This is a genomic window from Pseudomonas svalbardensis, from assembly GCF_030053115.1.
Lineage (GTDB): Bacteria > Pseudomonadota > Gammaproteobacteria > Pseudomonadales > Pseudomonadaceae > Aquipseudomonas > Aquipseudomonas svalbardensis.
This window is the reverse complement of record NZ_CP125619.1, coordinates 2,244,541-2,302,211: the sequence shown is the minus strand read 5'-3', so window position 1 is coordinate 2,302,211 and position 57,671 is coordinate 2,244,541. Positions and strand designations below refer to the sequence as shown.

General features: G+C 59.6%; 47 protein-coding genes, 8 tRNA genes and 2 pseudogenes (2 of these 57 only partly in view). 13 read left to right on the top strand and 44 right to left on the bottom strand.

The genetic code is table 11. From position 1 onward, the window contains the following. From QFX16_RS10470 to leuC, 23 genes are all read right to left on the bottom strand, one after another. Nucleotides 1–2,169: the 5' portion of a TonB-dependent receptor gene (locus QFX16_RS10470; RefSeq protein WP_283183844.1), read on the bottom strand. Its footprint begins 255 nt before the window's first position; only the first 2,169 of its 2,424 coding nucleotides appear in the window; the start codon lies at nt 2,167–2,169; the stop codon falls past the left edge of the window. Between the two features lie 67 nt (nt 2,170–2,236). Continuing rightward, nucleotides 2,237–3,187: a FecR domain-containing protein gene (locus QFX16_RS10465; RefSeq protein WP_283183843.1), complete on the bottom strand. Its 951-nt coding sequence runs from the start codon at nt 3,185–3,187 to the stop codon at nt 2,237–2,239. Next, nucleotides 3,184–3,693, bottom strand: a complete 510-nt coding sequence (locus tag QFX16_RS10460) for a sigma-70 family RNA polymerase sigma factor (protein ID WP_008145604.1) — start codon at nt 3,691–3,693, stop codon at nt 3,184–3,186. The genes QFX16_RS10465 and QFX16_RS10460 overlap by 4 nt, the downstream gene beginning before the upstream one ends. Nucleotides 3,694–4,086: 393 nt before the next feature. Further along, nucleotides 4,087–4,163: transfer RNA gene (locus QFX16_RS10455), tRNA-Asp, on the bottom strand. Between the two features lie 92 nt (nt 4,164–4,255). Continuing rightward, nucleotides 4,256–4,332 (bottom strand) — tRNA-Asp (locus tag QFX16_RS10450). 55 nt (nt 4,333–4,387) lie between these two features. After that, nucleotides 4,388–4,463 (bottom strand) — tRNA-Val (locus QFX16_RS10445). 159 nt (nt 4,464–4,622) lie between these two features. Beyond that, nucleotides 4,623–5,399: an SDR family oxidoreductase gene (locus tag QFX16_RS10440; protein WP_283183842.1), complete on the bottom strand. Its 777-nt coding sequence runs from the start codon at nt 5,397–5,399 to the stop codon at nt 4,623–4,625. Then, nucleotides 5,396–6,607, bottom strand: coding sequence for an O-succinylhomoserine sulfhydrylase (locus tag QFX16_RS10435; RefSeq protein ID WP_046047729.1), 1,212 nt, complete (start codon nt 6,605–6,607; stop codon nt 5,396–5,398). The genes QFX16_RS10440 and QFX16_RS10435 overlap by 4 nt, the downstream gene beginning before the upstream one ends. A 65-nt stretch (nt 6,608–6,672) precedes the next feature. Continuing rightward, the gene (purF, locus tag QFX16_RS10430) at nt 6,673–8,178 is read right to left on the bottom strand and encodes an amidophosphoribosyltransferase (RefSeq protein WP_010456022.1); all 1,506 of its coding nucleotides are present in this window, start codon (nt 8,176–8,178) and stop codon (nt 6,673–6,675) included. A 41-nt stretch (nt 8,179–8,219) separates the two neighbouring features. Continuing rightward, nucleotides 8,220–8,780, bottom strand: coding sequence for a CvpA family protein (locus QFX16_RS10425; protein ID WP_074875247.1), 561 nt, complete (start codon nt 8,778–8,780; stop codon nt 8,220–8,222). Nucleotides 8,781–8,878: 98 nt separating this feature from the next. Continuing rightward, a complete protein-coding gene (locus tag QFX16_RS10420; protein WP_283183841.1) occupies nt 8,879–9,538 on the bottom strand; it encodes an SPOR domain-containing protein in 660 nt (219 codons plus the stop codon). Then, complete coding sequence (gene folC, locus QFX16_RS10415; RefSeq protein WP_283183840.1) at nt 9,522–10,829, bottom strand: bifunctional tetrahydrofolate synthase/dihydrofolate synthase; 1,308 nt, start codon at nt 10,827–10,829, stop codon at nt 9,522–9,524. The genes QFX16_RS10420 and folC overlap by 17 nt, the downstream gene beginning before the upstream one ends. Continuing rightward, nucleotides 10,826–11,746 carry an acetyl-CoA carboxylase, carboxyltransferase subunit beta gene (accD, locus tag QFX16_RS10410; protein ID WP_283183839.1) on the bottom strand — a complete coding sequence of 307 codons (921 nt, stop codon included), beginning with the start codon at nt 11,744–11,746 and terminating at the stop codon, nt 10,826–10,828. Before accD ends, folC begins: the two co-directional genes overlap by 4 nt. 182 nt (nt 11,747–11,928) lie before the next feature. Further along, the gene (locus QFX16_RS10405) at nt 11,929–12,549 is read right to left on the bottom strand and encodes a phosphoribosylanthranilate isomerase (RefSeq protein WP_283183838.1); all 621 of its coding nucleotides are present in this window, start codon (nt 12,547–12,549) and stop codon (nt 11,929–11,931) included. Between the two features lie 63 nt (nt 12,550–12,612). Next, nucleotides 12,613–13,437 carry a tRNA pseudouridine(38-40) synthase TruA gene (gene truA, locus QFX16_RS10400; RefSeq protein WP_046047735.1) on the bottom strand — a complete coding sequence of 275 codons (825 nt, stop codon included), beginning with the start codon at nt 13,435–13,437 and terminating at the stop codon, nt 12,613–12,615. A gap of 212 nt (nt 13,438–13,649) precedes the next feature. Then, complete coding sequence (ltrA, locus tag QFX16_RS10395; RefSeq protein ID WP_283182147.1) at nt 13,650–15,071, bottom strand: group II intron reverse transcriptase/maturase; 1,422 nt, start codon at nt 15,069–15,071, stop codon at nt 13,650–13,652. A gap of 481 nt (nt 15,072–15,552) precedes the next feature. Then, nucleotides 15,553–18,294 carry a FimV/HubP family polar landmark protein gene (locus QFX16_RS10390; protein ID WP_283183837.1) on the bottom strand — a complete coding sequence of 914 codons (2,742 nt, stop codon included), beginning with the start codon at nt 18,292–18,294 and terminating at the stop codon, nt 15,553–15,555. A 207-nt stretch (nt 18,295–18,501) separates the two neighbouring features. Beyond that, the gene (locus QFX16_RS10385) at nt 18,502–19,512 is read right to left on the bottom strand and encodes an aspartate-semialdehyde dehydrogenase (protein WP_283183836.1); all 1,011 of its coding nucleotides are present in this window, start codon (nt 19,510–19,512) and stop codon (nt 18,502–18,504) included. A 244-nt stretch (nt 19,513–19,756) separates the two neighbouring features. Further along, nucleotides 19,757–20,869 (bottom strand): aspartate-semialdehyde dehydrogenase, encoded by a 1,113-nt coding sequence (gene asd / locus QFX16_RS10380; protein ID WP_033061853.1) that lies wholly within the window; start codon nt 20,867–20,869, stop codon nt 19,757–19,759. Between the two features lie 68 nt (nt 20,870–20,937). After that, on the bottom strand, nt 20,938–22,020 hold the full coding sequence (gene leuB / locus QFX16_RS10375) for a 3-isopropylmalate dehydrogenase (protein ID WP_283183835.1): 1,083 nt from the start codon (nt 22,018–22,020) through the stop codon (nt 20,938–20,940). A gap of 59 nt (nt 22,021–22,079) precedes the next feature. Continuing rightward, nucleotides 22,080–22,847: a class I SAM-dependent methyltransferase gene (locus tag QFX16_RS10370; RefSeq protein WP_283183834.1), complete on the bottom strand. Its 768-nt coding sequence runs from the start codon at nt 22,845–22,847 to the stop codon at nt 22,080–22,082. 67 nt (nt 22,848–22,914) lie between these two features. After that, nucleotides 22,915–23,559 carry a 3-isopropylmalate dehydratase small subunit gene (leuD, locus tag QFX16_RS10365; protein ID WP_046047740.1) on the bottom strand — a complete coding sequence of 215 codons (645 nt, stop codon included), beginning with the start codon at nt 23,557–23,559 and terminating at the stop codon, nt 22,915–22,917. A gap of 10 nt (nt 23,560–23,569) precedes the next feature. Next, nucleotides 23,570–24,988 carry a 3-isopropylmalate dehydratase large subunit gene (leuC, locus tag QFX16_RS10360; protein WP_008151269.1) on the bottom strand — a complete coding sequence of 473 codons (1,419 nt, stop codon included), beginning with the start codon at nt 24,986–24,988 and terminating at the stop codon, nt 23,570–23,572. Nucleotides 24,989–25,294: 306 nt separating this feature from the next. Here leuC and QFX16_RS10355 point away from each other — a divergent pair, with 306 nt between their 5' ends. Together QFX16_RS10355 and QFX16_RS10350 are read left to right on the top strand one after the other, a co-directional pair. Then, nucleotides 25,295–26,185 carry a LysR family transcriptional regulator gene (locus tag QFX16_RS10355; RefSeq protein WP_008151271.1) on the top strand — a complete coding sequence of 297 codons (891 nt, stop codon included), beginning with the start codon at nt 25,295–25,297 and terminating at the stop codon, nt 26,183–26,185. Nucleotides 26,186–26,250: 65 nt separating this feature from the next. Continuing rightward, a complete protein-coding gene (locus QFX16_RS10350) occupies nt 26,251–29,529 on the top strand; it encodes a sensor domain-containing protein (RefSeq protein ID WP_283183833.1) in 3,279 nt (1,092 codons plus the stop codon). A 70-nt stretch (nt 29,530–29,599) separates the two neighbouring features. Here QFX16_RS10350 and QFX16_RS10345 read toward each other — a convergent pair whose 3' ends face one another. The 9 genes from QFX16_RS10345 to gltX all read right to left on the bottom strand — a co-directional run bounded on the left by QFX16_RS10345 (nt 29,600) and on the right by gltX (nt 35,007). Then, the gene (locus QFX16_RS10345) at nt 29,600–30,559 is read right to left on the bottom strand and encodes a tRNA dihydrouridine synthase (protein WP_046054225.1); all 960 of its coding nucleotides are present in this window, start codon (nt 30,557–30,559) and stop codon (nt 29,600–29,602) included. Nucleotides 30,560–30,634: 75 nt separating this feature from the next. Then, nucleotides 30,635–31,084 (bottom strand): acyl-CoA thioesterase, encoded by a 450-nt coding sequence (locus tag QFX16_RS10340; protein ID WP_283183832.1) that lies wholly within the window; start codon nt 31,082–31,084, stop codon nt 30,635–30,637. A gap of 48 nt (nt 31,085–31,132) precedes the next feature. Further along, on the bottom strand, nt 31,133–31,966 hold the full coding sequence (locus QFX16_RS10335) for an alpha/beta fold hydrolase (RefSeq protein ID WP_283183831.1): 834 nt from the start codon (nt 31,964–31,966) through the stop codon (nt 31,133–31,135). Between the two features lie 37 nt (nt 31,967–32,003). Beyond that, on the bottom strand, nt 32,004–32,543 hold the full coding sequence (locus QFX16_RS10330; RefSeq protein ID WP_008028313.1) for a TetR/AcrR family transcriptional regulator: 540 nt from the start codon (nt 32,541–32,543) through the stop codon (nt 32,004–32,006). A 183-nt stretch (nt 32,544–32,726) separates the two neighbouring features. After that, a tRNA-Glu gene (locus QFX16_RS10325) sits at nt 32,727–32,802 on the bottom strand. An 80-nt stretch (nt 32,803–32,882) separates the two neighbouring features. Continuing rightward, nucleotides 32,883–32,958 (bottom strand) — tRNA-Ala (locus QFX16_RS10320). A gap of 53 nt (nt 32,959–33,011) precedes the next feature. Next, nucleotides 33,012–33,087 (bottom strand) — tRNA-Glu (locus tag QFX16_RS10315). A 79-nt stretch (nt 33,088–33,166) separates the two neighbouring features. Further along, a tRNA-Ala gene (locus tag QFX16_RS10310) sits at nt 33,167–33,242 on the bottom strand. A gap of 283 nt (nt 33,243–33,525) precedes the next feature. Further along, nucleotides 33,526–35,007 carry a glutamate--tRNA ligase gene (gene gltX, locus QFX16_RS10305; RefSeq protein WP_283183830.1) on the bottom strand — a complete coding sequence of 494 codons (1,482 nt, stop codon included), beginning with the start codon at nt 35,005–35,007 and terminating at the stop codon, nt 33,526–33,528. A gap of 168 nt (nt 35,008–35,175) precedes the next feature. Here gltX and QFX16_RS10300 point away from each other — a divergent pair. Beyond that, nucleotides 35,176–35,586: pseudogene (locus QFX16_RS10300) on the top strand (EmrB/QacA family drug resistance transporter); the annotation flags it as partial. Between the two features lie 105 nt (nt 35,587–35,691). Here the strand turns inward: QFX16_RS10300 and uvrB are convergent. Continuing rightward, nucleotides 35,692–37,707 carry an excinuclease ABC subunit UvrB gene (uvrB, locus tag QFX16_RS10295; protein ID WP_283183829.1) on the bottom strand — a complete coding sequence of 672 codons (2,016 nt, stop codon included), beginning with the start codon at nt 37,705–37,707 and terminating at the stop codon, nt 35,692–35,694. A 337-nt stretch (nt 37,708–38,044) separates the two neighbouring features. Here uvrB and QFX16_RS10290 point away from each other — a divergent pair, with 337 nt between their 5' ends. After that, complete coding sequence (locus tag QFX16_RS10290) at nt 38,045–39,241, top strand: amino acid aminotransferase (protein ID WP_046047749.1); 1,197 nt, start codon at nt 38,045–38,047, stop codon at nt 39,239–39,241. Between the two features lie 234 nt (nt 39,242–39,475). Then, nucleotides 39,476–39,676 carry a hypothetical protein gene (locus tag QFX16_RS10285; protein ID WP_095128607.1) on the top strand — a complete coding sequence of 67 codons (201 nt, stop codon included), beginning with the start codon at nt 39,476–39,478 and terminating at the stop codon, nt 39,674–39,676. On the opposite strand, the gene QFX16_RS10280 is transcribed toward QFX16_RS10285, so the two are convergent. Then, nucleotides 39,673–39,903: a hypothetical protein gene (locus QFX16_RS10280; RefSeq protein WP_008007186.1), complete on the bottom strand. Its 231-nt coding sequence runs from the start codon at nt 39,901–39,903 to the stop codon at nt 39,673–39,675. The two genes, QFX16_RS10285 and QFX16_RS10280, sit on opposite strands and share 4 nt — an antisense overlap. Before the next feature lie 227 nt (nt 39,904–40,130). Between QFX16_RS10280 and QFX16_RS10275 the strand changes: the two genes are divergently transcribed. Further along, nucleotides 40,131–40,206: transfer RNA gene (locus tag QFX16_RS10275), tRNA-Asn, on the top strand. A gap of 191 nt (nt 40,207–40,397) precedes the next feature. Here the strand turns inward: QFX16_RS10275 and QFX16_RS10270 are convergent. After that, a complete protein-coding gene (locus tag QFX16_RS10270) occupies nt 40,398–41,915 on the bottom strand; it encodes a nucleobase:cation symporter-2 family protein (RefSeq protein WP_283183828.1) in 1,518 nt (505 codons plus the stop codon). A 241-nt stretch (nt 41,916–42,156) separates the two neighbouring features. Here QFX16_RS10270 and QFX16_RS10265 point away from each other — a divergent pair, with 241 nt between their 5' ends. Further along, nucleotides 42,157–42,642, top strand: a complete 486-nt coding sequence (locus QFX16_RS10265; RefSeq protein ID WP_283183827.1) for a hypothetical protein — start codon at nt 42,157–42,159, stop codon at nt 42,640–42,642. A 3-nt stretch (nt 42,643–42,645) separates the two neighbouring features. Here QFX16_RS10265 and QFX16_RS10260 read toward each other — a convergent pair whose 3' ends face one another. From QFX16_RS10260 to QFX16_RS10250, 3 genes are all read right to left on the bottom strand, one after another. Next, nucleotides 42,646–43,473, bottom strand: a complete 828-nt coding sequence (locus QFX16_RS10260) for an arylamine N-acetyltransferase family protein (protein WP_283183826.1) — start codon at nt 43,471–43,473, stop codon at nt 42,646–42,648. A 110-nt stretch (nt 43,474–43,583) separates the two neighbouring features. After that, nucleotides 43,584–44,378, bottom strand: a complete 795-nt coding sequence (locus QFX16_RS10255) for an exodeoxyribonuclease III (RefSeq protein ID WP_283183825.1) — start codon at nt 44,376–44,378, stop codon at nt 43,584–43,586. Between the two features lie 99 nt (nt 44,379–44,477). Further along, nucleotides 44,478–47,048: a bifunctional diguanylate cyclase/phosphodiesterase gene (locus QFX16_RS10250; protein WP_283183824.1), complete on the bottom strand. Its 2,571-nt coding sequence runs from the start codon at nt 47,046–47,048 to the stop codon at nt 44,478–44,480. A gap of 292 nt (nt 47,049–47,340) precedes the next feature. Here QFX16_RS10250 and QFX16_RS10245 point away from each other — a divergent pair, with 292 nt between their 5' ends. After that, the gene (locus QFX16_RS10245; RefSeq protein ID WP_283183823.1) at nt 47,341–47,823 is read left to right on the top strand and encodes an HIT family protein; all 483 of its coding nucleotides are present in this window, start codon (nt 47,341–47,343) and stop codon (nt 47,821–47,823) included. Between the two features lie 91 nt (nt 47,824–47,914). Continuing rightward, nucleotides 47,915–48,253 (top strand): hypothetical protein, encoded by a 339-nt coding sequence (locus QFX16_RS10240; protein ID WP_283183822.1) that lies wholly within the window; start codon nt 47,915–47,917, stop codon nt 48,251–48,253. Between the two features lie 130 nt (nt 48,254–48,383). Here the strand turns inward: QFX16_RS10240 and QFX16_RS10235 are convergent. From QFX16_RS10235 to QFX16_RS10220, 4 genes and pseudogenes are all read right to left on the bottom strand, one after another. Then, nucleotides 48,384–49,319 (bottom strand): annotated as a pseudogene (locus QFX16_RS10235) (DUF1254 domain-containing protein); the annotation flags it as partial. Nucleotides 49,320–49,462: 143 nt separating this feature from the next. After that, complete coding sequence (locus QFX16_RS10230) at nt 49,463–51,034, bottom strand: sensor domain-containing diguanylate cyclase (RefSeq protein ID WP_283183820.1); 1,572 nt, start codon at nt 51,032–51,034, stop codon at nt 49,463–49,465. A gap of 65 nt (nt 51,035–51,099) precedes the next feature. Beyond that, the gene (locus QFX16_RS10225; RefSeq protein ID WP_283183819.1) at nt 51,100–51,891 is read right to left on the bottom strand and encodes an aldolase; all 792 of its coding nucleotides are present in this window, start codon (nt 51,889–51,891) and stop codon (nt 51,100–51,102) included. A 13-nt stretch (nt 51,892–51,904) separates the two neighbouring features. Then, nucleotides 51,905–52,609, bottom strand: a complete 705-nt coding sequence (locus tag QFX16_RS10220; RefSeq protein ID WP_283183818.1) for a haloacid dehalogenase type II — start codon at nt 52,607–52,609, stop codon at nt 51,905–51,907. Between the two features lie 108 nt (nt 52,610–52,717). Here QFX16_RS10220 and QFX16_RS10215 point away from each other — a divergent pair, with 108 nt between their 5' ends. Further along, nucleotides 52,718–53,560, top strand: a complete 843-nt coding sequence (locus QFX16_RS10215; protein WP_283183817.1) for a LysR family transcriptional regulator — start codon at nt 52,718–52,720, stop codon at nt 53,558–53,560. 60 nt (nt 53,561–53,620) lie between these two features. Here QFX16_RS10215 and QFX16_RS10210 read toward each other — a convergent pair whose 3' ends face one another. Further along, on the bottom strand, nt 53,621–54,412 hold the full coding sequence (locus QFX16_RS10210; protein ID WP_283183816.1) for a WaaZ-like lipopolysaccharide core biosynthesis protein: 792 nt from the start codon (nt 54,410–54,412) through the stop codon (nt 53,621–53,623). A gap of 173 nt (nt 54,413–54,585) precedes the next feature. Further along, the gene (locus tag QFX16_RS10205) at nt 54,586–56,343 is read right to left on the bottom strand and encodes a L,D-transpeptidase family protein (protein WP_283183815.1); all 1,758 of its coding nucleotides are present in this window, start codon (nt 56,341–56,343) and stop codon (nt 54,586–54,588) included. Between the two features lie 81 nt (nt 56,344–56,424). Between QFX16_RS10205 and QFX16_RS10200 the strand changes: the two genes are divergently transcribed. The 3 genes in view from QFX16_RS10200 to QFX16_RS10190 are tightly spaced (at most 51 nt apart) and all read left to right on the top strand, a layout consistent with a single transcriptional unit that may run on beyond the window. Next, entirely contained in the window at nt 56,425–57,129 is a 705-nt protein-coding gene (locus tag QFX16_RS10200; RefSeq protein ID WP_283183814.1) for a murein L,D-transpeptidase catalytic domain family protein, read from the top strand. Beyond that, nucleotides 57,126–57,470 carry a DUF7079 family protein gene (locus QFX16_RS10195; protein WP_283183813.1) on the top strand — a complete coding sequence of 115 codons (345 nt, stop codon included), beginning with the start codon at nt 57,126–57,128 and terminating at the stop codon, nt 57,468–57,470. The genes QFX16_RS10200 and QFX16_RS10195 overlap by 4 nt, the downstream gene beginning before the upstream one ends. 51 nt (nt 57,471–57,521) lie before the next feature. After that, nucleotides 57,522–57,671, top strand: the 5' portion of a protein-coding gene (locus tag QFX16_RS10190) for a hypothetical protein (RefSeq protein WP_283183812.1). Its footprint extends 138 nt past the window's final position; only the first 150 of its 288 coding nucleotides appear in the window; it begins with the start codon at nt 57,522–57,524; its stop codon lies beyond the right edge, outside the window.

Here is a 57,671-nt window from a genome sequence, read left to right as displayed (position 1 = left end):
GGTCAGGGTCAGGCCCTGCACGGTCGGTACGTCCCACTCGGCGCCCAGGTTGACGTTGTATTTCGGCGTGGCCGGTGCCCGGTTGCCGTCGAAGGTGCCATTGGTGGTGTTACTCAATTCGCTGTCGATGTACATGACACCGCCGAGCAAACGGAAACCATCAAGCGGTTCACCGAACACACTCAGTTCCACACCCGTGTTCTCACGCTTGCCGTTCGGGCCAAAGACGCGCGTCGTGGCATTGGTCTCGTAAGCCGGCTGCTTGATCCGGAACACAGCGGCGGTGACGGCGAACGCACCAGCGTCATACTTGGCACCGACCTCGACCTGGCGGCTGATGAACGGCGGGAAGATCTCGTCCTCGTTCACCGAGGTCGACGGTGCGATCTTGCCCTGGCTCAGGCCTTCCATGTAGTTGGCATACAGCGACAGCTTATCGGTTGCCTTGAACAGGATGCCGCCCGACGGCGAAACCTTTTCCTCGTCGTAGGCGGTGTCGCCTCTGACGTTATCGGTCCAGTCGTCAACCTTCACGCGCTGCCAGCGGGCGCCGAGGGTCAGCAGCAGCCGGTCATCGAAGAAACCCAGGGTGTCGGACAACGCCACGCCGCTGGAGCGGTTTTCGGTATAGACCTCCGAATCCTGTCGCGTGGGTCTGACAGGTGTTGGTGTTTCAACGGGGTTATAAATGTTGCTGTTGGCCGCAGCATAACGGGCGCCGCCATTTTCGAAGTCCATGTAGTAATAGCTGGCTGCCAAGTTGACTTCATGGCTTACCGGGCCGGTATGGAACCAGTTGCGCACTCCCGCCGTGGCCGTCCGGACATTTTCGTCACGGGTGAAGTCACGCGGTTGAACGCTGAAATTGCCAGCGTTGTTGGTGACCGAAACGGCATGTCGGAGGAAGTCATGGTTACTTTTGCGCGCGCCCACACCGCCATACAGCATGACGGAATCACTGACATCGTATTCAGCATTCACAGTGCCGAAAGTGTCGTTGGTACTCGCCTTGCTCCAGGGTTGCGCATAGTTGCGGCGCACATCGCTGGCATGCGGAACCTGCGCGTTAGGGCCAACCTGTACGCGCTCCTGCGGTGCGTCGGTATCACGTTCGGTGCGCCCGATGTCCGTCGAGAGTCGCAGGCGTTCACCGCGAAAATCCAGGCCCAGGACGGCCATCTCGCGGTCGACATTCTGGTGATCCCATTCGGTGTCGCCGGACTGCTTCACGCCATTGAAACGAAGACCGAACTTGTTGTCTTCACCAAAGCGCCGGCCAACATCCACGGCACCACCGACCTGGCTGTCGGAAGCGTACATACCGGTGAACGAAGTGATGGGCTTGTCGGTCGCGCGCTTGGGCACCACGTTGATCCCGCCACCCACGCTGCCCCGCGGCGAGATGCCGTTGATGAGCTGGCTCGGGCCTTTGAGGACGTCGACGCGGTCAGCCATCTCCATGTCGATCGTATAGGTCGGCAGGACGCCGTAGAGACCGTTATAGGCAACATCACTGTTGAACAGGCTCAACCCTCGAATGGTGAACTGCTCATAGCGCCCACCCGCCGGGTTGGTGGCGCGAACCGAAGGATCGTTGGCGATCAGGTCGCCCAAGGTACGCGCCTGCTGGTTTTTGACCACCTCACTGGTGTAGGTGGTCATGCTGAACGGCGTTTCCATAAAGTCTTTCGAGCCCAGCAAGCCTTGCGAACCACGGCGCGCGACCTGGCCGCCGGCATACGGATCGCCGTCCACCGGATCAATGGCACCGAGAATCGAGGTGGCGCCCAGTTGCAGGCTGCTGCCTTCCGGCGCTGGCGTCAGGATGTACGCCTCTTCGCCCACCGGCTGCAGTTGCAGACCGGAACCCTGCAGCAGTCGGGCAAAGCCCTCCTCGACCGCGTATTCGCCGGAAAGTCCTGGGCTGGTGCGACTGCCCACCAGTGCCGGGTCCACTGACAGATTGACCCCGGCCAACCCGGCGAAACGGGTCAGCGCTGCGCTGAGGCTTCCTGCCGGCACCTGATAACTGCGTCGAGGCGCGTCTTCGGCCCAACCGGCAGTGATGAACAACGGACAAGCACTCAGACTCAGCAACAGACTCAAGTGCAACAACGGGCGCAGCCTGGAAGAACCCAGACGCGTACTGCAGGGCATCGCTACGGGCATTGAGAATCTCTCTGATTTCGTTTCACTTGCCTTGAATGACAAGCGACGCGAAAAAAGGGGACAGGCCTCAGACACTATTTTTGCGCGGCAGCAACGTAACCCAGTAGCGGGTTCGCCTATGCACCTCCAGCGGCAAGCTGGCCGCCAGCAACGTCAGGATGCGATCGGTGTCTTCCAGACGGAAACTGCCGGTGACGCGCAGGGATTCGAGTTCCGGTTCCCAGCGCAACAATCCCGAACGATAGGTGCTGACTTCGCGCAGAAAATCGCCCAGGGGCTGGTTCTGCGCCATCAACACGCCGTCGCGCCAGCCTGGGGCAAGCACATCGAAAGGTTCGACGCGTCCGGCACCCATCGCCTGAAGGCTGACTTGCTGGCCTGCGCGCAATGAAAAGACCGGCCCGCGCAAAGGCTGCAACTGCACAGCGCCTTTAAGCACTGACACCTTGCACCCCGTCTGCCCCTGACGAACGCACACTTCGCTCTGACTGACGACCACTTGCCCGAAGTGCGTCTGGATCGTCAGCGGCGATGTACCGGGCACATTCAGCGCTATTTCGCCTTCCACCAGTGTCAGCCGGCGATTCTTCAGGTCGATATCGACGGCACTCGCGGTGTTCAATTGCAGCGAGCTGCCATCGGCCAACTGGACTTTTTTGCCCTCCCCGGTCGCGGTTCGCAAGTCAGCGCGCCAGACGTCCAGAGGTAGCTGCCGGCTGATCAGCCAGGCGGTTGGCACCAGTGCGACCGCCCCGACGGCGCGCTTGAGCACCGTGCGCCGACTCGTCTGCGGCCGATCCAGGCTGGCCATGGCCAGTGCCGACGGCAGGTCGGCAAAGCGTTGGCGCAAGAGTTGGGCTTTCTGCCAGGCCTGTTCGTGACTGGGATGGCTGTCACGCCAGTGCTGCAGATTGGCACGATCGCGTTCATTGGCGGCGCCTGATTCCATGAGCGCCAGCCATTGAGCGGCAGCCCGCACAACTTGCCGGGCTTCAGCCGAAGGTGTCGAACCGATCACAATTCCACCAGCAGGCAATGTTCATAGGCTTGCGCCATGTAGCGCTTGATCGTGCGCTCCGAGACTTGCAGGCGTTCAGCAATCTCGTGATAACCCAAACCCTCCAACTGGCTCCAGAGAAACGCTCGTCGCACCGCCGTCGGCAATCCATCGAGCAATTCGTCCAGGGCTTGCAGGGTTTCCAGCAGCAACCAACGCTGCTCGGGCGACGGCACGCAGTCTTCAGGCAGCAGCGCCAGCGCACTGAGGTAGGCTTGCTCCAGGCTGCGGCGCTTATAGAAATTGGTGAGCAGTCGCTTGCCGACTGTCGCCAGATAAGCGCGGGGTTCTTGCAGGTCAGCGATGTGCTGGGAGCTGGCGAGTAAACGCACGAACGTATCCTGGCTCAAGTCCGCCGCATCATGGCCATTGCTCATGCGTCGCCTCAACCAGCTTTCGAGCCAGCCACGATGGTCGCGGTACAGGTCGTGGAAGGTTTGCGCCGCCGGCATCGCTGCATCACTCATCTAAAGGAACCCTGCGCGAAGAAATATTTTAAATGCGACTCATTCTAATTAGTGTTGATACTTCAAACCAAGCGCTTTATGCGTTTTGCCCCCAGGAAAAACTGAATATGCAAATGAAAGACAGGTGTTTCTGCCACGCAGCCACCGGTTGATCAGGGCTGAGCGTTATTGAGGGAAATCATCGAGAGGAGTAACAATTCGACACACGGCCGCATTTGGCCGGCAGATGCGGATACCCATGGTTGCGGGGAGCAGGAGAGAAAAGCCAAATCGCAGACACAAAAAACCCCGGTCTTTCGACCAGGGTCTTTGCTATCGACTCGAAGTAGACACTGGCTTTACCAGCAGCTTTCTTCGTAGCTTCAAGGCGTTCAGTGGGCCTTGAGGCAGATATGGCGCAGCGGACGGGACTCGAACCCGCGACCCCCGGCGTGACAGGCCGGTATTCTAACCGACTGAACTACCGCTGCGTATCGCTTTGGACTTGCGTCCAAGTAACTCGTCTGACTGAAAGCTTCGAGGCTTTCAATCTCGAACCAGAATAAACCTGACTCGGAAAATATGGCGCAGCGGACGGGACTCGAACCCGCGACCCCCGGCGTGACAGGCCGGTATTCTAACCGACTGAACTACCGCTGCGCGTCGGTGGAGGCTTTTAAAAGCTTCCATCTTGCTTTCGCAAGACTCTCGGAAGTGGTGGGTGATGACGGGATCGAACCGCCGACATTCTGCTTGTAAGGCAGACGCTCTCCCAGCTGAGCTAATCACCCGTTTGCATCTCCGAGGCCGCGAAATTTACGCAGGTACCGAAGCTAAGTCAATACCCCGCTTGAAGTTTTTCTGAAAAAGACAAAATCATGTCATTTCCCGCAGCGCTGCCCACGGCCGCCTGCAACCTCAAGCCGCCGCTGTCGCGGCCCCCGCTCGGATTACTCGCTGTAAATCATCTTCTTGGTCATGCCGCCATCGACCACGAACTCCTGGCCCGTGACGAAACCGGCGTTCTTCGACAACAGCCAGGCGACCATCGCCGCCACGTCCTCGACCGTACCGACCCTGCCCGCCGGATGCTGTGCATGGTCGGCATCAGTCAGTGGTTCGGCACGACGTGCGGACGGATCCCGCGCATCGATCCAACCCGGGCTGACTGCATTGACGCGGATTTCCGGCCCGAGGCTGATTGCCAAGGCGTGAGTCAGGGCCAACAGGCCGCCCTTGCTCGCCGCATAAGCCTCGGTGTCGGGCTCCGACTGCCCGGCGCGGGTCGAGGCCAGGTTGACGATTGCGCCGCTGTGAGCGCGCAGGTACGGCGCACAGTGCTTGGCCAGCAGCATCGGCCCACTGAGATTCACCGCCAGCACCCGATTCCAGTACGCCAGATCAAGGCTTTCAAGGGTGGTGTTGTGCGGATCGGCAACCGCCGCGTTGCACACCAGCGCATCCAGACGCCCGAACTGCCCCAGCACTTCGGCGACGCCCAATGCCACCTGCCCTTCGTTCGAGACGTCCATGGCGATGAACCAGGCGTTGTCGCCGAGCACCTTCGCCACTTTCGAACCGCGTACCCGATCAAGATCAGTCAGCACCACTTGCCAGCCTTCGCTGATCAGCCAGGCCGAGATCCCCAGACCAATGCCCCGCGCAGCACCCGTGACCAGTGCAACGCGGCCGTTGGTGCCAGTGGTCGGCGTGGACAACTCGATCACAAGGCAGCCAACCCGCGCGCCAGATCGGCTTGCAGGTCTGCCACGTCTTCCAGACCGACCGCGATGCGGATCAGGCTGTCACGAATTCCCGCTGCTTCACGCTCTTGCGGCGCCAGACGGCCGTGGGAGGTAGTGCTCGGGTGCGTAATGGTGGTTTTGCTGTCACCGAGGTTCGCGGTGATGGAAATCAGGCGAGTCGCATCGATAAAGCGCCAGGCGCCCTCTTTGCCGCCCTTGACCTCGAAACTGACGACCGCACCAAAGCCTTTCTGCTGACGCAGGGCCAACTCGTGCTGCGGATGGCTTTTGAGACCGGCGTAATGGACTTTCTCGATACCTTCCTGCTGCTCCAGCCATTCGGCCAGTTGCTGGGCATTGGCGCAGTGAGCCTTCATGCGCAGGCTCAAGGTTTCCAGGCCCTTGAGGAAGATCCAGGCGTTGAACGGGCTCAGGGTCGGCCCGGCAGTCCGCAGGAAACCGACGACTTCTTTCATCTGTTCGCTGCGACCGGCCACAACACCGCCCATGCAACGGCCCTGGCCGTCGATGAACTTGGTCGCCGAGTGCACGACGATGTCCGCGCCCATCTTCAGCGGCTGCTGCAACGCAGGGGTGCAGAAGCAGTTGTCGACCACCAGCATCGCGCCTTTGGCGTGAGCGATTTTCGATAACTCGGCGATGTCCACCAGTTCAGCCAGCGGGTTGGACGGCGATTCGACGAACAGCAATTTAGTGTTGGCCTTGATCGCCGCATCCCAACCGGATAAATCCGCCAAGGGCACGTAATCGACTTCGATGCCGAAGCGCTTGAAGTACTTTTCGAACAGGCTGATGGTCGAACCGAACACGCTGCGCGACACCAGTACGTGATCACCAGCGCTGCAGAGGCTCATCACCACCGCCATGATCGCGGCCATGCCGGTCGCCGTGGCCACGGCTTGCTCGGCGCTTTCCAGTGCGGCAATGCGCTCTTCGAACGCGCGCACGGTCGGGTTGGTGTAGCGCGAGTAAACGTTACCCGGCACTTCACCGGCAAAGCGTGCCGCCGCATCAGCAGCGGTACGGAATACGTAGCTGGAAGTGAAGAACATCGGGTCACCGTGTTCGCCTTCCGGCGTGCGGTGCTGACCGGCGCGTACGGCCAGGGTGTCGAACGCTACGCCTTCGAGGTCGCTGTCCAGCCGACCGGCATCCCAATCCTGACTCATGCTGTCACTCCTTGCCTTGCTCTTTTTAGTAGATACAAAACCGGCCCCTCAGGGCCGGTAGTTACTCAGTTGTTATACAGATCAATGATCGCACTGACTGCCTGCGTCTTGACCTTGGAGGCATCGTTACGTGCCTGCTCGATCTTGTTCAGGTAAGCCTCGTCGACGTCGCCGGTGACGTACTGGCCGTCGAACACCGCGCAATCGAACTTCTCGATCTTGATCTTGCCGCCACCGACCGCTTCGATCAAGTCAGGCAAGTCCTGATAGATCAACCAGTCAGCGCCGATCAGATCAGCCACGTCCTGGGTTGAACGGTTGTGCGCGATCAACTCGTGAGCGCTCGGCATGTCGATGCCGTAAACGTTCGGGTAACGAACGGCCGGTGCCGCGGAGCAGAAGTAGACATTTTTGGCGCCGGCTTCGCGGGCCATCTGGATGATCTGCTTGCAGGTGGTGCCGCGAACGATGGAGTCGTCCACCAGCATCACGTTCTTGCCGCGGAATTCCAGCTCGATGGCGTTGAGCTTCTGGCGTACGGATTTTTTCCGTGCCGCCTGGCCCGGCATGATGAAGGTCCGGCCGATGTAGCGGTTCTTCACGAAGCCTTCGCGGAACTTGACGCCCAAGTGGTTCGCCAGCTCCAGGGCCGCGGTACGGCTGGTGTCCGGAATCGGGATAACCACGTCGATGTCGTGTTCTGGACGCTCGCGCAGGATCTTCTCGGCGAGTTTCTCGCCCATGCGCAGGCGGGCCTTGTAGACCGACACGCCGTCGATGATCGAATCCGGACGCGCCAGGTAAACGTGTTCGAAGATGCACGGGGTCAGGGACGGGTTGGTCGCACACTGACGGGTGTGCAGCTTGCCGTCTTCAGTGATGTAGACCGCTTCGCCCGGCGCGAGGTCGCGAATCAGGGTGAAACCGAGCACGTCCAGAGAGACGCTTTCGGAGGCGATCATGTACTCGACGCCTTCATCCGTGTGACGCTGACCGAAGACAATCGGGCGGATGCCATGCGGGTCGCGGAAACCGACGATGCCGTAACCCGTCACCATCGCCACGACCGCGTAACCACCGACGCAACGGTTGTGCACGTCTGTAACAGCGGCGAACACGTCTTCTTCAGTTGGCTGCAACTTGCCGCGCTGGGCCAGTTCGTGCGCGAACACGTTAAGCAGCACTTCCGAATCGGAGTTGGTGTTGACGTGGCGCAGGTCAGACTCGTAAATCTCCTTGGCCAGCTGCTCAACGTTGGTCAGGTTACCGTTGTGCGCCAGGGTGATGCCGTAAGGCGAGTTGACGTAAAACGGTTGGGCTTCGGCCGAAGTCGAGCTGCCCGCGGTCGGGTAACGCACATGACCAATACCCATGTGGCCGACCAGGCGCTGCATGTGACGTTGATGGAACACGTCACGCACCAGGCCATTGTCCTTGCGCAGGAATAACCGGCCATCATGGCTGGTCACGATACCGGCAGCGTCCTGGCCGCGGTGCTGGAGGACGGTTAGCGCGTCATACAGCGCCTGATTGACGTTCGACTTACCGACGATACCGACGATGCCACACATGCGACGCAACCCCTACTTAATGGATCTGAACTGAACACAACTCACTGAGGCGTTTTGGCCATCGGCAAGAGGTGCTCCTTGAACGGTATCTCAGCGGGTACGCTGATACCGCTGGCAAGCCACTGACTGCTCCACCCCAGAATCAGGTTTTTGGACCAGTCTGCAACCAATAGAAATTTTGGCACGAGCTGTGACTCTTGCCACCACCCGTCCTGCTGTACCGGCCCCAGGCTCAATAGCCCGACCGCCACGACCACCAGCAACACGCCACGCGCGGCGCCGAAGGCCATGCCGAGGAATCGATCGGTCCCGGACAGCCCGGTGACGCGAACCAATTCGCCGATAAGATAATTGATCATCGCGCCTACGATTAACGTGGCGACAAACATGATGGCACAGCCCGTGATCACACGGGCCGACGGCGTTTGGATGTATCCGGCGAGGTACTCGGACAATGAACCACCGAACATCCAGGCGACGACTCCTGCGATGATCCAGGTCACCAGCGACAGTGCTTCCTTGACGAAGCCGCGGCTCAGACTGATCAATGCGGAGATGGCGACGATTGCAACGATCGCCCAGTCAACCCAGGTAAATGGCACAGTGCAGCCTACAGACGGATAAGGCGGCGCATTTTAGCAGAGCGCATGGCTATCGGTAAGCTGCGATTGTCAGTGCATTTCAAATCGGGGCGCTAGTTTTAACCACGCTCAGGCTGGAAACGCACCACAAAACCCTTGAGGTTCTGCTGGCGACTCAACAAGTCACGCAAACGATCGGCTTCTGCCCGCTCGATCAGCGGTCCGACAAACACCCTATTCTTGCCGTCGGCAGTACGAATGTAGGCGTTGTAGCCCTGGCTGCGCAGGGATTTCTGCAGGCTTTCTGCACTTGCACGGCTCGACAGGCTGGCCAGTTGCACCGACCAACTGACCGACAGGCCATTGGCATCGACGCGACTTTGAGTCGTGTCCGGCTTGCCCGGTGCAGCTGTGATGGGCTGGGTAGGTGCTGTCGCAGGCTTGACGACCGGAACAGGAGCCGGAGCGACCGGTTTGGCGGCAGGCGCAGGCGCCACCGGTACACTCGGGGCAATCGCTGTCGACGGTGCTTCTTGCTGAGCGATTTCGTCATCACTCGGCACAGGCTCCTGAGGCAGCGCTTGCGGCTCAGGCACCACCACCGGTTCGACCTGAACTTGCGGCACCGCAGGCGCTTGCGGCGCAGCCGGGGCTTCAACCGTCACTTGACGCTGTTCATCCTGACGGGAAAACAGCATCGGCAGGAAAATCACCGCCAGCGCCACCAGAACCAGGGCGCCAACCATGCGCTGTTTGTATGCCTTATCCAGCAATGCCATTTGCCGCTTCCTCCGTGGAGCGCCGGGCCAGCCATTCAAGGGCCTCGGCAACACAATAAAATGATCCGAACAACAGAATCTCGTCGTCGTTCGTCGCCAGCGCGCACTGCCCTTCCAGGGCGGCGGCCACGCTGTCATAGGACGCTACCGAGGCGCCAAGGTTCTGCAATGCCGCGTGCAAATCGGCAACCGGGCGTGCTCGCGGTGAATCCAGCGGCGCGACGGCCCATTGCTGGACACTAGCATTCAATTCACCGACAACACCATCCAGATCCTTGTCCGCCAGCAATCCGAACACCGCCAGACGCTTGCCGGCCGGTGGACGACTGGCCAGACGGCGAGCCAGATACTCTGCCGCATGGGGGTTATGCCCCACGTCCAGCAACAGGTTCAGGCGCTTGCCCTGCCAGTCAAACTGACGGCGATCGAGGCGACCGACCACCCGAGTGGCTTTCAGCGCAGCAATAATTTGTGCATCCACCCAAGGCAAACCGAGCAACAGGTAAGCCTGCAACGCCAGCGCGGCGTTTTCCATCGGCAGATCGAGCAACGGCAGATCATGCAGCTCGACCACTCGCCCTTGAGCGTCAAGACCGCGCCATTGCCAGTTGTGATCGGTGATGCCGAGGTCAAAATCGCGCCCACGCAGGAAAAACGGGCAATTGAGCTCTCGCGCTTTATCCAGCAGAGGCTGTGGAGGATTCAGGTCGCCACAGAGCGCAGGTGCGCCCTGGCGGAAGATGCCGGCCTTTTCGAACGCTACGGATTCACGGGTATCACCCAGATAGTCCGCGTGATCGACACCGATGCTGGTGACCAGCGCCATATCGGCATCGACCACGTTGACCGTGTCCAGACGCCCGCCCAGCCCGACTTCCAGCACCACCGCATCGAGACTGGCGTGTTGGAACAGCCAGAACGCCGCCAGGGTGCCCATTTCGAAGTACGTCAGCGAAGTGTCGCCACGGCCCGCCTCGACCGCTGCAAAGGCTTCGCACAGCTCGACGTCAGTGGCTTCGACGCCATTGACCTGCACCCGCTCGTTGTAACGCAGCAGGTGCGGAGAATTGTAGACACCGACGTTCAGCCCCTGCGCCCGCAGCAACGAAGCCACGAATGCGCAGGTAGAACCTTTGCCATTGGTGCCGGTGACCGTGATCACCCGAGGCGCCGGCTTGCCCAGTCCCATGCGGGACGCTACCTGTTGCGAGCGCTCCAGGCCCATGTCGATGGCCGAAGGGTGCAACTGCTCAAGGTAGGCGAGCCACTCGCCAAGGGTACGTTCGATCATATGTTGGCGGGTACCGGTGGAACTACGATTGGCTCGATTGGCGCGGCGACGAATTTCGGCGTCGGCAGGCCCATCATTTGTGCCAGCAGATTGCCCAGACGCGGACGCAGCTCCTGACGGTGGATGATCATGTCGATCGCACCGTGTTCCAGCAGGAACTCGCTGCGCTGGAAGCCTTCCGGCAGTTTTTCACGCACGGTTTGCTCGATCACGCGCGGCCCGGCGAAGCCGATCAGGGCCTTTGGCTCACCAACAATCACGTCACCGAGCATCGCCAGACTGGCGGAAACACCACCGTAGACCGGGTCGGTCAGCACAGAGATGAACGGAATGCCTTCTTCACGCAGACGCGCCAGTACCGCGGAGGTCTTGGCCATTTGCATCAGGGAGATCAGGGCTTCCTGCATCCGCGCACCGCCGGAAGCGGCGAAGCAGATCATCGGGCAACGGTTTTCCAGCGCGTAGTTGGCGGCGCGAACAAAACGCTCACCAACGATGGCGCCCATCGAACCACCCATGAAGGAGAATTCGAAGGCCGAAACCACTACCGGCATGCCCAACAGGGAGCCGCTCATGGAGATCAGTGCGTCTTTTTCGCCGGTCGCCTTTTGCGCAGCTGTCAGGCGATCCTTGTACTTCTTGCCGTCGCGGAACTTCAGACGGTCAACCGGCTCCAGGTCCGCGCCCAGTTCGGCACGGCCTTCAGCGTCGAGGAAGATATCAATACGAGCGCGAGCGCCAATACGCATGTGGTGATTGCACTTGGGGCAAACGTCCAGGGTCTTTTCCAGCTCCGGACGATACAGCACAGCCTCGCAAGACGGGCATTTGTGCCACAGACCTTCAGGCACCGAGCTCTTCTTGACCTCGGAACGCATGATCGAAGGGATCAGTTTGTCTACTAACCAGTTGCTCATGCTTTCTTTCTCCAGTACCGGCGGCCCGAACGCTTTGGTTCGCAGCCCCGCGTATGCCCTTGAGCTAAATTCATGTGTGTGGCGATGATCGATGGGTTGCCGGATCAGCTAAACGTGACCTGCGTACACCCCAAAAACCCTCAGCCATGCCTGTGGACGGCGGCAGTGTGCCAGCCGTCACATCAGCTACCGCGTACCGCTTTAATGAATGCCTGAATCTTTGCGTGATCCTTGATGCCCTTGCTCGCCTCCACCCCACCGCTGACGTCCACGGCATAAGGCCGAACCCTTGCAATCGCCTCGGCGACGTTGTCCAGCGTCAAGCCACCCGCCAGGATGATCGGTTTGCTCAAGCCTTGCGGTATCAGAGACCAGTCAAACGCTTCACCGGTTCCGCCGGGTACGCCTTCAACGTAGGCGTCGAGCAGGATACCGCTGGCACTTGGAAACGCATCGCACGCAGCCGCGATATCGTCACCGGCCTTGACCCGCAGCGCCTTGATGTACGGACGATTCCATTCTTCGCAGTCGGCCGCGGTTTCGTCGCCGTGGAACTGCAACAGGTCCAGCGGCACGGCGTCGAGGATTTCCCCCAACTCGCAGCGGCTGGCGTTGACGAACAACCCTACGGTGGTCACGAACGGCGGCAACGCCTCGATGATCGAGCGCGCCTGCTGAAACGTCACGGCCCGGGGGCTTTTGGCGTAGAACACAAATCCGATCGCATCAGCCCCGGCCTCAACCGCTGCCAACGCATCTTCTATGCGGGTAATCCCGCAAATCTTGCTGCGAATGGCCGACATGTCGATAGAACCCCAAGGTAAATCCGAGAAAGTCCCGGATGGTAACAAAAGCGTTCGAGGGCGTCAGCCGTCAAGTTCCGAGAAGCCGGTCAGGAAGTGCGGCCCGATGTAACGCTCGGGCAATTCGAACTCGTCGCGGTACTCGACCTGCACCAGGTACAGGCCGTACGGATGCGCCGTCACCCCACCGGAACGGCGAATGCGGCTCTCCAGCACTTCTTTCATCCACTCCACCGGGCGCTCGCCGGCACCGATGGTCATCAGCACGCCAGCAATGTTGCGCACCATGTGGTGCAGGAAGGCGCTGGCGCGGATGTCCAGCACGATCATCTTGCCGTGGCGCGTGACGCGCAGGTGATGCAGCTCCTTGATCGGCGACTTGGCCTGACACTGGCCGGCACGGAAAGCGCTGAAATCGTGGGTACCGACCAGGTACTGCGCCGCCTCGGCCATGCGTTCGACGTCCAGCGGACGGTGGTTCCAGGTGATTTCTTCGTTCAGGTGCGCCGGGCGGATCTGATCGTTGTAGATCACGTAGCGATAGCGCCGGGCAATCGCCTTGAACCGCGCATGAAAATGCGCCGGCATAACCTTGGCCCAGCTGACACTGACGTCGTGGGGCAAATTGATATTGGCGCCCATGACCCAGGCTTTCATCGAACGCTCGACCTGGGTATCGAAATGCACCACCTGACCGCACGCATGAACGCCGGCATCCGTACGCCCGGCGCAGAGCAGCGACACGGGTGAATCGGCGACTTTGGACAAGGCCTTTTCGAGCGTTTCCTGCACGGTAAGTACGCCGGAAGCCTGGCGCTGCCAGCCGCGATAGCGCGAGCCTTTGTATTCAACGCCCAACGCGATCCGGAAAAAGCCGTCGGCCACCATTTCGGCGGCCGGGTTATCTATATTTGCCAAGGAGTGACAGCCTGCTGATGTACGCAAAGGCGGGCATTATAAGGCCGCCGGACCGGGACGCCAGAGGCGTGTGCTGTTTGTGACCTGCCGGGAACGATCTGTCGTCGGCTGATCGAGTAGGAGGCGGCTTTACAGCCGCCGTCCTCTCACACCACCGTACGTACGGATCCGTATACGGCGGTTCAAGTTATGCGATTAAGCCGAGTTATCGTATTCAGTATTGAGACCAGACCAAGCCGATCCCACAGTTTCTTCGGTAGCGCCTGATTCATGTGTGGCGCTCCCGAGTTCCACCATGGGCCTCGGCCATTGAACGCTGATATGCAGGCGCGATGCCTACTGAGCCCCAGGCGTATCAAGTTACGAGCCCTTGTTGAGGGCTGCTTCCATTGACGCCATACGGCGCAGCGCAGCTTACGACGCACCCAGCCATCCAGTTTCTCCAGCGCTCGCTTGCCTTGGGTTAACTTGAAGTACCCAGCCCAACCACGCAGCACAGGGTTTATCCGCACGATGACGGTTGCCATCTTGCAACCCCGCGCGCCGCGTAGCAGCTCTGCGAGTCGGTCGCGTAAGCGACCCAGACTCCTCGTCGCCACTCTTAGTCTCGGCTGTCGGTGCCAGCTCATCCCATAACCCAGATAATCACAGACCCAAGGCCTTGCCACGCGGCTCTTTTCCCTATTCAGCGTCAGTTTCAGACGCTGGATCAGGAAGCACTCGACGCTGACCATCACTCGCTCGCCGGCACGGCGACTGCGCACATAAATGTTGGCGTCGTCGGCGTAGCGCACGAAGCGATGACCCCGCCGTTCCAGTTCGCTGTCGAGTTCGTTGAGCAGGATGTTCGACAGCAACGGCGAAAGCGGGCCGCCTTGCGGCGTCCCTTCCTGCCGTCGGCTGACGAGTCCACCTGACATCGTTCCCGCTTCGAGGTAACGACGGATCAACGTGAGCACACGCTTGTCTTCGATTTGACGCGCCACGTAAGCCATCAGGACATCGTGGTTGACCCGATCAAAGAATTTCTCCAGATCAAGTTCCACGCACCAGCGGTGACCCGCTGCCACATGGCCGCGAGCGGTTTCGATGGCTTGGTGAGCGCTTCTGCCCGGACGAAAGCCGTAGCTGTAATCCGAGAACAGAGGGTCGAAGATCGGCGTGAGCTGTTGCAGCAAGGCCTGCTGGATCAGGCGATCCACGACGCAGGGGATACCCAGCTGCCGTGTCCCGCCTTTGGGTTTCGGAATGTCGACGGCGCGTACACCTTGTGGGTGATACTCACCGGCCAGCAACCGAGCCTTAAGGGTCGGCCAATACTGTTTCACGTAGCCTGCCAATTCGTCGACCGTCATGCCATCGGCACCCGGCGCGCCCTTGTTGCTGACTACGCGTTGATACGCACGCTTGAGGTTGGCGGGTGCAAGCACCCGCTCCATCAGCGTGTCCGGCTCCGCGTTCGTCCACGTCACAGACGCCGCCGATACCTGTGCGCTGTCAGCCGTCATCCGCGGATACTGTCCGGGACTCGGAGTAACAGTCTTCTCTGCGAGAAATTTCTGCATTTCGGTATCCAACGAGACTCTGACGCCTACCAGCGGCATAACCTGTTCGGCCCTTGGTGACGTGGTTATCCGCCACTTACTACGGCCTCGGCTGACTTCTGCACGCTCATCCCGTCGCCTCTCGGCGTTCGGTAGCACAGTGGCAAACGTGCAGATCTCCCAGGGTAATTCGCGTGACCTTCCTGCTTATGCCTGTCGGATCTACGTCGCAACGTTCCGTGCAAGTATTGGGCTTTGAGGAAGTTTGCCCCCTTACCCCGCTGCGCCGCCTAATCCGCTTCCTGTTCGTCAGGCCAGCATTTTGCCTCGGGCTTCCTTCAGATTCGCAGTCACCCGCGACACCCTTGCCTCTGGCTAACACTTCCCCTTGCCGGGTGTGTAGAGGACTTTCACCTCCAAGTCACCAGCGTGGCCACCACAGCCAAGCCGGTTGCGCTTGCGCGCAACGCGCCATGCCTGGCGCACAAACAAAAACGGCAGCCTCAATGGGCTGCCGTTTTGTTTACGCCTTACCGATCAATCAAGCCAGACGCGAAAGCATCTCCTTGGCTTCGCTCTTCTGACCTGCATCACCCTCGGTCACCACTTCGTTGAGGATGTCCCGGGCGCCGTCGGCGTCGCCCATGTCGATATAGGCCTGGGCCAGATCGAGTTTGGTCGCGACTTCGTCAGTGCCGGAAAGGAAATCGAATTCCGGCTCGTCAGCGGCGGAGGCCATGGCGTCTTCCGCCGTGAAGCTCGGCTCGCCAAGACTCTGAGACAGACGATCCAGTTCGGCGTTGACGTCATTCAGTTCGGCTGCAAACGCGTCCGGAGCGTCTGGCGCGTCCATTTCGTCAGCCAGCGACAGGTCGAAATCGGCTGGCAGCTCCAGATCGTCCAGCGCAACCTCGGGAACAGTCGGCGCTTCAGCGACAGGTAGATCCAGGTCCTTGACGCCTTCATCCAGACTCAACAGGAAGTCGTCTTCGGCCAGGGTCGCCGGCGAGGCATCCCCACCAAGATCCATATCCAGGTCGAAGTCCGACAGGTCATCGAGGCTTTCCTTGATGTCGGTCTGCTGCTGCAACACCGACTCGAAGCTCAAGTCGTCGTCCAGCGGGAACTCGTCCAGCTCAGCCGCAGACACTGGCTCTGGTTCTGGTTCTGGTGCAACCACTGCCGGAGAGGCAGTTTCCAGATCATCCAGACTCAAATCGAAGGCACTGTCGAAGTCATCGGACTCTGCTTCTGCTTCTGGTTCTGGTGCAACCACTGCCGGAGAGGCAGCTTCCAGATCATCCAGGCTCAAATCGAAGGCATTGTCGAAGTCATCGGGCGCTGCCGGTGCCGGCGCTTCAGGCTCGTCCAGCAGCAGATCCTTGACGTATTGCGCGTCCAGTTCGGCAGCGATCGCAGCGGCTGCGATACCACCGGCTGCCGCAATGACCATGGCCGGGAAGCGGCTCTTGAGTTTTTCGACCTGAGCAAAGTTGTCACCATTGGCCACCAGTTGGCGTTCCTGGGCAACGAATGCATCGCGGTCGCCTTGCTGACCGTAGACTTCCATCAGCTTGAGGCGCAAGTCACTGCGTTGCGGCTCTTGCTTGATCCCGTCTTCCAGCAAGGCAGCCGCCTGATTCAGACGACCGGCAGTAATGTGCGACTGCGCCTTGGTCAATACGTCGTCATCGCGCTCGCCAGCAGGCGATACCAATGGCGCGGCGATTGGCGGCGTTACCACAACCGGAGCAATCACCGGAGCCGGCGCGGGTGCAGGCGACGGCGCTGGGATTGGCGCGGTAGCGAGCTTCACGCTCGGCGGCGGCACTTCCAGGTCTTCAAAGATGCTTTTTGGCAGGTCGAGTTCAGCGGAGAACGCCTGCTCCTCGGCCAAATCACGGGCCATGCGCAAATGCTTCTCGGCTTCTTGCTGGGCTTTGCGGCGACGCGCCAGCAACAGCAGCAGGAACAGCACCAACACGGCACCGCCACCTGCCAGACCCAGCAGCCACGGATTGGTCAGCAGTTCTTTGAATTGCTGATCGTCGGATGCTGCCGGCGTCGGCACGACAGGCTGCTCGGCCGGAGCTGGAGTGGCCTCGGGCGCAGCAGCCTCAGGTGCAGCCGGAGCCGCGTCCGCAGGCGTTGTTGCCGCAGGGTTGGCCGCCAGTTCGGCTGACATTGCCGGAGCGGTCGCACCTGGTGCTGGCGCACCCGCCGCGCCTTCAGCCTGCAACTTGGCCAGTTGATTGTTCTTCAGTTCGATCAGGCGTTGCAGCTTCTCCAGCTGACTTTGCAGATCGGTCATGCGGCTTTTCAGTTCGGCATTGTCACGACGGGTCGTGTCGAGGCTTTCCTGGGTCACGGCCAGCTTGTTGCTCAAATTCTTGGCATCACCGGCGGCGCCTTTGCCACCGGCCTTGCCGGACTCGGCAGAGACCAGGCTCAGCTTGTCTGTCGCCGTTTGCGACGAAGGCCCTTCGTCCCGAGCGCGCTTGGTGGCATCAAGCTGCTGCTGTCCGGTCCCGGACTTCGCCACATAGCGACGACCCTGACGCCATGCGGTGTTCTGCGCGGAGACTTCAGCAATGGCCTTCGGTTGCGGCACGCTGGTGCTCTGCGCCTGATCCGGCAGACGCAGCACCTGACCGGCTTTCAACCGGTTGATGTTGCCGTCGATAAAGGCATCCGGATTCAACGCCTGGATGGCCAGCATGGTTTGCTGGACCGAGCCGCCATTGCGCGCCTTCGCAGCGATTTCCCACAGGGTATCGCGCGGCGCGGTGGTGTATTGGGTTGGTTCGGTGCTACCGGTCACCGGTGCGGTGACGGATTGCGTCGGTGCAGGCTGCGCAGCCGCATCAGCGGTTTGCGGCGAGAATTTGGACGGATCGAGCAGCACGCTGTAATCACGCAGCAGGCGACCGTTGGGCCACATCACCTGAACCAGGAATTTCACCATGGGTTCGGAGAGTGGTTTGCTGGACGTCACACGCAGGATGCTTTTGCCGCTGGCGTTGAGCACCGGGGTAAAGGTCAGGTCATTGAGAAATGCCTGGCGGTCGACACCGGCCTTGGCGAAATCTTCGGGCGAAGCCAGGCTCGGCACCACTTCGGCAGCGGTGAGGTCCTTGACGTCGAGCAACTCGATTTCTGCTACCAGGGGCTGGTTCAGCGTCGACTTCAGGGTCAATTCCCCAAGCCCGAGGGCATGCGCCATACCGGAGGACAGCGCCGAGGCGGCCGCTATTGCTAACACCAGTTTGCGAACTTGAACCATAGCCTCATCCTTTGTTTGAACATTCCTCGGCCAGCGAGAAGGTGTTGATAGTCGCTGCCGTAAGGCATTGCGCGCGGCGGCGAAGAGTCGTCGCGCGCGATCATTTCATTCATGCCACGCAAAGCCCCGAAGGGAGCCCGCATTCAGCAGTCCGGCCAAGCATAGCGCCCGGCTGGATTCATTCGACAAATTGTTGCCAAGTATCTTTTACAGCAGGTCTTTTATCAACAATTCAGCCACCTGCACAGCATTGAGCGCTGCGCCTTTGCGTACGTTATCTGACGTCAGCCACAAATTTAGTTCCGACAGGTCGTCGATCCCGCTGCGAACCCGACCAACGTAGACCACGTCCTGCCCTACCGCATCGCCTACCGGCGTCGGGTAATCGCCGGCTTCCACCAACTCGATACCGGGCGCGTCTTCCAGGGCGGCGTTGACTTTTGCCAGGTCGATGTCGCTCGATGACTGCAAGGTCACGTTAAAGCTATCGCCAAAAAACACCGGGGCTTGAATGCAAGTGACGGAAATCTTTAATAAAGGCAGCGCCATGACCTGACGCAGCTCGCGTACCAGGCGTTTTTCCAGCAGCGTATGCCCCTGCTCATCGGGCTTGCCCACTTGCGCCAGCAGATTGAAGGCCATCTGCCGATCGAAGAAGGTCGGCTCCAGCGGACGCACATTGAGCAGCTCGGCCGTTTGCCGTGCCAGCTCGGTGACAGCTTCGCGGCCCTGGGCGGAGACGGCCAGGCTGGCGGTCAAATTGATGCGTTGCAGATTGAGCAAACCGAGCAACGGCGCCAGCACTACCGCCAGTGTGGTGGCCGAAGGGCTTGGACTGCTGACCTGGAACGGCTTTTTCAAACCCGCCAGCACCTGCGCGTTGGCTTCAGGCACGACGTGTGGCGCCTGATCAGCCGGCAAGGCGCCGGACAAGTCGATCAGCGAGCAACCGGCGGCCGTGGCACGCGAAGCGAAACTCAGGGTTACCGCCGGGCCGGCAGCGAAGAACACCAGCTGGACCTTGCTGAAGTCGAACTCATCGACTTCCCGCACCCGCACATTCTTGCCGCGAAACGGTACCGAATGTCCGGCCGATTCGCTGCTGGCGAGCAGGTGCAGATTGCCGACAGGGAAGTCGCGCTCTTCGAGAATCTGCACGAGCGTTTCGCCGACAGTACCGGTGGCGCCGATCACGGCGATATCAAAGGACTGGCTCATGGTTCTACCTCTGGCGAAACGGGGGGAGCGGCACTTTACCGGGTGGTTGGCATGCAGGCAATTCTGCCAAGGATTTGTGGTGCCTGTACCGGCCTCTTCGCGGGCAAGCCTCGCTCCTACATGGAATCGCGTTGCCCTTGCAGGAGCGAGGCTTGCCCGCGAAGAGGACCTCACTGGCGACACAACCCCCATAAAAAAACCCGCACCTCTTTCAAGGCACGGGTTCGTTCATTACGTCAATCGATCAACGCTCAAGCAGGATCCGCAGCATGCGACGCAGCGGTTCGGCCGCGCCCCACAGCAGTTGGTCGCCGACGGTGAACGCGCCAACGTACTGCGTGCCCATGTTCAGCTTGCGCAGACGGCCGACCGGTACGTTCAGGGTGCCGGTGACTTTCGTCGGGCTCAGTTCCTGAATGCTGGCTTCGCGGCTGTTCGGCACCAGTTTGACCCAAGGGTTGTGCTGGCTGATCAGCCCTTCGATATCGGCGATCGGCACATCTTTGTTCAGTTTGATGGTCAGCGCCTGGCTGTGGCAGCGCATAGCGCCGATACGCACGCAGATGCCATCGACCGGAATCGGGCTCTTGAAGCGACCAAGGATCTTGTTGGTCTCGGCCTGGGCCTTCCACTCTTCGCGGCTCTGACCGTTCGGCAGTTCTTTGTCGATCCACGGGATCAGGCTGCCGGCCAGCGGTACGCCGAAGTTTTCGGTCGGGTACGCGTCGCTGCGCATGGCTTCGGCAACACGACGGTCGATGTCGAGGATCGCGCTGGCCGGGTCGGCCAGTTGATCGGCGACAGCGGCGTGGGTCGCGCCCATTTGCTTGATCAGTTCGCGCATGTTCTGCGCGCCGGCACCGGAGGCCGCCTGATAGGTCATGGCGCTCATCCACTCGACCAGACCGGCTTCGAACAGGCCGCCCAGGCCCATCAGCATCAGGCTGACGGTGCAGTTGCCGCCGATGTAGTTCTTGGTGCCCGCGTCGAGCTGCTGGTCGATGACCTTGCGATTCACCGGGTCCAGCACGATCACCGCGTCATCCTGCATGCGCAGGCTGGAAGCGGCGTCGATCCAGTAACCCTGCCAGCCGGCTTCGCGCAGTTTCGGGAAAACTTCGCTGGTGTAGTCGCCACCCTGGCAGGTCAGAATCACGTCGAGGGTTTTCAGCTCATCAATGCTGTAAGCGTCCTTGAGCGGAGCAATGTCCTTGCCCACGGACGGGCCTTGGCCACCGACATTGGACGTGGTGAAAAACACCGGCTCAATAAGATCGAAATCCTGCTCTTCCAGCATCCGCTGCATGAGCACGGAACCGACCATACCGCGCCAACCGATCAGACCTACACGTTTCATCGCAACTACACCTTCTTTAAAAGTGGGCCGCTGCTTTCAAGGTTGAAAGTTGCAGCGGGCCAAAGAGATTACAGATTCCGCAGCGCGGCGACTACTGCGTCGCCCATTTCCTGCGTACCGACTTTAGTGCAACCGGCCGACCAGATGTCGCCAGTACGCAGGCCCTGGTCCAATACCAGACTGACGGCCTTCTCGATCGCATCGGCCGCATCCTGCAGATTGAAGCTGTAACGCAGCATCATCGACACCGACAAAATGGTCGCCAGCGGGTTGGCAATGCCTTTGCCAGCGATGTCCGGCGCCGAACCATGGCACGGCTCGTACATGCCTTTGTTGTTGGTATCCAGGGACGCCGACGGCAGCATGCCGATGGAACCGGTAAGCATCGACGCTTGGTCGGAAAGAATGTCGCCGAACAGGTTGTCAGTGACGATCACGTCAAATTGCTTCGGTGCACGCACCAGCTGCATGGCGGCGTTGTCGACGTACATGTGGCTCAGTTCAACTTCAGGGTAATCCTTGGCCACTTGCTCGACGATTTCACGCCACAGTTGGCTGGAGGCCAGCACGTTGGCCTTGTCCACCGAGCACAGCTTCTTGCCGCGCACCATGGCCATGTCGAAACCGACACGGGCGATACGGCGGATTTCGCTTTCGCTGTACGGCAGGGTGTCGTAAGCCTGACGCTCGCCGTTTTCCAGCTCGCGAACGCCACGTGGCGCGCCGAAGTAGATGCCGCCGGTCAGTTCACGGACGATCAGGATGTCCAGGCCAGCCACGATTTCAGGCTTCAGGCTCGAAGCCTCGGCCAGTTGCGGGTACAGGATCGCTGGACGCAGGTTGCCGAACAGGCCCAGTTGCGCACGAATTTTCAGCAGACCGCGCTCAGGGCGAATGTCACGCTCGATGGTGTCCCATTTCGGGCCGCCCACGGCACCGAGCAGTACAGCGTCGGCCGCGCGTGCACGGTCCAGGGTTTCGTCAGCCAGCGGCACGCCGTGTTTGTCGATGGCAGCGCCACCGATCACGTCATGGCTCAGCTCGAAGTCCAGGCTGTACTTGTCGTTCGCCAGCTCCAGCACCTTGACCGCTTCGGCCATGATTTCCGGGCCAATACCGTCGCCTGGGAGAATCAGAATCTGCTTGCTCATGCTTTCCTCATGTCATCAGTCGGTACGCCCGCAGACGTACCCGGAAAAAGTCTTGCCGCTTATCGTTCAGCCATCAGCACCAGTACATCGGTGCTGAACGAACCATCGGCCTCAATTTCAAAATATTCGCGCACTTCGTTGCCCATCGATTGCTGCAACTCGAGGATTGCCGCGCGCATCACCTCTGGTGTGCGCATGCGCTCGACCCAGGAGGTGTACTCCAGTCGCAGCCGTTGACGGGTGGTGCTACGGGTATGCAACCCCGCTTCGCTGACCTGACGCAACCACTCGCCGGCGGAATAATCGCGCACATGACTGGTGTCGCGCAGCACTTCGACGCTTTGCAGGTAAGTGTCGAACAACGGACTGCCCGGTGACAACACGTCGATGAACGCCGCCACGCCGCCCGGCTTCAGCACCCGGCGAACCTCTCGCAGGGCCAGGCCGAGATCGCTCCAATGGTGCGCCGAATAACGGCTGAAGACGAAATCGAACTCACCATCGGCGAACGGCAGACGCTCGGCGGCGCCCAGCACGGTGGACACGTTGGTCAGACCGCGATCGACGGCGGCACCGGCTACCACGTCGAGCATCTGCTGCGACAAATCGTAGGCCACCACTTCCTTGACCAGCGACGCTACGTGAAAACTCACGTGACCGGCGCCGCAGCCCAAGTCCAGCACCCGGGCATCGCCCTGCCCTGCCAGTTCAGCCTGTAGCAACGCAAATTCGGTGCCCTGAGCGTGTACGGCGCTGCTCAGATAGGCCGAGGCCTGTTCACCGAATTGCTTTTGTACGACTTGGCTGTGCTGGGCGTTGCTGGTCATATGGACTTCCTTTTTGGGGCTTAGCCTTGTGGTGTCTATCCGGGCCTCATCGTCGCCTTACGCAAAATCAAACGTCGCGAAACAACCACGGCTGGCTCGCACGGTGTTTGGCTTCAAACGCCGCAATCGCTTCGTGGTCCTGCAAGGTCAGGCCGATGTCGTCCAGGCCGTTGACCAGGCAATGCTTGCGGAACTCGTCAAGTTCGAAGCTGTAGACCTTGCCATCAGGCCGGGTGACGGTCTGGGCTTGCAGGTCGACCGTCAACTCGTAACCCGGATTGGCTTCAACCTGCTGGAACAACTCATCCACTTCAGCGTCGCTCAAGATGATCGGCAGCAAGCCGTTCTTGAAGCTGTTGTTGTAGAAGATGTCGGCGTAGCTCGGCGCGATGATGCTGCGAAAACCGTACTCTTCCAGCGCCCACGGCGCGTGTTCACGGCTGGAGCCGCAACCGAAGTTCTCGCGGGCCAGCAGCACGCTGGCGCCTTGATAACGCTCGGCGTTGAGCACGAAATCCTTGTTCAGCGGACGCTTGGAGTTGTCCTGGTAGGCGTAGCCCACGTCCAGGTAACGCCATTCGTCGAACAGGTTCGGGCCAAAACCGGTGCGCTTGATCGACTTCAAGAACTGCTTCGGAATGATCTGGTCGGTGTCGACGTTGGCACGATCCAATGGCGCGACCAAACCGGTGTGTTGGGTAAAAGCTCTCATGTGCGGTTCCTCAGATCAGTTCGCGAACGTCGATGAAACGACCGTGGACGGCAGCCGCCGCGGCCATGGCCGGGCTGACCAGGTGCGTACGGCCACCGGCGCCCTGACGCCCTTCGAAGTTGCGGTTGGAGGTCGAGGCGCAATGCTCGCCCGACTCCAAACGGTCCGGGTTCATCGCCAGGCACATCGAGCAACCCGGTTCACGCCACTCGAAACCGGCTTCGAGGAAAATCTTGTCCAGGCCTTCGGCCTCGGCTTGCGCCTTCACCAGGCCCGAGCCCGGCACCACGATGGCTTGCTTGATGGTCGAAGCGACTTTACGGCCCTTGGCGATCACCGCCGCTGCGCGCAAATCTTCGATCCGCGAGTTGGTGCAGGAACCAATGAAGACGCGGTCCAGTTGAATGTCGGTGATCGCCTGGTTGGCGCTCAAACCCATGTATTTCAAGGCGCGTTCGATGGAACCGCGTTTGACCAGGTCCATTTCCTTCGCCGGGTCCGGCACGTTCTGATCAACCGCCAAGACCATCTCGGGCGAAGTGCCCCAGCTGACTTGCGGCTTGATCTGAGTGGCGTCGAGCTCGACGACGGTGTCGAACACCGCATCGGCGTCGGAAACGAGGTCTTTCCAGGCTTCGACCGCCATGTCCCATTCCGCGCCTTTCGGGGCAAATGGACGGCCCTTGACGTAAGCCACGGTTTTTTCGTCGGCAGCCACCAGGCCAACACGAGCGCCGGCTTCAATGGACATGTTGCAGATGGTCATGCGGCCTTCGACGGACAAATCGCGAATGGCGCTGCCTGCGAACTCGATGGCGTGGCCGTTACCGCCGGCGGTGCCGATCTTGCCGATGACGGCGAGCACGATGTCCTTGGCGGTCACGCCGAACGGCAATTTGCCTTCGACCGACACCAGCATGTTTTTCATTTTCTTGGCGACCAGGCACTGCGTGGCGAACACGTGCTCGACCTCGGAAGTCCCGATGCCGTGGGCCAAGGCGCCAAACGCGCCGTGAGTCGAGGTGTGCGAGTCGCCGCAGACCACGGTCATACCCGGCAAGGTGGCACCCTGCTCCGGACCGATCACGTGAACGATGCCCTGTCGCACGTCATTCATTTTGAATTCAGTGATGCCATATTCGTCGCAATAGTCATCCAGGGTCTGAACCTGCAAACGCGAGACCTGGTCGGTAATCGCTTCGATGCCGCCCTTGCGATCAGGAGTGGTCGGTACGTTGTGGTCCGGGGTGGCGATGATCGAGTCGACGCGCCAAGGCTTGCGCCCGGCCAGTCGCAGGCCTTCGAAAGCTTGGGGCGAAGTCACTTCATGGATGATGTGGCGGTCGATATAGATCAGCGACGATCCATCGTCGCGCCGTTTCACTTCATGGGAATCCCAAAGCTTGTCGTAAAGCGTTTTGCCGGCCATCAGACGGTCCTCATCAGCGTGTTTCTATGCCGGAGAGGTCTGTGTAGCGAGTTTTGTTAGTCAACTTCGGCGCCAGTAGCCCATATCCTGCGTTGCTGCTCCTCGCCATAGCACGCTATGACTCGTCGCAGCGCCTTGGCTATGGACTTCTGGCATCCGAATTTGAACTAACAAACTCGCCACACAGACCTCTGGGTCTTGAGCAATTCAATAACCCCTTGGCTTGTGAGGTCGATCCTAGGGGGTTACATTAAATAACTCAAATTCATATTTTTCATGCTTTGGATAACCAACTGGAATACCGCAATGGACCTCGCCAACCTCAACGCCTTTATCGCGATTGCCGAGACCGGCAGCTTCTCCGGCGCTGGCGAACGGCTGCACCTGACGCAACCGGCCATCAGCAAGCGCATTGCCGGGCTGGAGCAGCAATTGAAGGTGCGCCTGTTCGATCGCCTGGGCCGTGAAGTCAGCCTGACCGAGGCCGGACGCGCCTTGCTGCCGCGGGCCTATCAGATTCTGAATGTGCTGGATGACACTCGCCGCGCCCTGACTAACCTGACCGGTGAAGTGACGGGTCGCCTGACCCTGGCCACCAGTCACCACATCGGCCTGCACCGCTTGCCCCCCTTATTAAGGGAGTTCACCCGACGTTATCCGCAAGTGGCGCTGGATATTCAGTTCCTCGATTCGGAAGTGGCCTACGAAGAAATCCTCCATGGCCGCGCCGAACTGGCGGTCATTACCCTGGCGCCGGAGCCCCATGCACTGGTCAAGGCCACGCCGGTGTGGGACGACCCGCTGGACTTTGTGGTCGCCCCGGAGCACTCGCTGATCAGTCACGGCCCGGTCAGCCTGGCGGACATTGCCCTGCACCCGGCGGTTTTCCCCGGTGGCAACACCTTTACTCACCACATCGTCCGGCGCCTGTTCGAAGCTCAAGGCCTGACGCCGAACATCGCCATGAGTACCAATTACCTGGAAACCATCAAGATGATGGTCTCGATCGGCCTGGCCTGGAGCGTGTTGCCGCGCACCATGCTTGATGATCAGGTTGCGCGAATACCTTTACCAGGCATACAACTCACTCGCCAGCTAGGCTATATCCTGCACACAGAGCGGACGCTGTCGAATGCGGCACGGGCCTTCATGGCTTTACTGGATGCACAAATCGATCTGCCAGGGACTCTCGGCTAAGCTGTGCTACTCCTATAGAGCCTCGAGTCACTGAACCTGACACCCCACTCAGCCAAGGCTTGCCAATGCCGAAATCTGTTGACCGTATTCCGCCGATGCCGCGTATACAGGCGCTGGACCCAAAACGGTCCGAGCAGAGCTGGGAAAGCGCCCCACAATTGCTGGCCGCCCTCAACGGTGCACGTTTGGGCGCCTGGTATTGGGACATCGAACGTGGGCAGATCAGTTGGTCGCGGGGGACTCAGGCCCTGTTCGGCTTCGATCCCCGGCAACCGCTGCCGGCGGATCTGGAATACCTCGATTTGCTGCCGCCAGAAGATCGGGCCAAAACCATTCGCGCCTTCGACGCGGTGATCGCCGGCGCCCCGCTGGAACAGGCGATGCATCACCGAATCCGCTGGCCCGACGGCAGCCTGCACTGGCTGGAGATCAACGGCAGCCTGCTGCCGGACAAACACGGCCGGCCACGCATGATTGGCGTCATCCGTGAAATCACCCACCAGCGCCAGCGCGAACAGGCGTTGAGCAGCTCGGAAAAACGCTTCGCCACGCTGTTCCACCTGTGCCCGAACATGGTGCTGCTGACTCGCCAGGAAGACGGTCTGATCAGCGAAGCCAACCAGTATTTCGAAAGCCTGTTTGGCTGGCCAGTGCAGAACGCTATCGGTCGCACCACCCTGGAACTGGGCCTCTGGGTGCATCCGGAGCAACGGGCGCAACTCGTCAAAGCCACCAAGGCCAAGGGCGAACTGATCAACATGGAGGTGCAATTTCGTGCCAGCAACGGCCAGATCCACGACGGCATCCTCAGTGCGCAAAAGGTCGAGCTCGAGGGCCAGCCGTATCTGCTGAGTACATTCCTTGACACCACCGAACGCAAAGCCGCCGAACATGCCCTGAAAGACAGCCAGGAGCGCCTCGACCTGGCGCTGGATTCGGCGCAACTCGGCACCTGGGACTGGCACATTCCCAGCGGCATGCTGTACGGCTCGGCACGCGCCGCCCAGTTGCACGGAATGGACCCCATACCTTTCCATGAATCCTTCGACGAGTTTTTCGAAGGCGTACCCGGCGAAGAGCGCGGCACCATGCGCGACGCCTATCGCAGCCTGCGAGAAGGTCCTGCCGGCAATTATCAACTGACCTACCGCGTGCAAATGCCGGACGGTAGCTCACGCTACCTGGAAAGCCGCGCCCGACTCTATCGCGATGAAAACGGTGTCCCGCTGCGCATGGCCGGTACCCTGCTCGACATCACCGATCAGGTGGAGCGTGAGCAGCTGCTGGTAGCGTCCGAAGAGAAGTTCGCCACCCTGTTCCAGGTCAGCCCGGACCCGATTTGCGTGACCCGCCAGGACACCGGCCAATTTATCGAGATCAACTCCAGCTTCACCCAGATCTTTGGCTGGAGCGCCGCCGATGTGATTGGCCGCGGTGCCGACGAAATCGGTCTATGGGACGCCTCGGCGCAAAGCCTGCGACGGATCGAGCAGGTCATCCGCGAACAGGGTCTGAACAACGTGGCGATCCTCGTTCAGCACAAAGACGGGCAAGCCCTGACCTGCGTGATATCCAGCCGCCAGATCAGCGTCGGCGAGCAGCCATGCATCGTCACCACCCTGCGCGATATCACTCAGCAGCAACGCTCGGAAGCCGCACTCAAGGCCAGCGAAGAGAAGTTCGCCAAGGCCTTCCACTCCAGCCCCGACGCCATCACCATCACCGAGCGCGACACCGGGCGTTATCTGGAGGTTAACGATGGCTTCTGCCGCCTGACCGGCTACCGCGCCGATGAAGTGGTCGGTCGCACGGTGTATCAGGTCGGCATCTGGGCCGAGGAAAAACAACGTTCGGCGTTGCTCGCCGAACTCCAGATCAAGGGCCGGGTACTTCATCAGGAAATGCTCGGACGCAATAAACGCGGCGAGTTGCTGACTGTCGAAGTTTCGGTAGAACCGATCACCCTCAACGAAACCGCCTGCCTGCTGCTGACCGCGCGGGACGTCAGCCTGCTGAAAAACGCCGAAGCGCAGATCCGTCACCTGGCCTACCACGACCCGCTGACCAACCTGCCCAATCGCGCCCTGCTGATGGATCGCCTGAGTCAGCAGATCGCCCTGCTCAAGCGCCACAACCTGCGCGGCGCCTTGCTGTTTCTCGACCTTGATCACTTCAAGCACATCAATGATTCGCTCGGTCATCCGGTGGGCGATACCGTGCTGAAAATCATCACCGCGCGCCTCGAAGCCAGCGTGCGCATGGAAGACACCGTCGCGCGTTTGGGCGGTGACGAATTCGTGGTGCTGCTCAGCGGGCTCGAAGGCTCGCGCAACGAGGTCAGCGAGCAAGTCCTGCAACTGGCGGACACCTTGCGTGAACTGCTGTCGGAGCCGATGTTCCTCGACGGACAACGCCTGCAAGTAACCCCGAGCATCGGCATCGCGCTGATTCCCGATCACGGTTCGACCCCGACCGACCTGCTCAAACGCGCCGACATCGCCCTCTACCGGGCCAAGGATTCGGGCCGCAACACCGCGCAGATGTACCACAACACCATGCAGAAGGCGGCGAGCGAACGCTTGCGCATGGAAACCGACCTGCGCCTGGCCCTTTCCCGGGGTGAGTTCCGCGTGCACTACCAGCCTCAGGTGGACGCCCGGAACGACCGCATCGTCGGCGCCGAGGCGCTGGTGCGCTGGAACCATCCGGAACTCGGCGCGCAATCGCCCACCGAGTTCATCAAGGTGCTGGAGGACAGCGGGCTTATTCTGGAAGTCGGCACATGGATCATCGATGAAGCCTGCAGCGCCTTCAAACAACTGATCGCTAAGGGGCTGGTCGATCCGCTGGACTTCAGCCTGTGCGTCAACATCAGCCCGCGGCAATTTCGCCAAAACGACTTCGTCGAACGCATCGAACACAGCCTCGTCAGCCACGGTCTGCCCTGCTCGCTGCTGAAACTGGAAATCACCGAAGGCATCGTGATCCAGAACCTGGAAGACACCATCAACAAAATGCGTAGCCTGAAAAAACTCGGCGTGAGTTTCGCCATGGACGATTTCGGCACCGGTTATTCCTCGCTGACTTACCTAAAGCGTCTGCCGGTCGACACCCTGAAAATCGACCAATCGTTCATCCGCGACGCCACCACCGACCCCAACGACGCCGAGATCATCCGCGCCATCGTTGCCATGGCCCGCAGCCTGGAATTGAAAGTGATTGCCGAAGGGGTAGAGACACCGGAGCAGCTGGAATTTTTGCAAGGGCTGGGCTGCCATTTCTATCAGGGGTATTTGCACAGCCCGCCGCTGCCGGTGGAGGATTTTCAAAAGCTGCTCAAATGACGCGGACCTTGTTATTGCTCTGCCTTAGTGCTGCAGCGCTGGGTTTTGCGTCCCGTTGACTGGATTGGATTCAGGCCGCTTCAGACACCTGAAGACCCAGTAAACGCGAGACCTGATCCAGTTCGGTCTCGCGACGCAGCACGGTAAACAGCTCGACCGCTTCGGGATAATTGCGGGTCAGCATTGCCAGCCACTGCTTCAAGCGACCCGGCGATTGGCGCGGCGTCATCTGCGCCTTGGCTTGCAGCCAGAAGTCCTGAATCAGCGGCAACAACTCGGCCCAGGTCATCTCGACGACGTCCTCACCGGCCCGCGCCATTGCGATTTGCCGTGCCAGGTCCGGGCGCGAAACCAGGCCGCGACCGAGCATGATGTCCTCGACGCCGCTGATTTCACGGCAACGACGCCAGTCTTCGACACTCCAGATGTCGCCATTGGCGAACACTGGAACCTTGACCACATCCTGCACCCGGGGGATCCATTCCCAATGGGCTGGCGGCTTGTAGCCGTCAGTTTTGGTCCGCGCGTGAACCACGATGTGCGCCGCGCCACCTTCGGCCAGGGCCGTGGCACACACCAGCGCACCGTCCGGGCTGTCGAAACCGAGGCGCATCTTGGCAGTCACTGGAATGTGCGCCGGAACGGCGCGACGCACGTGTTCGACGATCTGGTTCAGCAGCTCAGGTTCTTTGAGCAGCACCGCACCGCCACGGGACTTGTTCACAGTCTTGGCCGGGCAGCCGAAGTTCAGGTCGATGACCTCGGAACCCAGTTCGCACGCCAGCGCAGCGTTTTCCGCCAGGCATACCGGATCGGAACCAAGCAGCTGCACCCGCAGCGGCACCCCGGATGCGGTGCGGGCGCCGGTCAGCAGTTCCGGGCCGAACTTGTGGTAATAGGCAGGCGTAAGCAGTTGATCGTTGATCCGAATGAACTCGGTCACGCACCAATCGATACCGCCCACACGGGTCAGCACGTCCCGCAGGATGTTGTCGACCAACCCCTCCATGGGCGCCAAAGCAATTTGCATGAAAAACACACTCAACGAAAAACGTGCGGCAGTTTACTGGATTGCGCGGAAAATCTGCAGAACATCGCTCCCACATTAGATTTTGGTTACATCCAAGACCTGTAATGCCGGGCCGTAGCCCTCGATGAATTCCGCTGGCATGCGCTTGGGCTTGCCGGTCGACAGTTCAATGCAGACGAAGGTGGTCTGCGCCCGCAGCAACGTGGTGTTGTCGCTGGGGCGCTTCAACTGGAAGTGTCGGGTCATTTTCAGACGCTGGTCCCAATCGACGATCCAGGTCGCCAATTGCAACTCATCGCCTTCATAGGCGGCCGCCAGGTAATCGATCTCGTGCCGCACCACCGCCATCGCCCGATCCAGCCGACGATACTCGACCAGGTCCAGGCCAAGCCGCTGGGAGTGGCGCCAGGCACAGCGTTCGAGCCAGGTCACGTACACCGCGTTATTCGCGTGCCCCAGCCCATCGATGTCCTCTGCGCCGACTTCCAGATCAATGATAAATGGCGTTGCCCGATCCCAGCCCATGCCCCACTCCTGGTCAGAAAATTTTGACCGGGGCAGTGTAACGGATGCTCAGGCCAATTGGCGCGATTGCAGACTGCGACCGGCCAGCAGCGAAAGAACGCCTTCGATCACCCGAGGATCAGCCAGCACCCGTTGATGACCACCTGCTTCCAGGCGCAACAGACGGCTGTCAAACCAGGCTTCGTTGATCAGCTGCGATTCCTTGACCGGAACGTAGCAGTCGTCTTCGGCATGGACGATCAGGCCGGGCATGTCGAGTTGATAGTGCGCGACATCCAGCGCCGCAGCGCGCATGCCGACGTCTCTTTCGATCTGACGAATGAACGCTGAACGGGCTTTCGGTGGCAACCGCACGTAACGGGCGAAACCGCGCAACACGCCGAGAATCCGAGCCGGGGCGGCGATCGTGACCAGGGTTTCGGTGCGCAAGCCCAGTTGAACGGCGAGCATGGCACTGGCACCACCCATGGAGTGACCGATAACCGCTTGCAGCGGCGGCAACTCGGCAGCGGCTTCAAGCATGGCACGAGCAAACAGCACAACGTTCGCTTCGCTGCCCGGCGAGCGACCGTGGGCCGGGCCGTCCAGAGCCACCACGGTGTAACCGGCATCGACCAGCGCGGTGATGAGGCTGGCAAACTGCGTCGGCCGGCCTTCCCAACCATGCATCAGCAACACGGCCGGGCCCTGCCCCCAACGCAGTGCCGAGAGACCGAAGCGCAAGGTGATCCGCTCGGATGTCGCCAGCAGCGGCAATTCCCAATCACGCGGCGGCAGCTCGCGCGGCGTCATGAATGCCAGTCGCATTATGTTCGCAACCAGTTTTGGTGCGACCCAGCCCAAGGTGCCATTAACGCCACGAACCCACTTCAACGTGCTCATCGCTCTCACTCCTCAGGCCTAGGCCTAGGCCTATAGGTCACAGCACCGCAGACTTGGCGGCGCGCAGCAATCGATCGGACAATTCTCCTGGCCCCAACGCGCGAGCCAAAGCCAAACCACCCACCATCAAGGCCATGTCGGCCAGGGCCTTGTCGGTGTCTTCCGGGCTGGCCGCCAACTGCGCGACCATCATTTCCACATGCTCATTCAACGCCACGCGAAACGCGTCCGGCAGACGGCCCAGCTCACCGACAGAAGCCGGAATCGGGCACGCTGACTCGGAGGAATCACGGTGTTTGCGTGACAGATAAAACGCAGCAACCAGCGCGCGACGCTCTTCGCCGGTCAACTCGGCGTCCATGTCGGCGATCAAGCCACGGCGGTGACCGAGCAGCTGCTTGAACGCTTCCAGCATCATCGCGTCCTTGCTTTCGAAGTGCGCGTAGAAGCCGCCGACGGTCAGGCCGGCCGCGCCCATCACTTCGCCTACGCTCGGTTCGGCCGGGCCGCGCTGAATCAGCGCTGCGCTGGCAGCTTTGAGGATGCGTTCGCGGGTTTGAGCTTTTTTATCGTTCATCGTTGCCTCCGAATATTACGACTAGAATATTATTCTCATAATAATTTTACGCAAGTCGTGAATGTGACCGCTGGTCTGAAGAACAGTTTGAAAGAAATAGGGGATTTGGCCAAACGCCAGACAAACAAAAGGGCCATTCAATAATTGAATGACCCTTATAAAATCCCGCAGAGCGGGTAATCGTGGCGTCCCCTAGGGGACTCGAACCCCTGTTACCGCCGTGAAAGGGCGGTGTCCTAGGCCACTAGACGAAGGGGACGCAAAACCTTCTATACAACTGATCAGTGCTGAGAGCTGATCGATTCAAGACCGGTGTGGCCAGACCTTGAACTGTAAAATTGGTGGAGCTAAGCGGGATCGAACCGCTGACCTCCTGCATGCCATGCAGGCGCTCTCCCAGCTGAGCTATAGCCCCGGATTTTTCGCCTCGCGGCGGAGCGACATCTTGCAACATCGCTTCTGTAAAACTGGCGTCCCCTAGGGGACTCGAACCCCTGTTACCGCCGTGAAAGGGCGGTGTCCTAGGCCACTAGACGAAGGGGACGCAAACCCTTCTATACAACAGATCAACGCTGAGTGTTGATCGCTTCAAGACCGGTGTGGCCAGGCCTTGAAGTGTAAATTGGTGGAGCTAGACGGGATCGAACCGTCGACCTCTTGCATGCCATGCAAGCGCTCTCCCAGCTGAGCTATAGCCCCTCATCGCTGAGGACGGGGCGAATCTTAATGGCGCACCGGAAGGCTGTCAAACTTATTTTTAAAATATTTCAAAGTTTTTTGCCGACATAACAATCACTTACCACCCTCCCCCGTAAATCCGGGGGTGTATCCGTTCTTGTAGCAGCTGCCGCAGGCTGCGTTCGAGTGCGTAGCACTCGCGATTCAGCCACCCTGCCCTTTCAGACAGATTGTGCTGCTGCCATAAGGGGCTGCTGCGCAGCCCAACGCAGCCTTCGGCAGCTGCTACAGAGAACAGTGGGAATCAGGCGATGTTGCCCAAGAGTTTTTCCCACTCCTTGTTTTCCTTCTTCGACACGCCGCCCAGCAAGTCGATCGCCTGGCGCAGACGGAAACGGGTCAGGTCCGGACCCAGGATTTCCATCGCATCAAGCACCGACACCGAACTGGCCTGGCCAGTGATCGCGGCAAACATCAGTGGCATGGCATCACGCAGCTTCAGTTCCAGGGATTCGACCACCGCTTGAATCGTTGCGGTGATGCTGTCCTTCTCCCACTGGCGCAGGCTTTCCAGCTTCCACAAAATCAACTGCATCAACTGACGCACCTGATCGCCCGACAGCTTCTTGGATTCAAACAGCTTGGCGTCTGGATTCACGCCACCGGCGAAGAAGAAACCGGCCAGCGGTGCTACCTGGCTGAATGTTTCAACCCGACCTTGCACGTGCGGCGCGATCTTCATCATGTATTCCGGGTTCAACGCCCATGTTTGCAGGCGCGAAGCGAACTCTTCCACCGGCAGGTCACGCAACCATTGGCCGTTGAGCCACGACAGTTTCTCGATGTCAAAAATCGGCCCGCCGAGGGAGACGCGGCTCAGATCGAAGTGGTCGACCATTTCCTGCAGCGAGAACTTCTCGCGCTCGTCCGGCATCGACCAGCCCATGCGACCGAGGTAGTTGAGCATCGCTTCCGGCATAAAACCCATGCGCTCGTAGAACGTCACCGAGGTCGGGTTCTTGCGCTTGGACAGCTTGCTCTTGTCCGGGTTACGCAGCAGCGGCATGTAGCACAGCTCTGGTTGTTCCCAGCCGAAGTATTCGTACAGCAGAATCAGTTTCGGCGCCGACGGCAGCCACTCTTCGCCACGCAGAACGTGGGTGATGCCCATCAGGTGGTCATCGACGACGTTGGCCAGGAAGTACGTCGGCAGGCCGTCGGTCTTCATCAGCACTTGCATGTCCATGCGATCCCAAGGGATCTCGACGTCGCCACGCAGCATGTCCGGTACCACGCAAACGCCTTCGCTCGGCACTTTCATGCGGATCACGTGCGGCTCGCCAGCGGCCAGGCGACGATCGACTTCTTCCTTGGACAGCAACAGCGCACGGCCGTCGTAACGCGGGGTTTCGCCGCGAGCCATTTGTTCGGCGCGCATCTGGTCGAGTTCTTCGGCGGTGCAGAAGCACGGGAAAGCGTGGCCCATTTCGACCAGTTGCTGGCAGTACTTCTGATAGATGTCGCCACGCTCGCTCTGACGGTAAGGACCGTGCGGGCCGCCAACGTCCGGACCTTCGCTCCAGTCGATACCCAACCAACGCAGGGCGTCGAAAATCTGTTGTTCGGACTCGCGGGTCGAACGCAACTGGTCGGTGTCTTCGATCCGCAGGATGAACTCACCGCCGTGCTGCTTGGCAAAGCAGTAGTTGAACAAAGCGATGTAAGCGGTACCTACGTGGGGATCCCCGGTAGGCGATGGCGCGATGCGAGTGCGGACGGTGGTCATGGCAAGTCTCGAAATGAAGATAAAACAAAGGGCGAATGGTAACAGGCGTTGCCCGCCCGGCTCCAGTGAGCAGGGCATTTAAGCCAAGGTTGCGTCTACAACGCGCTCTAGCCTTGGTGAATGGCCGATTATCAGCCGATGGCATCTACCCCTCATTCGCTGTATGCCAGATTTAACCCGCCGAAATGGCTGTGCACGCGAGGTTTCGGGCTATTTGGATTGGCGAGTTTTTCATCGGGGGTGTTGAACCCGGACTTCGCCGGGCCGCAGTTCAATCAAATCCAGATCATCCGCGCGCTGGGCCAGCCGCTGATCATGGTGACCATCTCGTTGATCGCCACGGCCCTGATTGTGCCGACCAACCCGCAGGTGGCTGAGCGGATGGCGTCGCTGACGGATCGGTTTGGCAGTGAGACGGCAGCGTTGGGCAAGCTCAGTGAAATTGCGCATCAGCAGGCGTCGATCATGGCTTACAACGATGCGTTTCACTTTGTCGGGATTGCGCTGGGGATCAGCATGTTGGCGGTGTTGCTGACCAAGGCGCTGCCGGCGGGATTGAAGGCTGGCGAGGCACATTGAGACCGAGGCGCCCCCATCGCGAGCAGGCTCACTCCCACAGGGATCACGGCGAACCTTGTGGGAGCGAGCCTGCTCGCGAAGAGGCCATCCCCGGCACCACGAATCTCAAACAGTGATCAACCGCTCACGCAACTTGCCAATCTCGTCGCGCATCTGCGCCGCTGCTTCGAACTCCAGGTCGCGGGCGAGTTGGTACATTTTCTCTTCCAGCGCCTTGATGCGCTTGGCGATCTCGCCCGGCGAGCGCAGTTCAGCTTCGTACTTGGCACTTTCCTCGGCGGCCTTGGCCATGCCTTTGCGCTTCTTGCTGCGCGAACCCGGCACGGTGGCGCCTTCCATGATGTCGGCAACGTCCTTGAACACGCCCTTGGGCGTAATGCCATTGGCCAGGTTAAAGGCGAGCTGCTTGTCGCGACGACGCTCGGTTTCGCCGATCGCCCGCTCCATGGAACCGGTGATGCGATCCGCGTAGAGAATCGCCCGACCATTGAGGTTGCGCGCCGCCCGGCCGATGGTCTGGATCAGCGAGCGCTCGGAACGCAGGAAGCCTTCCTTGTCCGCATCGAGGATCGCCACCAGCGAGACTTCCGGCATGTCGAGACCTTCACGCAGCAGGTTGATCCCCACCAGCACATCAAAGGTGCCCAAACGCAGATCGCGGATGATTTCGACCCGCTCCACCGTGTCGATGTCCGAGTGCAGATAACGCACCCGTACGCCGTGGTCCGCCAGGTAATCGGTCAAGTCTTCGGACATGCGCTTGGTCAGCGTGGTGACCAGCACCCGCTCTCCCAGCGCCACACGCTTGCCGATTTCCGAGAGCAGATCGTCGACCTGGGTCAACGCCGGGCGGATTTCGATTTGCGGGTCTACAAGGCCTGTCGGGCGGACCAGTTGCTCGACCACGCGACCGGCGTGTTCCGCCTCGTAATTACCCGGTGTGGCCGAGACAAAAATCGTCTGCGGGCTGATGTTTTCGAACTCGTCGAAGCGCATCGGCCGGTTATCCAGGGCGGACGGCAGACGGAAACCGTATTCCACCAGCGTCTCTTTACGCGAACGGTCGCCCTTATACATGGCGCCGACCTGCGGCACGCTGACGTGGGATTCATCGATCACCAGCAAGGCGTCAGCCGGCAGGTAGTCAAACAAGGTCGGTGGTGCCTGGCCGGATTCACGGCCCGACAGGTAGCGCGAGTAGTTTTCGATGCCGTTGCAGTAACCCAGTTCGAGGATCATCTCCAGGTCGAAACGGGTGCGCTGCTCCAGGCGCTGCGCTTCCACCAGTTTGTTGTTGGAACGCAGGTAGTCCAGGCGCTCCTGAAGCTCGACCTTGATGCCTTCGATGGCGCCGAGCAGGGTTTCCCGTGGCGTCACGTAGTGGCTTTTCGGATAGAAGGTGAAGCGCGGCAACTGGCGGATCACTTCGCCGGTCAACGGATCGAAGGCGGAAATCTTCTCGACTTCATCGTCGAAGAGTTCGATACGGATCGCTTCGAAATCGGATTCCGCCGGGTGGATATCGATTACATCGCCGCGGACCCGGAAGGTCGCACGGGCAAACTCCATGTCGTTGCGGGTGTATTGCAAGTCTGCCAAGCGACGCAGCAACGCACGCTGATCGAGCTTGTCGCCGCGATCCACGTGCAGCACCATCTTCAAATAGGTTTCCGGACTGCCCAGACCGTAAATGCACGACACGGTGGTGACGATGATCGCGTCCTTACGCTCCAACAACGCCTTGGTCGCGGACAGCCGCATTTGCTCGATGTGGTCGTTGATCGACGCGTCTTTCTCAATGAACGTGTCCGACGAAGGCACATAAGCTTCGGGCTGGTAGTAGTCGTAGTAGGAAACGAAGTATTCGACCGCGTTGTTCGGGAAGAACGCCTTGAACTCACCGTACAACTGCGCGGCCAGGGTCTTGTTCGGCGCCAGTACCAGGGTCGGACGCTGAATCTGGGCGATCACATTGGCGATGCTGAAGGTCTTGCCCGAGCCGGTCACACCGAGCAACGTCTGGTGCGCCAGCCCGGCTTCGATGCCCTCGACCATCAGGCGGATGGCTTCCGGCTGATCGCCGGCGGGCTCGAAGCGGGTGACTAGCTGGAATTCAGACATGAAAAACCTCTGGGTTCGCGCCTGTCCGGCCGAACCGGGCAGCAACGGGAAAGACCGCAAACGACCGATGTCGCCCGAGGAAAAAACTGGATTGTGCTCAATGTGGAGCCGATTGCCCTCGCTTTCAAGTCAAACGTCCTACATCGGGTAAAACCTTTGACGATGCCAATCGACTAACGGTCCAGAAATAATCGGAAAAACTTACCGTAAAAGCCGAATCGTCTGTCGCCATCAATCGCAGATGGCCTCTATACTAGCTCCCCGTTTGTGCACCGCTCTAGTGCATTCGGCTGGAGCGCGACACGTCCCTCCACTTTCCATTCAGAGCCGCCGCAAAATGAGCCTGTTCTCCGCTGTCGAAATGGCACCACGTGATCCAATCCTGGGCCTCAACGAAGCATTCAACGCCGACACCCGTACCAACAAGGTCAACCTGGGGGTCGGTGTTTACTGCAACGAGGAGGGGCGAATTCCACTCCTGCGCGCCGTTGTCGAAGCCGAGACGATTCGCGTCGCTCAACACGCTTCCCGTGGCTACTTGCCAATCGACGGCATTGCTGCCTACGACCAGGCCGTACAGAAACTGCTGTTTGGCAATGACTCGCCACTGATCGCCGCTGGCCGCGTCATCACCACCCAAGCCGTTGGCGGTACTGGCGCGCTGAAAATCGGTGCCGACTTCCTCAAGCAACTGCTGCCGAACGCCGTCGTGGCGATCAGCGACCCGAGCTGGGAAAACCACCGCGCGCTGTTCGAAACGGCCGGTTTCCCGGTGCAGAACTATCGCTACTACGACGCCGCGACCCACGACGTGAACCGTGTTGGCTTGCTGGAGGACTTGAACGCCCTGCCGTCCGGCTCCATCGTTGTCCTGCACGCTTGCTGCCATAACCCGACCGGCGTGGACCTGAGCCCGGCGGACTGGAACAACGTCCTGGACGTGGTGAAAGCCAAAGGTCACGTACCGTTCCTCGACATGGCCTACCAGGGCTTTGGCGATGGTATCGACGAAGACGCCGCTGCCGTGCGTCTGTTCGCTGAATCGGGCCTGACCTTCTTCGTCTCCAGCTCGTTCTCCAAATCGTTCTCTCTGTACGGCGAACGCGTGGGCGCCCTGTCGATCGTCAGCGAATCGAAAGAAGAAAGCGCACGCGTGCTGTCGCAGGTCAAACGCGTGATCCGCACCAACTACTCCAACCCGCCGACCCACGGTGCAAGCATTGTCGCCGCTGTACTGAACAGCCCGGAACTGCGCGCTCAGTGGGAAGAAGAACTGGCTGAAATGCGTCTGCGGATTCGCGGCATGCGCATCCAGATGGTTGAGCAGCTGGCGAAGCAAGCTCCACAGCGTGACTTCAGCTTCGTCGGTCGTCAGCGCGGCATGTTCTCCTACTCCGGCCTGACGGTTGAGCAAGTGACCCGCCTGCGCAGCGAGTTCGGCATCTATGCACTGGACACCGGCCGCATCTGCGTGGCCGCGTTGAACCAGAGCAACATCGACGTTGTGACCAAGGCCATCGTTGCGGTGATCTGAGTCGTCGAGTGGTAAAAAAAACGGGAAGCCCTTGGGCTTCCCGTTTTACTTGCCTCAGATAGTTCCCAGCGCAGCGAACGACCGCTTTAGACTGCACGCAGATCAAATGTGGGAGCGAGCCTGCTCGCGAAGGCGTCGTATCAGCCAACATCAATGTTGAATGCAATACCCCTTCGCGAGCAGGCTCGCTCCCACAGGTTTTGTGTACACCCGAGAATTCTGACGAGAGCCAACATGAAAAACGATGACCTACGCGCCGACCGCGATGAGCTGGACCACTTCGTGCCCCGCACCCCGGCCAAACGCAGTAACAACCTGGTAATGCAAGTCGCTGCCGGCGTGTTTCTCGGCGGCCTGGCCTTGTGGCTAGTGCAGCTGGCCGCAACGATGTTGTACGCCAAACTGATGCTCGCCACCGTCACCTTCGGCGGTTAGGCCAGTTCGGTTGCGCGCTGGCTGGCAGCGTCGTCATAGGCGACGTAGAGCGATTCGGCGACCTGGCTTTTGATGGCCTTGGTGCTTTCCAGACCCAGGACAAAACCTTCGGCCTTGCCACCGGCACGGTTCAATTCGTCAGCGGTGCTGGCCTGAGTGATTGCGTCGAACAGTTTTTCGGCGTGAGGGCCGACACCTTTGGGCAGGCTGATCTGAGCGATGCTCATGCGAACACCCCGTTGTGGCGAAGTGTGGTGGTTGGGTGATTCATGGCGCGTACCTTTTCGGCGAATGGCCGGCAGCGCGTGTAACCACTTCCGGGCCGCCATGGTAGACCTCTGAGGCGATTCTGGTAACCGCCCACGGTCGATAAACCACCGTCCGTCCCCATGAACCCATCAAACTGCTAACAGGTGCTTGACTTCTCTTTTTGAATCAGTAACATACGCGCCATTCCGCGATAGCTCAGTTGGTAGAGCAAGTGACTGTTAATCACTGGGTCCCTGGTTCGAGTCCAGGTCGTGGAGCCAGACAGCAATATCGAAAAGCCCCTGAATCGAAAGGTTCAGGGGCTTTTTTGTGGCTCTTCATAAAGTCAAAAGATCGCAGCCTGCGGCAGTTCCTACATGGGAATCGCGTACACCCGTGATTCATCGGGCGAACACAAATTCTGTAAGAGCTGCCGCAGGCTGCGATCTTTTAATCCTCCGGCTATAAACCGTCAGACATGCTCACTGCTTTTCGCATGGCTGGGGTGGTGCTCGTCTGATGCATGGGCCACCTCCACCACCGGAATCTCATTCCCGTCGCAGTCACGCAGTTTGCCTTCGCTGAAATAATCCCCTTCGCGCAACGCTGCCAGATCCTGATAGCGCAGGACGCGTTCAGTGCCAGCCGCGAACACCGACTGCTGATCGGAGTTACCGGCAGTGAGGTGGTTGAAGGTCAGGTTCAGCACGATGGCCATGATCGCCGAGGAGCTGATGCCAGAGTGGAAGATCGTGGCGAACCAGCTTGGGAAGTGGTCGTAGAAGTTCGGCGCAGCGATGGGGATCATGCCGAAGCCGATGGAGGTGGCGACGATGATCAGGTTGACGTTGTTGCGGTAGTCGACCTTGGACAGGGTACGAATACCGCTGGCGGCCACGGTGCCGAACAGCACGATACCGGCGCCGCCGAGGACAGAAGTCGGTACAGCGGCGATGACGCGGCCCATAAATGGCAGCAAACCGAGGATCACCAGAAACAAACCGCCGGTAGCCACCACGAAGCGGCTCTTGATCCCGGTCACCGCCACCAGTCCGACGTTCTGGGCGAACGCGCTTTGGGTGAAGGAGCCGAAGATCGGCGCGATCATGCTCGATAGCATGTCGGCGCGCAGGCCGTTGCCCAAGCGTTTGGAGTCGACCTTGGTGTCGATGATTTCACCCACCGCCAGGATGTCGGCCGAGGTTTCCACCAAGGTCACCATGACCACGATGCACATCGACAGGATCGCGGCGAAGTGGAAGGTCGGCATGCCAAAGTGGAACGGCGTCGGGAAGCCGAACATCGGGCCTTGAGTGACAGACGAGAAGTCCGCCATGCCAAGGAACACCGCGATCACCGTACCGATGACCATGGCCAACAGGATCGACAAACGCGAGATGGTCGCGCTTCCGATCTTGCTCAACAGCAGCACCAGCACCAGCGTCACCGCCGCCAGACCGATGTTCGCCATGCTGCCAAAGTCCGGGGCATGGCTGTTACCGCCCATGGCCCAGCGTGCAGCCACTGGCATCAGCGTCAGGCCGATGGTGGTGATCACAATGCCCGTGACCAGCGGCGGGAAAAACTTGGTGATTCGCGAGAACACCGGCGTGATCAGCAGGCCGATCAACGACGCGGCAATCACCGCCCCGAGAATCGATTGAAACCCGCCCTCCCCGCCGCTGCTGACAATCGCCACCATCGTCGCGACACCAGAGAACGACACGCCCTGTACCAGCGGCAATTGGCAACCGAAAAACGGTAAGCCCAGGGTTTGCAGCAATGTCGCCAGCCCCCCTGCAAACAATGAAGCAGCAATCAACAAACCGATGTCCGCTGGCGAGAGCCCGGCCGCCTGGCCGATGATCAAAGGCACCGCAACGATGCCGCCGTACATGGTCAAAACGTGTTGCAGGCCGTAAGCCATATTCGCGCCGACCCCGAGATTTTCATCCTCAGGCCGTTGGTGTGAAACATGGGGCGTTTTCATGGTTTGGGGGGTTCCCTGGTTTTTGTTGTGCGCACACTGTATGCAAGACTCAGGACAAATGTCTATAGAGTTGTATACAACTAATCAGTCAGATTATGGACACATGGCCATTCCCCACGTGAGACTTGAGCCGCACCTTCCCTGATATGAAGCCAAAACCTCCCGGCAACATGACGCAAGGCAAGACGTGCACTACCTTGATAGAGGTATGCTCTCACTGAGACCACGATAGGACATCGACATGAGCAAGGCTGACCAACTCGCCGCAAAACTGAAGCAAACCCAGCAGTCCAGCGCCGACGAGACAATCTGTGCTGATCACCAAATAGACAGCTGGCCTGCGCAGGTTTACGACCTGTACCACCTCATCGAAACCTGGCTGGCGCCGCTCAGCGAAGCCGGGCTGAACATCCGGCGAGTGCCGACGCACGTCTTCGAGCGTCATGCCGACGGGGCGACCTACGACTACGCCATCGACCAGTTGCTGATTGAAGGCAACCACCACAGCATCACCTTCGACCCCGTCGCTCGTTTCACTGAGGACGGTGCCGGACGGGTCGGAATCCGCACCCAAGGGAAAACACTCTCGATGCTGCGAACCGTGAGCGAACACGGCGAGACGCAGTGGTGGCTGCAAGCGATCGATCAATCCGGGCAACAACCGGATGCAATCGCCATGACCGAAGACAATCTGCTGTCGGTGGTGCAGGAGGGACTGCAGCTGTGAGGTTCAGGGCTGTTGAATCAGCCCTTCAATAACCCGGCGCATCGCCGCCTCCCGCGGCACCCGAATGTCGAATTCGCTGCGCAACAAACCCATCAACTCATCCACATCCGTCACTTGCCGACGTTCAGTCTCACGGCCGATCCGATGAATCGCATAACTGCTGTTGTTCAGCGTGCGGCGCCACCCATCGCCGGTGCGCGCCACCATCAGCTGCCTGGCGAACGACGATTCGGGATGGGTCGAGACGTACCAGTTGCCGACGGCGTAATCGATGTCTTCCTGGCGCTGCAAATCGAAAATGTACATCGCCCGCCATTCGCCGGCGACGTTGGCGCGCAGGGTGTAGCCATCCTCGTGCGGCTCGATGCGATAGGGTTCGTGAGGTGTGAGCTGTTCGGCCGGGATATCGAGCATCAGCGGTGCGGTGGGCACCATGCCGCCGAAGCCGACGTCGGTGATGTAACGCACGCCGTCCAGGGTCACCAGGCTCAAGCGGTGTGTACGGGCGGTCCACGCGCCTTCGGGCTGGCCCATGACCACTCGGCCGGAGATACCGCGAGCGTCGAAGCCCAGCGCCTGGAGCAAGGCCAGGAACAGGTTATTGAGTTCGTAGCAGTAACCGCCGCGACCGTCGTGCAGGACCTTTTGTTCGATGGACGGCAGGTCGATGAGCACCGGCTGCCCCGACAACGTGGCGAGGTTTTCGAACGCGAAAACGCCGGTATGGCGCAGTTGAAGTTGAAGCAGGGTTTCCAGGGTCGGCGCCGGAGGCGCGTCGAAGCCCAGGCGCTGCAGGTACAACGCAAGATTGCTCAGGTGTGGCTCGCTCATCGCTCAGTCCTTATGCTGGGGGCCGGATTTCTCCGCCAATGGGCGCCATGTATAAGGGATAAAGCGGCTCGACTGACAATTGATTTAGCCAATCGCCACACACTTCAATCTCAACGCCGCTTGCGCGAACTCAACCGAATCCACGTCGGTGCATGATCACTCGCGTGGGGCTCGTTGCGAACCCAGGCATCGACTCCGGCCTCCTGCAGATAAGGGCTGAGCGCAGGGTTAAGCAACAGATGATCGATGCGCAGACCTGAGTTCTTTTGCCAGTGCTGGCGAAAATAATCCCAAAAGGTATAGAGCCGATCCTCCGGATACAGATGGCGCAAGGAATCGGTCCAGCCCTGGGCCATAAGGCGCTGATAACACTCGCGGCTTTCAGGTTGCAGCAACGCATCCTTCAGCCAGGATCGCGGGTTGTAGATGTCCAGGTCAGTGGGCACCACGTTGTAGTCACCGGCCAGCACCACGGGATGCTCACTGGCCTGAAGCGTCTGCGCGTAATGGATCAGCCGTTCAAACCACGCCAGCTTGTAATCGAACTTCGGCCCCGGCTGCGGGTTGCCGTTGGGCAGGTACAGGCAGCCCACCAGAATCCCGTGCACGGCGGCCTCCAGGTACCGGCTATGGGTGTCGCTGTCATCACCCGGCAGGCCTCGACGACTCTCCAGCGGCTGAGCATCCCGCGCCAGAATCGCCACCCCGTTCCACGACGACTGACCTTGCCAGAGCGCGCCGTAGCCAGCGGCCTCAAGCTCGGCGGCGGGGAAAGCACTGTCGACCGACTTGAGCTCTTGCAAACAGGCGATGTCTGGCCGCTCTCGCTCAAGCCAGGCCAGCAAGTTCGGCAGTCGGGCGCGCATGCCGTTAACGTTGAATGTTGCGATTTTCAGGTTCTTCATGGGCCAACGCTCGCAACGCAGGGTCGATATCCAGTTGTGACCGGGGGTGCGTACCTGCAGTTGCCTCTACGAGCGAGTCAGGCGACTAAAGGCACGCCCCTACACTGGAAACTCGTCATGCGATGCCTTCAGCAACGGCAGCAACGCCTGCTTTTCCATAGGCCGACTCAAGTAGAAACCCTGCACTTCATGGCACTGGTCCAGGACCAGGAAGTCTAGTTGCTCCAGGGTCTCGACGCCCTCTGCCGTCACGGTCAGGCCCATGGCTTTGCCCAGGTTGATGATCGCCTGCACCACAGCGCGGTCATTGCCGCCGCCACTCATGGACGAGATGAAACGCTTGTCGATCTTGATCCCGTCGAACGGGTACGTGCGCAAGTAACCCAGGGACGAATAGCCGGTACCGAAGTCGTCCATGTTCAACCGCACGCCCAGTTCCTTGAGCGCATTCATGGTCGCCAACGCGCCCTCCACATCGATGAGCATCACGTTTTCGGTGATTTCCAGCTCCAGACGACTGGCCGGTAAACGGGTCAGGATCAATGCCTCCCTGACGTCCTCCACCACGTCGCTGCGGGCAAATTGAACAGGCGACAAATTGACCGACACCATCAACGCACCGGGCCAGGTCAGGGCCGTTTCACAGGCTTCGCGCAACACCCAGCGCCCCAAGGGCACGATCAGGTCAGTCTGCTCGGCCAAAGGGATAAACTCGTCGGGGCTCAGCAGCCCCTGTTCCGGATGCTGCCAGCGCAGCAACGCCTCCACCGAGACCACCTGCTTGCCGCCCATGTTGTAGCGTGGCTGGAAATGCATCACGAACTCGTCGTTCTTGATCGCCCGGCGCAGGTCGTTTTCCAGTAGCCGACGGTGCTGGATCTGATCGTTCATGTGCGGCGCAAAGTAGCACCAGGTCTTCTTGCCGTCGGATTTAGCCTGATACAGCGCAATGTCGGCGCACCGGATCAGCTCATTGGGAATGTGCCCCTGACGCCGACTCAAGGCGACACCGATGCTCGCGCCGATGTGCAGCGTGTGATGCTCGTAATGAATCGGCTGCTGCAGGCTATCGAGCAAACGCTCGCAGAACCGGTCGATTTCGGCGTGGCTGTCCATGCCGTTGAGCACCAGCACAAACTCATCACCACCGAGCCGGGCGACCAGATCGATGTCCCGCGTGCACTCGCGCAATCGGGTGGCCACTTCCAGCAGCACGGCGTCGCCGGCCGGGTGACCGAGGGAATCATTGATCGGCTTGAAGTTATCCAGATCGATCATCAACAGCACCAGCGCCGCCGAATGCTCTTTCTGCGCCAGGGCCTCGTCGAGGAAACGCGCCAGTTTGTTGCGATTCGGCAGTCCCGTCAGGGCATCGTGCAACGACAGATGCTGGATCTGGGCATGGGCGGCGACTTCATCGGTGATGTCGCTGGCCGTTCCGCGATAGCCCAGCACCGCGCCCTTGCGATGGATCGGTCGTGCCGAAACCCGGCAAATACGCTGTTGCCCCGACTGATCGCGATAGGAGCAACGCAAATGGCTGACGGGCTGTTCTTCATTGAGCTTATGCAGCCACAGCGACAAGGGCAGCGTATCGCAATTGAGCAGTTGCCCAATGTCCTGCCCTATCCATTGCTGATCGGAAAAACCGGTGACGGTGGCGAAACGTCCTGACAGGTAAGAGATGCAATGCTTGTCGTCGATTTCCCAGATCCAGTCGGAAGCGGCCTCAGCCACGGCACGAAAACGTTCTTCACTGGCCTCCAGCGCCTGGTTCGATAAATCGAGGCTGGTGTAGCTGGCATCCACGTGCCCGGACGTGCGCAAGACATACCGGAAGAAATAAGCCGTTAACAACGCCAGCACCAACAGCGCGCCGCCCAATGGCGGCAGCAGCGACCAGAGCAACTGATGACCCGGTTGCTCGAGTCGGGAAACCAGACTGTAGCCAGTGTCCGCCAGTGCCACGACTGGCCTGTCGGGCGAGATAGCGTCATCAGGCGCCAGGTTCAAATCATGCAAACCGTAATCGGCGCTCAGGGCGCTGAGCTTGTCAGGGCTTAATTGGTCGACGAACACCAGCACCGAGGTGCTTTGAGGATCGACCGCGGGCCTTTCGTCATTGGGGACGATCGCGGCAGCCGTCAGCAATGCCGGTTTGCCCTCGAACAGCGTGAACTGGCTGACGGGGTCAATGAGGCTTTCCTGACGCTGGACTGCCTGTACCAGCGTCGCCATGGATGCCGAAAGATAGGTGGTCGCGGCCTCCTGCACCTGAAGCCCGCGCACCACGGCGTATTTGGTTTGCTGATGATCGACCACGAAGACGCCGTCGTAGTGATCGATGCTGAACAAGGTTTTGCCCAGGTTCTGCTCGACGTAAGCCCACTGCACATCGACCTTGCCGTTCAAATGGTCGTAGGCGGTCGTCCAGTTTGCATAACTGGCGATGTAGTTTTTCGAGGCAGTGATGCGATTTTCCAGCGCACGCTGGGTGTAGAACGTGGTCTTGGCCAGGTCCTGGGCGTCCAGCCGCCCGGCAATGTTGAACAAGGCCAACAGGGCGATCAGCACACTCAGAACAAACAGCAGGCCGACGACCCACACCAGGTTGCGGGTTATCGGCGTATGACGGGGAGCGGCGACACTGGTAACGGCAGTCATATCCATGCACTTATCCTGTCAATCGATTGCCTGATCGGGATGTGACGCTCGCAATGCTTTTTTACCGGGGCACTCGCCGAACGTTCATTGAACATAGCAGCCATGCTGGGCCCTGGCGCCTGGATAACGCAAGCCATTGCCGCAATGGAAGAACCGTTAACACAACCATTGCCAATCAACGGCCGCTGCCCTGTAATTGCACGCACCCCCGCGTACCTTTTGATGCCGAGATGCAGCGGACACCTCGCTTGGGTACACCGCCATCGTTTGTTATCGCGCAAGACAAGGAAGTCATGACATGCCCCTCATCCCCCAGCACTTCATCCTCCATGAAACCGAACACTGGATCGTCAACCACCGCCTCAACTCGGCCTTGCCTGGTTACGTGATGCTCGGCGCACGAGCGAACGTCAACGCGCTCCACGAACTGCCCGATAGCGCCCTCGCCGAACTCGGCCCGCTACTGGCGAAAACTCAACGGCTTGTCGAAACGTTGTTCAAACCCAAACGGCTGTACATCGGTCGCTACGGACATGTGCCCGGCCATCCGATTCACTTTCATGTGATACCGATCTACGACTGGGTCGAGGATTTGTTCTGGCAGGATGAACGCTACAGAGTGCTAGAGACCTTCTCATCCCCCATCCCGGAAAGCATCACCGATGGTGCCGAGCTGACGCTGTTTGTATGGCGTGAGTTTTGTGAACGGCCTGATCCACCGACTGCACCGGGAATGACAGTAGAAGCAGCGATCAGCCACCTGCGCGAGGCTTTCGCCTGAAACGCACGCCGGCCACTCGTCAACCAACCGGCACTACGCGCCCTGCCCTTCACACCAACATCAGGTAACGACTCATCTTTGGATACGCACCATGATGATCATCAAAATGACCTCGCTGTTACTGGCGGGAGTGCTGTCCGCCATGTCCATCGGCACTTTTGCAGCCTCCGGCGATGGCGCTGATGCGACCGGAACCAAGTCAGGATCAACCGGCGGCTCGACCATGGCGCCCAACAATAACCCTGGCCACCCCTCAAGCGACCATAACGCTAACGGCGGCAATAGCGGATCGGGCTCGTCGGGTGGCGGAAATGGTGGCAATGCCGGCAACAGCGGCTCTGGCGCGGGGGGTGGCACGGGCGCGGCGGGCGGTGGCACGGGCGGTGCCGGCGGCGGGACGGGCAGCTGGACGCGTAGAGACAGCCGATGATTGCAGATCGTCGGCTGCTGTCAGTTGGGTGCTACACACCGGCATGTGACCGTCGGCAGGTTCCACTTGCCGCTCAACACCTCGGGTTTGAACCCATACAAACGCATGGTCAGATTGAACCTACCCTTCGGCCGTTGACCACACCAGTGAGCGTTGGAACTTTCCACGTCTTCAGCGTCTGCGCGTCTTCGGGCACGGCCTGGAGCGCTGCTTTGATTTCAGGGTCCAGCGCATCCATGTCGAACGATTTTCCGGGTTCGATACCGATACGCTTCATCTGCGCCAGGATCGGTTGATCGGTGATGTGCGCAGGGTGCACTTTGAGCAATTCGGCGGCATAGGCGAAGTAGTCGGCCGCCGACATTGAGTCGACCTGGAGCTTGGGCGGGGTCTGCATGTCCACGGCCGGGTCGATTGTCACGCTGGCCGGTTCGGACTTTTTACCCAGTCGGGACAGCGGTGTCACGGTATAGCCAGCCTGAATTTTGTGCACGTCCCCGTAGTCCGCAGCGCCATCGGTCTTGGTGCGGCCAATGACCCAGACAAAGGGCGTAGGCGCCGGCAGATGGTTCAGTCCGGCAGGCACCGTCCCGGTCCAGTCAGGCGGTGTCACCAGAAACTGCCCCGCTTGTGTACCCGTGGTGCGCCAGCCCGGTGAGGCGAACACATCGGTCCACATGTCGAGCATCGGCAGCAGGTAAAAACGCCCGGCCGTATCGGGCGCTGCAATCACCAGCGGTTCTTTGGTCAAGTCCAGCCAGGCAATGGAATACAAGGTGTCGACGTTCGAGCGCACCACCCCTTTGAAATCGGCAGGTGGATACTGCGGCACGCTGACAAACATATTCATCGGACCTTTGCCGAATTCCTTACCCGATTCGATGTTGGTGAATTGCTTGCGGGTGATGTCCATGGTCAACAGCGGGTACAAATAAAGGTAGGCATCCACGCCGATGGCGTGTGCTTCTTTGGCTGTGACGTTCGATTGAGCGTGGCTCGCGAGCGGAAAGATGGCGCAGGCTGCAACGGTTAAAGCAACGGCTGTCAATGCTTGAGTAATCAACATTCTGACGATCATCCGTGCGGTGGGGAGACCTGCCGGGATCGGCAGCGTTACCGCAACTCTAGACGATCAATTGAAGGGGATCTGACAGGCAGACAGCCGGCGGGCCGGGGTGTTGCGCGGGTGAAACACCCTCTCGAGACACCTCAACGATCCGAACGCAGCAGTGCCTCGACACCGCCTTCCATCGACAGCACCGCCGAGCGGTTTCGCCCCGAATGCTTGGCTTGATACAGCGCCGCGTCCGCTCGTTCGATAAACACTTCCATGCTGTCCCGCCCCGTCGGCACAAACGAATAACACCCCAGACTGACCGTCACGAAGCCCGAGGGTGAACCGCTGTGGATGATGTTCTTGTCCATGACGCTGCGGCGGATCTGCTCGGCAATCACCATCGCGCCATGAATGTCAGTGTCGGGTAGCAATACCGCAAACTCCTCACCGCCGTACCGCACAGCCAAATCGGCTTTTCGATGGCAGCACCCCTTCACCGCCCGCGCCACTTCAGCCAGGCAATGGTCCCCCGCCACGTGGCCGTAAGCGTCGTTGTAGCGCTTGAAGTAATCGATATCGAGCATGATCAGGCTCAGCGAACTCGACTGCCGGGCACCTCGGCCGAACTCGATGTCCAGCGCCCCCTCGAACAGCCGGCGATTGCCCAGGCCGGTCAGGCTGTCGTGGGTCGCGATCAGCTTCAGCGCTTCCTTTGCCTTGCGCAAATCCGCCTCGATCTGTTCGCCGACACGCACCTGATAAAGGAACACCCAACCGAACAACCCCACGCCCAGCACCACCAGGGCAACGATGACTGTGGAGCGAAATGCCGTGTCGTACCAATCCTTGAGAATCGATTCCCTGGACGAGGCGGCAGACACGACCAGCGGATAAGTGTCGAGCTGACGGTAGCCATACAACCGCACGACACCATCGACCAGTGAGCTGAACATTGCGTTACCGGAGGGTGCGTTGGGCAGCAATTTCTCGAAGATCTCGCTCTTGGCCAGTGATGTGCCAATCAGCGATTCCACAAACGGCCGTCGCGCCAGCAGCGTTCCGTCGGTCAAGCCCAAAAACATCGAACCGTTGTCATCAATGCTGAAGCTTTTGAAGAACTGATCGAAGTACGCCATCTTGATGCCGGCCAACAAGACGCCCTGGAAATTGCCATTCTTGTCGTTCACCCGTTTGGATATCGGGATGATCCATTCGCCATTTTCCCGACTGCGAATCGCCGGCCCGATGTGCGCCAGGGAGGAGACGTTCTGCTGGTGGAATTTGAAGTACTCGCGATCCGACACACCCGGGCCACGTGGCAGGTTTTCGAAGGAGCTAACGATCCACTGCCCCTTCTGGTCGAACAGAAATATCCCGTGCAATTGATTCAGCGCCTGCACCCGCCGGGCGAACGTTTTCTGCAAGCGTGCCTTTTGGGGGGCGCCGAAACCGTCAGCCTGAATCCAGTCGGCCAGACTGGTCAGCACCAGATCGGCTTGCATGAAGGTGTCTTCGGCCTGCTGCGCCATGGCCCGCGTCAGGTTTGATGACGCCACTTTCGCCAATGCCAGGTCATGCCGGCGCGACTGCTCCAGTTGCAGGTAAAGCAAACCGCACAGGCTCAGGCACACGACCGCAATAAACAGTACCGCTGCTTTGCGCAGAGGTAACCGTTTCAACGTGACGCCGGTGGCGTTGTGCGGATCGTGAAGAGGGATAGACAAAAGCGCGTCCTGTAAGGGTAAGGCATGGGTAACACCCCAAAACCCTTATTTTTTGTGAGCTTAGTCTACGGGGGGGTATGGGGCAAATGTCCTTTGGCTAGTCGCCGCATCGCGCTGTGCAAATGCGCCCGTGCACTTTCTGCATCCCCCAGGCGCATTTGCTCATAGGCCCGCTGAGCAATCTCATGGGGCACCGGCTTGAGTTCACGCTGGGTCGCCATCGCCATCAACTGCACCTGGGCGGCACGCTCAAGGTAATACAGATCGTCCCAGGCTTCGGCGATGGTTGGCCCGGCGACGATCACCCCGTGGTTCTTCAAAAACAGAATGTCGGCATCGCCCATGACGCTGGCAATCCGGTCGCCTTCAGACTCGTCGAGCGCCAGACCGTTGTAGTCCTCGTCCACCGCCGTACGGCCGTAGAATTTCAAGGCCGTTTGCCCCAGCCACAACAGCGGCGGACCTTGCAGCAGGCACAACGCCGTGGCGTGAGGCATATGCGTGTGAAACGCCACTTTCACCCTCGGCAGCTGTTTGTGCAGTCGCGCGTGGATATAGAACGCGGTCGCTTCCGGCAGCCCTTCGCCCACCACGACGTTGCCGTGAAAATCGCAGACCAGCAGGTTGTCAGCGGTGACTTCTTCGAACGCGTAGCCGTAGGGGTTCACGAAAAACAGATCATCCCGACCCGGCACCATGGCGGAAAAATGGTTACAGATGCCCTCCTCCAAACCGTGCAGCGCCGCCAATTGAAAGCACGCCGCCAATTCCGTGCGAGCGGCGATGGCGGCCTCCGAATCGAGATTCAGATCGGCGTAACGCGAGGGACGGGAACTGCCTGCAAGGGTGTGGGCCATGACGACTCCGTGTTTACCAGCCAAGGGATGTGAACAAGGGCACGACCTGGTCCAGCGTGCTTAATATCGCATCGGGTTGATAGTCCGGCAGCAACTGCCGACCCGTGCTGCGGTCAATCCAGACGCAGCGAAAGTGCATGTCGCGGGCGGCGGTATGGTCCAGCATCGGGCTGGCGCAGATGTGCACCACCTGATCACGACTGACGCCGAGCTGTTCATGAGCGTAGTCAAATAACCGCGGATCCGGCTTATAAGCACCGGCCTGCTGAGCGGTGATGACCCGGTCGATATGCCCACCGAGCTGCGCAACGTTCCCGGCAATGATGTCGTCATCGGTGTTGGACACGATGCATAACTTGAACCCCATCGCCTTAAGCCGCGCGAGCGTCTCGACCACTTCGGGGAACGGCGGCATCCGCGGGATCGCCCCGGCCAGCCGCTGACTGTCTTCGGGCGCGCTCGCCAGCCCCAACTCCTCCAGAGCGAGGTGCAAGCCCTGCGCGCTCAACTGGCGAAACGAGCGATGCGGCGGGATCTGCTCCAGTCGGTGTTCATGCCGGTCGTACACCTCAATCAGGCGATCGACATCAACGGCGTGGTCGCCCTTGTCGCGCAAAATATCGGCGACCACGGTCTTCAAGCCTTCATCCCACTGAATCAGCGTGCCGTAGCAATCGAAGGTCAGCCACTCGGGGCGCGGGGTGTTTTTGAGTGTCATGTTCGTGTCCTCTGAAAGGTGATCTTCAGACTACGAGCCATTAGTGATAGTGTGAAATTAAATTAATATCTACTTGTCAGTGGCAAATCGAATATCAAGGAAGCCGCCATGCTCGACCTCGAATTGCTCAAGACCTTCGTCTGCGTGGTCGACGAAGGCAGCTTTACCCGCGCCGCCGAGCGTGTGCATCGGACCCAATCCACGGTGAGCCAACAGATTCGTAAACTCGAAGAACTGGTCGGGCATTCGCTGTTGCTGCGTGATCGGACCGGGCAGAACGTCAGTGTCACTGAGCATGGCGAACTGCTGATTCACTATGCCCGGCGCTTGCTGGCGTTGTCCTCTGAAGCGGTTGAAGCGTTGGCCAGCGACCTCGATCTGGAAATTTTGCGCATTGGTGTACCGGAGGATTTCGACGCTCGGCGCCTGGCGGTCATTCTCGCCGGCTTCAACCGGGCCAGACCTGAAGCGCGCCTGGAAACCATCAGTGGCATGAGCACCGATCTCAAACAGAAACTGAGCGCGGGCACCGTAGACATTGCGCTGATCAAGCGCGAACCGGACAGCGGGCCGTGCTGGGCAGCCTGGCCGGAAGTGTTGGTGTGGGTCAAAGGTGCAGGCGTGGATTCAGCCAACGGGGTATTGCCATTGGCGCTGTTCCCGCAGGGCTGCATTTACCGCCAACGGGCCATCCGCCTGCTGGATGTGGCTCAGCGTCCCTGGCGGGTTGCGTTTGGCAGTCATAGCCTGACAGGCATTCAAGCCGCGGTGGCTTCAGGTCTGGGCGTGTCGGTGCTGCCCGCTTCGGCGGTATTGCCTGAGCACAGCGTGTGCACCGACCTGCCCGAACTGCCGCCGACGGAGTTGGCGTTGATCAGCCGCGAGGGAGCGCTGACCGGGTTGCAGCGGGCTTTGGTGGAGTTTTTGCGCGAGGAACTGGGCCAGACATAATCACCAGGCAAAAAAATGGGCGCCTCGAGGGCGCCCATTTCAATAAGGCACGAACAACCTTTAGATCAATTTGTCGATCTCATCCAGCGTCACCCGGGGAATGAGTTCACCCGGAATCCTTGAGGAACTGGACAAGTTGTAGACCTGAAAATCTTCATCCACGACGTACTTCGACAAGATCTCGAACGACGGCAGGATTCTCGTATAAAAATGCTGATCGAGCATGCAGGGTGAGGCGAACGCATCACCCCCTTCGTAAAAACGGTTTATAGATTGATTCAAGTCGACGCCGACCAAAAACACCTTGGTAAACCCCACGTGATAGGCAATCTGTAACGCCAGATAAGCCACCGTACGGGCATCAAAAAAACCGCGTTTAAGATTCTTGCTGAAACCAAGGGTTCTATTGCGGCCATTTCCGAGTTTGCGATTTCTGACGAGTTCTTTATCCGCCCTGAAAACCAGGTCCGTCCAGGAGAGCTTGGGTGCTCGGCCGAGTAAATACAGTTCGCCCTCAGGCGCTACCGTCGTATGCCAGATGTGCTCTTGCCACAGTGCAACCCGCTGACTAATACGCATGGCCTGTGAAAACAGTTCGGGTTGCTGTTGGGAAAAGCCTTGATCCGTACAGGCATAAAAGAACGGCTTGATACCTGTCCTGGAGAACATGGAGATGGCACCATTCATCGTGATCATCGGAACGTCTGCAAACCTTTCCTGCGGAAAATCTTTAGCGGACGCCCCCGAGGCAATGATAAACACAGCACCTTTTTGGATGTTGCGGCACTCATCGAGGTCATGCGCATGAAGCATACCGGTGATGAGTGACGAGTTTTTTTGCGCAACATCCATCTTCAATTTCCTATCCCTTGATATTGAGCGGTGGCTATTTTGCATTGTGATAGTTTTCAACGGGTGAGCCAACAACTTGGCTTCACCACCCTCGGAATCTGCGACGGAGCGCAAAGGTTGACGAAGAGCGCTTGCATCGAAGGTGCATCAATAACCCGCAAGTCCCGCTTCCTTCACGGCCATTGCCGGTTTTGCCCCGCCGCCACAGCGGAAGTTCCTGCTCGTCGCACATCCTGAACGGGCAGTTCCGAAGGCAGATTCAACCCCCGAAGTACTGCGGAATCGTACCCGTAGACATCGGGTTTAAACATCACTCGACCATCATTGCTCAGGTCCACCGTCCAGTAAGCCAACAGCACCGGCACCTTGACGGGAAGTCTGATGTTTTCGGTCTTGCCGTTCGCCAACTGGGCCTGTATCCCGGCACTGCTCCAACGAACCGGGTCGTTGAACAGTAGCTCTACTAACTGCAGTGGCTTCTCCACTCGTATGCAGCCTGAACTGGTGGCACGGCGTGATTGCGCAAACAACTCGCGATGCGGCGTGTCGTGGAGGTAAATCGAATAGTCATTGGGAAACCGAATGACCACCTGCCCCAGCGAATTATCCGGCCCGGCATCCTGTCGCAGCGTGATACCGCGCGCGTTATCCCAGTCGACGGTCGACGGATCGAGCACATTCCCCTCTCGATCAAGCGCTCTTATACGGTTGGCGGCAAGGTAGCCAGGATCTCGTTGAATCTTCGGCAACATGTCTTTGACGAGGATCGTCGGTGGCACGGTCCAGGTGGGGTTGAACGTCACGTAAGTAATCTCGGATTGAAACACCGGCGTACTGCGGAACGGCTTACCGACCTGAACCCGGGAACGCCATATCGCCTTACCGTCGCGATAAAGCGCCACCTTGTAACCCGCAATATCAACGATGACAAAAGTGCCCTGAAGTTTGTACAGCAACCAACGCGCGCGCTCCATGTTCACCCGAACCTGGTCTATCCGCGCCTCTACGGGCACATTCAACGCAGCCAGTGTCGCGGCCCCCGCCACGCCATCCGCCCCCAGGTATTGCTCGGTCTGATACTTTTTCACCGCCGCGGTGACGTTGTCGTCGTAATCAGTGCGTTGCTTCTTTGATGGGGCCAGATACCCCCCCACCACTAACCGTGCTCGCAACTGCGCGACAGAGGCGTCATCCATGCCTGGCTTGAGCGCTTGGCCTTCGGCTATCTTCGGCCAGCCGCCAGCGTCCCGAACCTTGCGCAGTTGCGCCAGGCCCACGCGCAGGCTGCGGTAAACCGCCTCTTGTGGTGGCGCTTCGGCGAAAGCGCGCGCCACGTCATGAGCATCGAGCGCAACGAACAAGTTATTCATGTCTCCACGAGGATCGGCACCGACAGGGTCGAAATTCCAATGGATGTCCAGACGTGAAGGGTCAACCTTGCCGCGCCGCAACTGCAGCAGCGCCGTGATAAAGGTGCGGGTGGCCGCGATATCGAACGCCGCCCGTTGCGCCACCGTCGGCTCTGCTGCCTGCATCGATGCTCTGGCCTTCGTCAACTCATCAATATGAAAGTCCGCAGGGTCCAACCCATCGGCCTGGGTCTCGCTCAGGCTTTTCAACAACTGGATGACATCGCTGTCATTCGCCCAGGCCGATCGATAACCCCGATGCATGTAAAAATCCATGACCACGCGACCCGGATCCACCCGTTGATGACCACGGGAAGTGAGCAAGGGTGGAAACGATGAACTCAAGGGCTCCAGTGCCGCCTGAATCGTTTGAGCGACGTAATCGTCAGGCGCTGCGCCAGTTCCGCTAATGACTGGAGATGCCGCCTCAATCGGCGAAGTTTCAGCATTCGCTGCGCCGCTGATCAGAAAGCCCATAAAAAAGATGCGGCTTATGACGAATAACCTTGTTAACTGCCCCATGGATAATCCTTAATCGCCCCGGATTCAACGGCTAGCATCCTGCACACTGCTAGACTCGAAACATTAATGTGAGACTTACAAATGGCGCTAGACCGCTTTGGTTTCCTATTCACGGCCCTGCTGCTGACGTCAGTTTCGGTACCGGCAGCCTACGCCGATTCGCTTGCAGCCGCGCTGCTCAAAGCAGCACCGGGCGCCAACGCCAAAGTCATCGGACTGGCCGTACGCGCTACCCAGTGCAGCTTGGCCCAAGGTAAAGCACCTGTCCAAAGACTTGCTGTTATCGACTACTCACTGCCTTCGACCGAACAACGGTTGTGGGTGTTCGATCTGAAGAAACGTAAATTACTGTTCCACGAACTGGTCGCCCACGGTCGCAACAGCGGCGAGAACATGGCGGTCAAGTTCTCCAACCAGAATGAAAGCTTTGCCACCAGCCTCGGTTTGTACCGCACCCAGTCGAGCTATGTCGGCCAGAACGGTTATTCCTTGCGCATGGAAGGTCTGGAGCCGGGTTTCAACGACAACGCATTTGAACGGGCGATCGTTATTCACGGGGCGCCCTATGTCAGTCCGGTTCTTGCCCGAACCAATGGCCGGATTGGTAGAAGCCTGGGCTGTCCGGCTGTGCGGCCGGCGATTGCGCATAAGTTGATTGATTCGATGAAGGATGGGCAGTTGTTGTTTTCTTATTATCCGGATCAACGCTGGTTGAAGTCGTCTTCGTATATCAATTGCGGTGGCGGCACTGTGGCTGATGCGTCCAGGCCCAATAAAAGCTCTTGACCCCGGAACAGAAAGCAAGTGTACGCATAGCACTGGCTGAGGCGTTTGTAGACAATCCGGTCGACTACGCCTACATCGCCGAGCAAATTCGGCCATACGACTTAGAAGCCGTGAAAGACATCCTTTACGCAGAAGTCGCACCGGTCTGTTTCTGGAACCTGGAAGTGGCCGTCCCACCCATCTGGACGGGTTTCAAGGATGACTGGCTACTGAGTGAAATCGAAAAAACATTGAACGCACGAGCGTCGAGTCCGGTTCGTCGCACCTTCGCGAAAGTGAAAATCGCTTGGCTGCGCTACAGCTACGGATATGTCTGGAAGGAAATTCGGGAGTATTTATAAGCTTCTGGTGTTATCCATCGCCCCCACCCATTCCCCCACTGAGTCTCAAGGATGAAAAAACTGATCGCTGTTATCGCGCTGATCTTGTTGGGCATGCTGAGTCTCGGTTACTACAACGCCCTTGAAGACGCCGACGTCGAAACAATCCCCTTCATCAAGAAACACCCAACCCTGCAAATCAAGTTCTACAACATCCACGCC

Excerpts from the sequence above, each read along its gene's own strand:
- QFX16_RS10330 (WP_008028313.1), bottom strand. The coding sequence starts at position 32,543 with ATGAACGATAAAAAAGCTCAAACCCGCGAACGCATCCTCAAAGCTGCC.
- QFX16_RS10340 (WP_283183832.1), bottom strand. The coding sequence starts at position 31,084 with ATGGGCTGGGATCGGGCAACGCCATTTATCATTGATCTGGAAGTCGGC.
- asd (WP_033061853.1), bottom strand. The coding sequence starts at position 20,869 with ATGAAACGTGTAGGTCTGATCGGTTGGCGCGGTATGGTCGGTTCCGTG.
- QFX16_RS10335 (WP_283183831.1), bottom strand. The coding sequence starts at position 31,966 with ATGAGCACGTTGAAGTGGGTTCGTGGCGTTAATGGCACCTTGGGCTGG.
- QFX16_RS10225 (WP_283183819.1), bottom strand. The coding sequence starts at position 51,891 with ATGGCCCACACCCTTGCAGGCAGTTCCCGTCCCTCGCGTTACGCCGAT.
- QFX16_RS10420 (WP_283183841.1), bottom strand. The coding sequence starts at position 9,538 with ATGGCATTGCTGGATAAGGCATACAAACAGCGCATGGTTGGCGCCCTG.
- folC (WP_283183840.1), bottom strand. The coding sequence starts at position 10,829 with ATGATCGAACGTACCCTTGGCGAGTGGCTCGCCTACCTTGAGCAGTTG.
- QFX16_RS10385 (WP_283183836.1), bottom strand. The coding sequence starts at position 19,512 with ATGAGCCAGTCCTTTGATATCGCCGTGATCGGCGCCACCGGTACTGTC.
- QFX16_RS10255 (WP_283183825.1), bottom strand. The coding sequence starts at position 44,378 with ATGAAGAACCTGAAAATCGCAACATTCAACGTTAACGGCATGCGCGCC.
- leuC (WP_008151269.1), bottom strand. The coding sequence starts at position 24,988 with ATGGCCGGCAAAACGCTTTACGACAAGCTTTGGGATTCCCATGAAGTG.
- QFX16_RS10215 (WP_283183817.1), top strand. The coding sequence starts at position 52,718 with ATGCTCGACCTCGAATTGCTCAAGACCTTCGTCTGCGTGGTCGACGAA.
- QFX16_RS10245 (WP_283183823.1), top strand. The coding sequence starts at position 47,341 with ATGCCCCTCATCCCCCAGCACTTCATCCTCCATGAAACCGAACACTGG.
- QFX16_RS10285 (WP_095128607.1), top strand. The coding sequence starts at position 39,476 with ATGAAAAACGATGACCTACGCGCCGACCGCGATGAGCTGGACCACTTC.
- QFX16_RS10350 (WP_283183833.1), top strand. The coding sequence starts at position 26,251 with ATGCCGAAATCTGTTGACCGTATTCCGCCGATGCCGCGTATACAGGCG.
- QFX16_RS10370 (WP_283183834.1), bottom strand. The coding sequence starts at position 22,847 with ATGACCAGCAACGCCCAGCACAGCCAAGTCGTACAAAAGCAATTCGGT.
- accD (WP_283183839.1), bottom strand. The coding sequence starts at position 11,746 with ATGAGCAACTGGTTAGTAGACAAACTGATCCCTTCGATCATGCGTTCC.
- QFX16_RS10210 (WP_283183816.1), bottom strand. The coding sequence starts at position 54,412 with ATGGATGTTGCGCAAAAAAACTCGTCACTCATCACCGGTATGCTTCAT.
- leuD (WP_046047740.1), bottom strand. The coding sequence starts at position 23,559 with ATGAGAGCTTTTACCCAACACACCGGTTTGGTCGCGCCATTGGATCGT.
- QFX16_RS10270 (WP_283183828.1), bottom strand. The coding sequence starts at position 41,915 with ATGAAAACGCCCCATGTTTCACACCAACGGCCTGAGGATGAAAATCTC.
- QFX16_RS10390 (WP_283183837.1), bottom strand. The coding sequence starts at position 18,294 with ATGGTTCAAGTTCGCAAACTGGTGTTAGCAATAGCGGCCGCCTCGGCG.
- QFX16_RS10435 (WP_046047729.1), bottom strand. The coding sequence starts at position 6,607 with ATGAGTCAGGATTGGGATGCCGGTCGGCTGGACAGCGACCTCGAAGGC.
- leuB (WP_283183835.1), bottom strand. The coding sequence starts at position 22,020 with ATGAGCAAGCAGATTCTGATTCTCCCAGGCGACGGTATTGGCCCGGAA.
- QFX16_RS10220 (WP_283183818.1), bottom strand. The coding sequence starts at position 52,609 with ATGACACTCAAAAACACCCCGCGCCCCGAGTGGCTGACCTTCGATTGC.
- QFX16_RS10260 (WP_283183826.1), bottom strand. The coding sequence starts at position 43,473 with ATGAGCGAGCCACACCTGAGCAATCTTGCGTTGTACCTGCAGCGCCTG.
- gltX (WP_283183830.1), bottom strand. The coding sequence starts at position 35,007 with ATGACCACCGTCCGCACTCGCATCGCGCCATCGCCTACCGGGGATCCC.
- QFX16_RS10405 (WP_283183838.1), bottom strand. The coding sequence starts at position 12,549 with ATGTCGGCCATTCGCAGCAAGATTTGCGGGATTACCCGCATAGAAGAT.
- purF (WP_010456022.1), bottom strand. The coding sequence starts at position 8,178 with ATGTGTGGCATCGTCGGTATCGTCGGTAAGTCGAACGTCAATCAGGCG.
- QFX16_RS10290 (WP_046047749.1), top strand. The coding sequence starts at position 38,045 with ATGAGCCTGTTCTCCGCTGTCGAAATGGCACCACGTGATCCAATCCTG.
- QFX16_RS10205 (WP_283183815.1), bottom strand. The coding sequence starts at position 56,343 with ATGGGGCAGTTAACAAGGTTATTCGTCATAAGCCGCATCTTTTTTATG.
- QFX16_RS10355 (WP_008151271.1), top strand. The coding sequence starts at position 25,295 with ATGGACCTCGCCAACCTCAACGCCTTTATCGCGATTGCCGAGACCGGC.
- QFX16_RS10460 (WP_008145604.1), bottom strand. The coding sequence starts at position 3,693 with ATGAGTGATGCAGCGATGCCGGCGGCGCAAACCTTCCACGACCTGTAC.
- QFX16_RS10200 (WP_283183814.1), top strand. The coding sequence starts at position 56,425 with ATGGCGCTAGACCGCTTTGGTTTCCTATTCACGGCCCTGCTGCTGACG.
- QFX16_RS10280 (WP_008007186.1), bottom strand. The coding sequence starts at position 39,903 with ATGAGCATCGCTCAGATCAGCCTGCCCAAAGGTGTCGGCCCTCACGCC.
- truA (WP_046047735.1), bottom strand. The coding sequence starts at position 13,437 with ATGGTGGCCGACGGCTTTTTCCGGATCGCGTTGGGCGTTGAATACAAA.
- uvrB (WP_283183829.1), bottom strand. The coding sequence starts at position 37,707 with ATGTCTGAATTCCAGCTAGTCACCCGCTTCGAGCCCGCCGGCGATCAG.
- QFX16_RS10240 (WP_283183822.1), top strand. The coding sequence starts at position 47,915 with ATGATGATCATCAAAATGACCTCGCTGTTACTGGCGGGAGTGCTGTCC.
- QFX16_RS10345 (WP_046054225.1), bottom strand. The coding sequence starts at position 30,559 with ATGCAAATTGCTTTGGCGCCCATGGAGGGGTTGGTCGACAACATCCTG.
- ltrA (WP_283182147.1), bottom strand. The coding sequence starts at position 15,071 with ATGCCGCTGGTAGGCGTCAGAGTCTCGTTGGATACCGAAATGCAGAAA.
- QFX16_RS10265 (WP_283183827.1), top strand. The coding sequence starts at position 42,157 with ATGAGCAAGGCTGACCAACTCGCCGCAAAACTGAAGCAAACCCAGCAG.
- QFX16_RS10250 (WP_283183824.1), bottom strand. The coding sequence starts at position 47,048 with ATGGATATGACTGCCGTTACCAGTGTCGCCGCTCCCCGTCATACGCCG.